The organism is Pseudomonas jilinensis (assembly GCF_003586265.1).
Classification (GTDB): Bacteria; Pseudomonadota; Gammaproteobacteria; order Pseudomonadales; family Pseudomonadaceae; genus Halopseudomonas; species Halopseudomonas phragmitis.
Window position 1 is genome coordinate 164,672 of record NZ_QJSA01000006.1, and the last position, 56,604, is coordinate 221,275.

Genomic DNA, 56,604 nt, shown 5'->3' on the forward strand with positions numbered 1-56,604 from the left:
TTCACCGTATCACGGCGTTCTCGCCGTCAAGGGCTGCATGCGCTTCGCGCATTTGCGGCTGGGCCGGCTATCGCCCCCTGACTGCTGCGCTGCGCCGTGCTGGGCCGGTTCCGGGCAATTCCGCCCGAGCAACTGGAGCATGATTATGTCGCAGCTTTCTCTCGCCTTTGACGCTTCTCTGATGATTCGCGACGAGCAAGGTCGCTATCTGCCTGCCACTGCAGAACAGATCTTGGATGCTGCTCGCAAGGTGATCGATCAAAAGGTTCAGCGAGGTGCGGCCTTTACGTCGTCAGAGCTGGTCAAGGAGTACTTGATCGCGNCTGGACGCTGCTCGCAAGGTGATCGATCAGAAGGTTCAGCGAGGCGCAGCCTTCACGTCTTCGGAGTTGGTCAAGGACTACCTGATCGCGAAGCTGGGTGGCTTTGAGCACGAGGTTTTCGCAGCGCTGTTTCTGGATGCCAAGCATCGCCTGATCCAGTACCTTGAGATGTTTCGCGGCACCATCGACAGTGCCTCGGTGTACCNTGGGCCGGCTATCGCCCCCTGACTGCTGCGCTGCGCCGTGCTGGGCCGGTTCCGGGCAATTCCGCCCGAGCAACTGGAGCATGATTATGTCGCAGCTTTCTCTCGCCTTTGACGCTTCTCTGATGATTCGCGACGAGCAAGGTCGCTATCTGCCTGCCACTGCAGAACAGATCTTGGATGCTGCTCGCAAGGTGATCGATCAAAAGGTTCAGCGAGGTGCGGCCTTTACGTCGTCAGAGCTGGTCAAGGAGTACTTGATCGCGAAGCTGGGTGGCTTTGAGCACGAGGTTTTCGCAGCGCTGTTTCTGGATGCCAAGCATCGTCTGATCCAGTACGTCGAGATGTTCCGCGGCACCATCGACAGTGCGTCTGTGTACCCGCGCGAGGTGGTCAAGGAAGCGCTGCGCCTCAATGCTGCGGCAGTGATCTTCGCGCACAACCATCCAAGCGGAAATCCAGAGCCAAGCCAGGCTGACNNNTTGGATGCTGCTCGCAAGGTGATCGATCAAAAGGTTCAGCGAGGTGCGGCCTTTACGTCGTCAGAGCTGGTCAAGGAGTACTTGATCGCGAAGCTGGGTGGCTTTGAGCACGAGGTTTTCGCAGCGCTGTTTCTGGATGCCAAGCATCGTCTGATCCAGTACGTCGAGATGTTCCGCGGCACCATCGACAGTGCGTCTGTGTACCCGCGCGAGGTGGTCAAGGAAGCGCTGCGCCTCAATGCTGCGGCAGTGATCTTCGCGCACAACCATCCAAGCGGAAATCCAGAGCCAAGCCAGGCTGACAAGGTGCTAACACAACGCTTGAAGGAGGCCTTGGCGCTGGTCGATGTCCGCTCGCTGGATCACGTCATCGTGGCAGGCCAACGCACCGTATCTTTCGCTGAGCGTGGGTTGCTATGAACCAAGGGGGCTGAGCCCCCTTTTTGCTGCGCCCTTTCAGGCGTGCGCAGCGTGTTCAGCCGGTTCATCTTCCTTGGCTGCCAGCCCCACAGTCNCACACAGCGTTTGAAAGAGGCCCTGGCTCTGGTCGATGTCCGTTCGCTGGATCACATCATCGTGGCAGGCCAACGCACCGTATCTTTCGCCGAGCTTGGGTTGCTATGAACCAAGGGGGCTGAGCCCCCTTTTTGCTGCGCCCGGTCAGGCGTGCGCAGCGTGTTCAGCCTGTTCATCCTCCTTGGCTGCTAACCCCACGGTCCGGTGATCACCATTCTCTTGAAACAGATACAGCAGGTCGTAGGTTCTGATCTGTCGAGAAGGCCGGAATGACGGTAACCGATATAGATTCAGTCCACCCCTTGCCCGAGCATCACGCCGTTGACGACCTTGCCGTACAGGTTCACACCATCATNGTATCTTTCGCTGAGCGTGGGTTGCTATGAACCAAGGGGGCTGAGCCCCCTTTTTGCTGCGCCCTTTCAGGCGTGCGCAGCGTGTTCAGCCGGTTCATCTTCCTTGGCTGCCAGCCCCACAGTCCAGTGTCCGCCGTTCTCTTGGATCAGGTGCAGCAGGTCGTAGGTTCTGATCATGTCGAGCAGACCAGAATGGCCGTAGGCGTTTGGCGAAAATGCCGGATCAGTACGTTTGAGATATTGCCCAAGGGCGCTCAGGGTGACTTTGCCTTCACTGGTTCCGCCTGCAAGTAGAGAAACGGCATCCACCACAAACCTCGGTCGCCGTTTGACGACTGGCTTGCTGGGTTCAGGCTTGGCGGTTTCCTGCTTGGCGCTTGATTCAGCCTTGGCTGCGGGCTTGTCAGCCTGCTCTGCAACAGGTTCCTGGAAGTGCTCTTCGCGGCGCCACTCAAAGAACTGGTCGCTGGCGTTGCGCAGTGCGTCGGGAGTCTTGGGTTCACCGACGATGCAGACGGTAGCGCCACGTTCTCTGAGCTTGCGGCACAGGTAGGCGAAATCGGAGTCGCTGGTCACCAGGCAGAACGTATCCGCACGGTGATCGAAGAGCGCCTCCATTGCATCCAGGGCCAAGGCGATATCGGAGGTATTCTTGCCGGCTGCATACTGGTACTGCAGGCATGGCGTGAAGGCCAGTCGAACCAGAGCCTCCTGCCACTTGTTCGCCAAGGTGCCGTGATTGCCATACCCCCTTCTCAGGACGACACGTCCGAACTGGGCCACAACGCGCAATGCGTGCTCCAGAATCTCGGGCGATACGTTGTCGCAATCCACCAGAACAGCTACACGCGTTTCTCCAGCCGGAGTGAAAGCTCCCATCCCTGCTCCTATCGAATAATCCCAGTTGCCTGGGAGGGTTTTGTTCAAACCAGTCCCACAAGCCAACGATGCACAGGGCGACGTGGGCAAGTCAACGCAGCGTAATCATCGGCGCCAGCTGCACCGAAACGACCAACCTAAGCGGCAACATTGTCTGCCGCGGCAGACCTCTCGCCGATCACTACGAATCCACACCTCCATAGAGCAAACCTTCATCAGCAGCGCTTTAAGCCTTGGCGATTCACATCCGCCCTTTCCATCTCTTGATACTCGAGTCTCGACCAGCTTTCCCAGCCCAGCGCTGCTGGATCACATGGGGAGCGACAGCATGATCGTCCATCGCTCCCTTCGACTCGCACACGCAATATTTTCTTACAGTCGCAGCAAGCCCACATATCCCGGGGCTTCGGGACCATTCGCGCAAAATTCTGCGCAATTTCATCCCGCTAAGGCCGCGTGCGAAATCTGGCTGGAGCGAGTCGTGTCCGGGCCTCTCGATGGTCCCGGCCGCCCCTCTGGCCATCTTCTTCGAAGCGACATCGCGCTCATGCAAGGATCTGCAGAATGAGTGGAAAACCAGCAGCTCGCGTTACCGACCCTACGGCCTGCCCGCTGCCAGGCCATGGCACCAATCCCATCGTTGTCGGCTCGCCAAACGTCCTGTTCGACGGGTTGCCGGCAGCCAGGCAGACTGACGTTTCTGCTTGCGGAAGCCCAATTGCTTCAGCGGTGGCCTCCACCGTGTTCATCAACGGCTTGCCGGCGGCCACACTGGGGAGTGTCGGTGCGCACGGCAATGTGATCGTCGGTGGTTCAGGAACTGTGCTGATCGGCGATGCCTCGGTCGTGGCGGCCTTTACGCCTCCTGTTCCCCTAAGCAACTCCACTGCCCCCTTCTCCGGACGCTTCCAATTGATCGACCAGGAGACCGGCAAACCTGTTGCCGGTCGTAGGGTGAAAGTCTGGTAGAGCGGCGGGTGGAGTGCCATCGACACGACGGATGCAGAAGGCATGACCTCCTGGGTCAACCACGACGCCTCTGAAACCCTGCATATCGATCTGGTTCAGGGGGATGGGCAATGAGCGATCAGCCAAGCCTCTCCCAAGGTGGTATGAGCCCGACTGGCAAGGTCAATCCAGTAGGTGTGCTGGAGCCCAAGCTCGATCCGCAGGACAAGAAGGTTTTGTGCTCAGCGATCTGCTACTGCAGCAGCACGCCTAACATCAGCCAGGATGGCAAGAACCTCAAACAGTCCTGTGTTGCCCAACGACTCGGCGAGCTGAATGAGGTGCTTCAAGGGCATAGTCCTTATCGGCCCGAAGTCAGCTACGACATGACCAAGAACCCGCCGCAGCCCATTCTCGACAGCCAGACAGGCAGCAGCGCTCACGGCTGGATACCGGGGTGGATCAGCAAGTATTGGAATGATGACCCGGAGCATCCGCCTTTCAAACCGGGCAAGGGGATGATTCGCCGACCTGACGTGGTGATCGTCAAGGATCCCAACAAGCCGCCGACGCAGGACAATATCAAGCAGGTGGTGGAGATGAAGTTCCCACCGGATCAGAAGAATCGCGAGCAAACTGAAGCATACGCAGCTATCGCTGGGGATGAGCGAAAAGTGGTTGAAATGAAATCAACCGAGTGCGACTGCAGCCAGGAAAACCAGCAGTCCGAGGTACCCGTCGAACAACTGGGCTGGGCCGCTGCGGCGGCAAGCGCTCTGATGTATATCCTGACCCGTGGCCGCTCGCCACGCCCGCCGCTTCCAGCACCTGCTTACTGATTTCGAGGAACACCCATGGCACAACCATTCGACCTGGCCGAGGAACTGGCCAAGCAGCCTCACCTACTGGAAATACCCGGTAACCTGCTGATGAAAGGCGGCCCGGAGGACTACATTGGGGCAGTGCTTTGCGTGCGCGGCACGCTCTACTTCAGAGAGGCACACACGCCCTTGGTACGTGAAGCGCTTTGCCAATGCTTCGACGAGTTCAAGCAGGTGGCAGAACCGCATCTGACTTGGTTGTGGCGGGAAGAGCCCCCCAAGGGTAAGCCGCTTATCGCCTACAAGGACGCAAAGCCGCTGCGGGAAATGATGCTGGAGATGGATGAGGATGATCACCTCAGCTTCTCCTACACCAATGGAAAAAACGCCCATGATGCCGGCGCATGGCTCTTCGATATCTACGGCAAGCGTGGATGGCAAGCCAAGATGGGGGACGGCCTAAGCGTTCTGGAGTTCTCGGTTCCATTGCTTTACCAAGAACAAAATCCCCTGTTTTTTCAGCAGCTATTCATGAGCTTCGCCCGTCGACTGAACCCCGAGCAGGGCTACGCCGGCCTGGCCTTCAACCTGTCACCGACTCGGCGCGATGAAAATGAACCCACCGAAGCCTTTATGGCTCAACGCATGCCCGGCCTGGATGTAGGTACCGCAGCGTTGCTCGCTAATCGCCCGGCGTTCAAGCATTCCAAGATCAAGAGCATCAGTTGGCTGACCTTACTCGACCAAGTGCGCCTGGATCAGGTGGGCGGCCTGGACGTGCTGCGCGGTCAACTGCCGTCGAGTCATTTCGCTTTCTACGAATGCGGCAACGGCGTAGTCATTCAAGCAGGCGCTCACCCCTACCTTGGCGGAGATGCTGACGACCCAAGGCCTGCTCCCTATGTGTTGCTGAACCATGCACTCAAGGGCATCCGCTACGAAACCGTAGGCTCCTTGCATGGTGGCTCACATGACGGGGAGTTACGGGTGGTGGGCTGGTCGGCTGATCAGTGGCTCAAGCGCCTCGATGTCGAAAACGGTGAGCTCGCGGCCTGGCAGACCAAGCTCATCAGCAACGAGCCCCACCTCAATGCCACGAACAGTCTGGCCGAGCGCATCTAGTGAAAATGTGTGGCTAGACGATGCAAGGTCATCGATCACCGAAAGGCCCTGGTTCTCGCCGAGGCGAGTTGTCAGGGCTGACCCGAGCCATGGCAAATGCCAATGAAATTGCCTGTGAAAACAAACCTGGAAGGAAGGTTCTGAGCTAACGGNTGTTCATCCTCCTTGGCTGCTAACCCCACGGTCCGGTGATCACCATTCTCTTGAAACAGATACAGCAGGTCGTAGGTTCTGATCTGTCGAGAAGGCCGGAATGACGGTAACCGATATAGATTCAGTCCACCCCTTGCCCGAGCATCACGCCGTTGACGACCTTGCCGTACAGGTTCACACCATCATCAGCGTGGTACTTGTCTCGGGTTTTCTCGATGGAGCCGTCGATCAGCCGAGGGTCCTGCGGGCGCTCGTGGCTGTTCATGTAGGCCGCCACATGCCAGGCATCGGCATCGCTGAGCGTACCGCCCTTGCCCAGCGGCATGTTGTGACGGATGAAGCCGGCGGCGGTGTTGATACGGTGCATGCCCGCCCCCCAGTTGTAGGAGTCCTTGCCCCATAGCGGCGGCAGGACATAGTCCTTGCCGGCTTTCTGCCCCTCACCGTTATCGCCATGACAAACCGCGCATTGCTGCTGATAGACCTGCTCGCCACGGGCCAGGTCATAGCCACCCGCCGGTTCCTGCACCACTGGATACAGCCGCCCCGGTAGCGCCTTGCCCACCGGGGCACCGGTCGCCAGCCAGTACGAATAGGCAGTGATGGCGTTGATGATGTGGCTGTCCACCGCTGGCGCGGTGCCGTTCATGCTGAACTGGAAGCAGCCCTGGATACGCTCGGCGAAGCTGTTGACCTTATCGTTCTTCTTTCGATAAGCCGGATACATGGTGTAGGCCCCCCACAACGGCGCCGAGTTGGCCTTGCGCCCCTGATCCAGATGGCAGTTGGTGCAGTTCATGCCGTTGCCGACATACTCACCGGCCTGGTTGCGGGTATCGACGAAGATCGCTCGGCCCTCACGTACCAGCTGGCCGAATCCATCGTTGGGCAGGTCTTTCTCGTGCGGAGGCTGAAACCACTCGCTGTATTCGGCCTTGGCCGGCGCTGCGGGTAGCTGACTCTGATCTTCCATGGCGATGGTCGCGGCATGGGCGGTGGCAGCGCTGGCCAGGCCAAGCGCGAAGGGGATCAGGTGTTTCATTGGGCACCTCCGGCAGGCAGGCCAGCAAAGTAGTCGGATACAGCTTGGATTTCCTCTTCACTCAAGGCCTTGGCGATATGCCCCATCAGCTCGTTGGGGTCATTGTGGCGAATGCCCTTCTGCCAGTCGTGCAACTGATTGGCCAGGTACGCAGCAGGCTGCCCGGCCAGGGGCGGGAAGGTCTTGCCAACGCCGACACCTCCCGGGCCATGACAGGACACGCACTCTGGAACATTGCGTTCCCAGGCGCCACGCAAAGCCAGGCGCGCACCGAGATCGCTGGCCGCTGCGGCACGGTTGGGCCTTGCGTACTGTGCCGCTGGTAACGCGGCGAAGAACCGCGTCACGGACTGGATGTCCTGATCACTAAGGCCTGCCGCGAACTGCTGCATGTACGGATTGAAACGCTTGCCGGCCTTGAAATCATAGAGCTGCTTGCTCAGATAATCGGCAGATAATCCGGCCAAACGTGGAAATCCGGCGGCCGCCACGCCCATCAAGGCATCGCCGTGACACGCTGTGCAAGTCAGCATCACCTGACTGACACCACCCTGCTGCGCAAGTGGCAGCGGCTCGAAGGCGAATGCGCCGCCACTCAATGCAACACATAATCCCAACAGGCTTAAACGAGAGGCTCTCATGGGCATTCTCTTCAATTGTTGTTATCAGGCTTTTCCAGGCGCACAACCAAGGCTGCGCGCTGTCAGTCACGGTTTGGCAGAACCCATGATGCTTTCCAGCATGTCTGGACGCGGCGCACCGTTGTGCTGCTGCAGACGGCCCGCATCATCGAGGTAGTAGATGGCCGGCGTCGCGGAGGCACCCATTTCGCCCATCAGCTCCATGTTGGCGTTCAGTTGCTCCGTGATTTTTTCGGGGATCTTGCCCAGCGGTTTGAGCGTGCTTTCGCGCCCGGCAGATTCATGCTCGCCGAGCGCCTTGCGCGGATCGCTGGCAGCGAGCAGCGCCGCCGCCTTGCTGGGGCTGTCCGGGCGCAGCATGCCGACCATAACGTGGCGTAGCTGCACACGCCCGGCCTCGACCCAGGGCCGCGCCTGACGCCAGAACATGTTGCAGTAAGGGCAGTTGGGGTCGGAGAACATGTAAACGACGCGTGCTGCCTTGTCGTCGCCATCGGCGATCCAGGTGCTGTCTTGCAACTGCTGCCACATCTCCTGACCCAGCGGCTGATAGACCAGACGCTCCAGTGGCGCCTTTGTCAGATCCTCCCCCTTGGCATTGAGCAAGGTGCCGATCAGTACATGCTCACCATCGGCCGTCAGGTACAGCGCCAGCCCCTGGCCGTTATAGCGCGCGGCATAGCCCTTGAGCCCACCAGGTGCGTCGAAGCTGCCCACTACCTTGGCCCCACGGCCTTCGACAGCCTTGATCGTCGCAGGCAGTTCATCGGCCTGGGCCAGTGGCGTCAGCAACAAGCCGAGCAAGGCTAGAGACTTGATTGAGTTCATGATCATTGATCCGTCTTCAGGGTTTCCAGAGCCCGAGCCAGGCTGGCGCGGGACAGTTCACCGAGGTGGCTGCCAACCTGGCGACCCTCGGCGTCGTAGAACAAGGTGGTGGGCAGCGCCCGTGAGCCGACCAGTTGCCCAAGGCGGACGCCACTGTCGAGCAGCACGTTGTCCAGTTGCAGCGCCTGGCTAGTGAGAAAGGCACTGACCTCGCCGGCACCCTCGCCCTGGTTAGCGAAGATGAAGGTCACACCCGGATGCTCACGCTGCGCCTCGGCCAGTACCGGCATCTCCCGCCGGCAAGGTGGGCACCAGGTCGCCCAGAGATTGATCACCATGGGTTGGCCAAGCTGTTCGCGCAGCACCACCGACTGCCCCTGGACATCGCGCAGGGCCAGTTCCGGCAGCCGTGTGCCCTGCTCCAGCGTGTGCAGCACCAGGCTGCCCATGCCCCAGATCAGCAGCCCCGTGGCCATCCCACCGCCCAGCGCCACACGCAACGGCGCGTGACGCCACAGATACCAGGCGCCCAGCAGCCCAGCCGCCAGCACACCGCCCCAGGCAATGAAGCCGCCGTCGCGAATGTCGATCACGCGCCAGAGGGCATCCTGGTAGTGCTCGAAATACAGCGCGACGAAAGCCAGGCGCGCGCCCAGCAAGGCGGTCAGCAGCAGGCGAAAGATCTGTTTTTCTGGATTGATCTGGCGTTTGCGCCCCAGCCACCAGCCGACCAGGGTTGCCAGCAGCAGGCTCACCAACAGCAATACATGGCCAACACCCAGCGCCAGCGGCCCTATGCCTATCGTCAACATCAGCCTCGCTCCATGGTGCTATCCCAGACCCGCAAAAACTGCTGTGCATCCGCCTCGCCGGTGATGCGTTGCTGGCGCCGCTCCTCACCGTCCGGGCCGATCAGCAGCAGAGTCGGCGGCCCCAACACCTGATAACGGCCGAGCAGTTCACGGCTCGCTGCCCCCGGTGCGGTGACATCCAGACGCAGCTTGCGCGCATCGGCCAGGCGCGCCTGCACCTCGGTGTTGCCGAATACCTCGCGCTCCATGACCTTGCACGACACGCACCAGTCCGCGTAGTAATCCACCAGCACCCATTGTCCCTGCGCCTTGGCTTCATCCAGTTCGCGCTGCAGGTGTTCGGGCTCGCGCACATCGACGAAGCTGGCCGTGCGTACCTCGCCCTGGGGCGCAGCGACAACAGTGAACACCCCCAACGGGCGCAAAGGATCGCTGCCGCCGGCAGCCGCGCCCAGCAGCATCGCCACGCCCCACAATCCGAGTAACGCCGCACCGGCATGGGCCAGCGCACGCTGCGCCTGTAACTGCACAGCCAGGTGCACGAGGCTGCTAGCCGCGAGGATCAGCCAGGCGCCGCTCAGCGCCAGCCAGATCGACTCGGCCAGCAGTGGTCGCAGCAGATAAAGCGCCGTGGCCAGGAAGAGAAAACCGAACACCGCCTTGACCCGCTCCATCCACAGCCCCGGCTTGGGCAGCAGGCGATTGCCCAGCGTTACCAGCAGCACCAGCGGCGTACCGATGCCCAGCCCCAGCGCGAACAGCACCAGGCCGCCCTGCAACAGGTCGCCACTCTGCCCGATGAACAGCAAGGCAGCCGCCAGCGGTGCAGTCATGCAGGGGCCGACCAGCAGACCAGAGAGCACGCCGAGCAAAGCGGCCCCCACCAGGCTACCGCCCTGCTGCCCGCGCCCGACCCGCTCCAGGCGATCCCGCAGCGCAGCCGGCAATTGCAACTCGAAGAAACCGAACATCGGCAGCGCCAACAGCACGAACAGCGCCGCGAACGAGGCGATCAACCAGGGTTGCTGCAACAGACTCTGCAGATTGGCGCCGAGCGCTGCCGCCAGTACGCCGAGCAGCGCATAGACCAGCGCCATGCTCAGCGCATAACTACCCGCCAGGGCAAAGCCACGTGATGGCGAAGCGCGGCTACCCACCACGATACCCGCAAGAATCGGCAGCATCGGCAGTGAACAAGGGGTGAACGCCAGCAGCAGGCCCAGGCCGAAGAACACTGCCATGCTCAGCCACAGCGCCTGCTGCTGCAGACCATCGAGCAAGGCCAGGTCATCGGCCCGACCGGCTTCGGTGGCGCCAGTACCACCAAGATCGAGCATCCGGGTCTGCGGTGGGTAACACAGACCGGCATCGGCACAGCCTTGCCACTGCACCTGGATACGCCCGCGCGCCTCGGCTGGCAGGGTCAGTTGCAGGCGCTCACGATAGATCTGCGAGGCACCGAAATATTCGTCCTCATGAGCCAGGCCCGGCGGTAGCTCTGGCGCCTGCTCATCGGTCAGGCCAGTGAACTTGAGCCGTTGCTGATACAGGTAGTAACCAGGCGCTATGTCCCAGCTCAGCGTCGTTTCACCTTCGCTCTGCTGCTGCACGTCGAGCACGAATGCCTGCTCGGCAGCGAGAAAGTCATCGCCCGAGCGCAGGCCGTCGATGGGCAACGAGGCAAACGCGGCGCTACAGAACAGACTGAGGAGAACAACGAGCAAACGCATGACGACACCGCGCAACTGAGGAGATGTCGAGGATGCCAAAGTGCAATTAACAGCCGATTAACAGCCCGCCAATCAGCGCCAATAATCCTGCCTTAATCGCGATGAGCGATACTGTCGACTCGCCCTCTGCCGCCACTACCGCCCATGCATGTTCTGCTTACCGAAGACAACTCGCTGATCGCCAGCGGCGTGATCGCCGGCCTGCAAGCCCAGGGGTTCACCGTCGCCCATGCGGCCAGTGCGGCGGCGACGCAAAGCCTGTTGCAGCACAGCCATTTCGACCTGCTGATTCTCGACCTCGGCCTGCCCGACGAAGACGGCCTGGCCTTGCTGCAACGCCTGCGCCGCGACGGCATGGCACTGCCGGTACTGATCCTCACCGCACGCGACGCCATCGCCGAGCGGGTTGCTGGTCTGCAGGCCGGCGCCGACGACTACCTGACCAAACCCTTCGATCTGCGCGAGCTGGCTGCCCGCCTGCACGCCCTGCTGCGCCGCGCCGCAGGCCGGACCACGCACCTGATCGATCACGGGCCATTGCAGTACGACCCGACCACCTGTGCGGTGAGTCTTTGCGGCCAGCCCATCGATCTTTCGCGCCGCGAACAGGCGCTGTTGCAGGCGTTGCTGCAGAATCCGGGGCGCATCCTCAGCAGCGAACACCTCAAGGACTCGGTCTACGGCCTCGATGACGAGGTCGAGAGCAACGCCCTCAACGTGCATATCCATCACCTGCGGCGAAAGCTCGGCAACGGCATCGTAGAAACCGTGCGCGGCCTGGGCTATCGCCTCGGCCCTGCCGGGCATGAGGGGCAGCAGCCATGACCTTGCGTCTGCGCCTTACCCTGGGCCTTGGCGCCGCCTTCGTCCTGCTCTGGTCGCTGGCCGCGACCTGGATGCTCTATGACTTGCGCAACCAGCTAATGCAGTCGCTCGACGAACGCCTGGCCGCCTCCGCGCGCATGGTTGCGGGCTTGCTGGTGCAACTACCGCAGGCACGCACGGCCAATGATGGCGTGCCACATTTGAGCGCAGAACAGTTGGGTATTCCCAACGGTCTGGCCTGCCAGATCAGCTCGCTGCGCGGCGAGGTACTGGCGCGCAGCCATTCGACCCCGGACGACCTGCTCGACGCGGGTCAGAAAGGTTTTCGCGACCAGATCATCGGTGACCGCCCCTGGCGCAGCTTCACCCTGATCCAGGGTGATCTGCGCATTACCACGGCCGATCGCCTGGATGAGCGCGCCACGCTGAAACGCTCGATCCTGCTGGCTGCGGCGCTGCCCGTCGTAGTCGCCCTGCTCGGTAGCCTGGCCTTGCTGTGGATCGGGCTCGGTCGCGGCCTGGCGCCACTGGAACGCATCCGCGCCGCACTCGCCGGGCGCAGCGCCAATACCAGCGAGCCGCTGCCCTTGACCGGTCTATCGGCAGAACTGGCGCCCCTGGTAGAGGCGCAGAACCAACTGTTCCAACGCATCGGCGACACCCTGGAGCGCGAACGCAGGTTGACCGACGACGCCGCACACGAACTGCGCAGCCCGCTGACGGCGGTGAAAACCCATCTGCAAGTGGCGGCAATGACCGAGGGCGACAACGCACGCACGGCCATCGCCATGGCCGAACAGGGCGCCGACCACCTGCAACGCATCCTCGAACAGTTACTGATGCTGGCACGGGTCGAGGGCAACCTGCCGTTCGATGAAGGCCTACCCTGCCGGCCGTTGCAGATCGCTCGTCAGGCCATCGCCGATGCCACGCAGAAAAGCGGTGCGGCAATCGAGCTGAGCTGCGCCGACGATCTGCCCGAACGCTGTCTGGCGATGCCACCGGCCCTGGCCATCGCGGCATTGCGCAATCTGCTGGAAAACGCCCGCCGCCACACCAAAGCAGGAACCTCGGTGTCTCTGCACATAGCCCTTGATGGCCCGCATGGCGTGCTGTTCAAGGTACGCGACCAAGGACCAGGCATTACCCCTGAACGCCTGCAGCGTTTCACCGAGCGCTTCTGGCGCAGCGCCGACAGCGACGGCAGCGGCCTTGGCCTTTCCATCGTCAAGGCCATCGCTGAACGTTGCGGCTGCACCCTGCAGTTCATCGCCCATGGCGATGGCCTGGAAGTGCAACTGGGCGCAGCGCTACGCCGCGAAACACCCTGAGCCCTCACTTGCGCGGCTTGGCCCGCGCAGTGGGCTCGGCAATCAAGGGATCGTCCGGCCAGTAGTGCTTCGGATACCGGCCTTTCAAATCCTTCTTCACATCCAGATAGGTGTTGGCCCAGAAGAATGGTCGTTGCTTCGTTGAAATACTCCAAGTGCCAGAAGTGCTGTGCTGGCACTTCTGGCACGGGAAAATATACTCGGAGTGAGCAGCACTCGCTGCCGGCGATGAATATTCTAGCTCTACGGTCTGCTGCTAAAGCCGGTGCTGGTGCGCATCAGCAGGCTGCGTTAAAGGCAACACGATACTTAACGTGCTGGCTTGTCCATCGATGAAAGCAACGCGGCCACCGGAGTTCTCCACGATACGGCGCACGATGGCCAGGCCAAGCCCCGTCCCCTCACTGCCCTGGCGCCCCTTGCTGAAACGCTGGAACATTGCTTCCCGCTGATCTTGTGCGACCCCCTCACCCTGATCGCAAACCTCAATGACGACATTCCCGGCGGACTTCCGCCCCCGCACCCGGACTGTCCCTGCGCCATGCAGCAGGGCATTCTCCAGCACGTTGAGCATCACCTCGCGTAATTCATCGTGATTACCCCGGCAAACCAAGCCATCCTCAACGTCAACGCTCAGCTCACGATCCCTGGCCTCGAACAAGGGCAGCATGCTCGCCACCGACTCACGGATCACACGTGACACGCGACTCGTCTGCTCGCCCCTCTGCTGCGTACCCGCCATTCCCTCCTGACGCGCCAGTTCGAGCAGTTGCCCGACCAAACGACGCATCTGACGCATTTCACCCTCCAAGGCCGGCCAATCCGGGCGTTCACTCTCGCGAGCCTCCTGCATGCGCAGGTCGAGCACCGTCAGTGGCGTGCGCAGTTCGTGAGCCGCATCCGCCACGAAACGACGTTCACCAGCAAAGGCCTCAGCCAGACGATCGAGTGCTCGATTGGCCGCTTCGGCTAAGGGCCGGATTTCCACGGGCAAATTGGTGAGAGGGATGCGTCGGTTCAACTCCCCGGGCCCAATGGAAGCAGCCAGATCGGCAGCACGCCTCACCGGGCGCAACGTCCAGTTGAGTAACCAGAGGATCAACAGCACTGACAACAGACCCAGCGGCAGCATGATCAAGAGGCTCTGCCGTAGACGTTCGAGCAGCAGACGATCAATCGTCCCGCGCTCTTTCGCATCGTTGCGCGTCACCATCAACGTCGCACCATCAGGCAGGCGCACCGGAACATTGATCACACGCCCACCGATTGGGCTCCAGCGCCACCAGCGACTTCCCTGCTCCAACATGGCAGTACGCAAACGGCTTGGTCGATCCAGGTTTTCCGAGAACCACAGCACTTCTCCCTGCGCCGAATAAAGGGTGTAGCCCAATGGCTCTCCGGCATAACTGAGCGGCAGCCGGCTCATGTCTCTCTCGTCCCGTATCCCCTCTGTGACGGCATGCGCCTGAAGCTCCAGCATCGTCCTTCGCAGCTCGTCACGGGTGCCATAGAGGTGAATCGCCAGGTTGCCGAAGCCCAATGCGAACACCAGCAACAGAGCAACCAGGATGCGCAGGCGCAAGCTTCTCCGCGTCGGATTAGTTCTCTCCCCCGTCAGGTTGGCGTCAGCGATCGCTGGCATAGTCGCCGCCCACAATAATGAGATCACTTATCATTTGTATTATCCATTAAGGGGAGTTCAGCAATAATGTCTATGCGACATGCCAATCGTCTACTGGGTTTTCGTCCTACGGTTCTCGCCGCGGCCATTTCGCTGGCACCAGCAATCGGATACGCCGCTGAGGGTACAGAGGCGCTGAACCTCAAAGACGTAGTCGTCACAGCATCTGGTTACGAGCAACAGTTGATCGAGGCCCCAGCCTCGATCACGGTCATCACCAAGGAGCAACTGGAAGGTAAGTACTACCGCGACGTCACCGACGCCCTACAGGACATTCCCGGCGTATCTATCGAAGGTGGCGCAGGCGGAAAGCTGGAGAGCACGTCGATCAACATCCGTGGTCTGGGTGAGGCCTACACGCTGTTCATGGTCGACGGCAAACCACTGGGTTCCTCAGGTGAGGCCTACTACAACGGTTTCGGCAGTGCGACTCAGTTCGGCTGGCTGCCGCCGATGTCGGCCATCGAACGTATCGAGGTGATTCGCGGCCCGATGTCTTCTTTGTACGGCTCCAGCGCCCTGGCTGGCGTGATCAATATCATTACCAAGAAGACCACAGCTGCGAGTTGGTCCGGCCAGATCAGCTATGACCACCTGCTACATGAAGATGACGCCGCCGGCACGGCGGGACAGACTCGCTATTACCTGAGCGGTCCGCTGGTCCAGGAGCATCTGGCCCTGAGCCTCTATGGCTCGCGCTACAAGCGCGACGAGGACGACATTGTCGGTGGTTACCCCGAGAAGACCAGCGAGAACAATACCGCCAAACTCGATTTCGTCCTGAACGACATGCACAGCTTCCAGCTGGAAGCCGGTCGTGCCAAGAGCGACAACCTCAAGACCGAGATCAGTGGTGCCCCTGGTGAGATGAACAATGACCGGACCCACTACGGCATCACCCATGATCTGAACTGGGGCAACGGCTTCCGCACCACCACGTTCGCGACCCAGGCTCGCGAACAGATCGAGAACGGCAGCTCGGAATCCGAGTACAGCGACGACCTGATCAACAGCAAGACCTTCATCCCGCTAGAACGCCACACCATCACCCTGGGCGGTGAGTACAAATGGGAAACCATCGATCATGACCAGGGCCGCTTTTACGGTGCCGATATGACACTGGAGCGTTGGCAGCGCGCCCTGTTCGTTGAAGATGAGTACGCACTGACCGACGCATTCTCGGTAACAGCTGGTCTGCGTTTCGATGAGAACGAACACTACGGCGAAGAAATCATTCCTCGCCTCTATGGCGTGTACCGCCTGAGTGACGAGTGGGTGCTCAAGGGCGGAGTCAGCGGTGGCTACAAGGCGCCTTCATTGAAGCAGGCCGACTCCAGCATTGTCGAGAATGCCGGCCGTGGCCGCTCTTATGACATGGGCAACTCGGATCTCAAGCCGGAAAGCAGTATCAACTACGAGATGGCTTTGATGTGGGATGCGGACAACGGTATCCAGTCCGGCGTCACCGTGTTCTTCACCGAGTTCGAGGACAAGATCGGTAAAAAATTGTGGTGCACCAGCCCGGCCAACAACCCGAGCTGCACCGTCAACGGCATCGCGCCGCGGCAGACCATCAACCAGTACGTGAACCAGGATCAGGCCGAATTGCGCGGCATAGAAGCATTCTTCAACGTGCCATTGAGCGCCTCAGTGGACCTGCGCACCAACTACACCTTCTCCGACAGCGAGATCACGGAGTCCGAAGCCTCGCCAGAGGACGTCGGCAAACCCTTCAACAACCTGCCCAAGCACATGTTCAACGTTGGCCTGGACTGGCGTGCCACCGATGCCCTGAACTTCTGGACAAAGGCCCGCTACAAGAGCGAGACCGTTTCGGACGAAGACCTGGAGCGACGCCCAGCCTATACCCTGGTCGATCTCGGCGGGCTGTACCGGGTCAGCAAGCACATGAACGTCTATGCCGGTCTGTACAACGTCTTCGACAAGGAAATTTCCAGCGAGGAATACGGCAAGACCCTGGACGGACGTCGTTTGAATCTGGGCGTCGCGCTGAGCTTCTGAGCAGTCACCCTGCGTTAAGAGTCAGGCGATAGCCCAGCCCACGCAGGGTCTCGATGCCGCTGTCGGCACCGGCATCCGCCAGCTTGCGCCGCAAGCGTGAAACCAACGCCTCGATGGCATTGGGTGTGACGGCCTCGCTGAGCGCATACAGGCGCTCCTCGAGGTGGTCCTTGATCACCACGCGCGGCACATTACGCAATAACTCCTCAAGCAGGGCCAGTTCACGTTTGGACAACAGCAAAGGGCATGTCCCCACGCAGACGTCTCGACTGTCCTGGCACAGGCTGAGATTTCCCAGTTGCAGGCGGCGCTCGCGGCGCGATCCAGGGCGTCGAAGAACAGCGCGCAAGCGCGCCTGTAACTCAGCCATCTCGAACGGCTTGAGCAGGAAGTCATCGGCTCCCGCATCAAGCCCGGCAACGCGCCTTTCAAGCGCATCGTTGGCCGTGAGGATGATGCAGGGCAGATCGTTGTTGCGGGTCGCAGAACGTGCAGCCAGGAGCGACAGGCCATCCATGTCGGGCAGGCCGAGGTCAAGAATCATCGCGTCATAGCGGCTCAGCTCCAGCATCGCCTGAGCCTGCCGCCCGCGCTCTGCGATATCGACCACAAAGCCGGTGCGCTGCAGGTGGCGCTGTAACAGTTCACCCAACGCCGGATGGTCTTCAACGACAAGCAATTTCATGACATGCACCGTGCGCTTGTCAGCCTTCGGTCAGCAAAGGCTGGGATAGTGAGAGCATCTTAGGACTAAATCATTATGATTAGCATTATCATCAATATACAAACGTATTTCGCTTCCCAAGGCCTCACAATCAGTCGGTGGGGCTGCTAATGGCACGTACTCATTCGTCTGAGAACGCCTTCCGCTATCGTCTGACGATTGCAGCCCGAACACTGCTCGCAGTCCTGGGGGGCTACGGCTTTGCCGCTCTGTGCTGCGCCAGTCTGGCCCTGGCACTGCCCCTGCCAAAACCGCAGGCGGTGCTCGCCGCCACGCAGCTGTCCTTCGCGCTGTACTGCGCCTTGGCGATATGGGCCTTCAGCGCCAAAAGTGTGCGACGTGCCTGGTGCGTGGCGACGCTGCTGTGTGCCATCCCTGCCGCACATCTGCTGATGCGGAGCGCCAACGTATGAAGCCATTGGCCTTCCGCCAGGCGAATGCCTGGCTGCACACCTGGACCGGCCTGCTGCTTGGCTGGCTGCTCTACGCCATATTCCTCACCGGAACGCTGAGCTTCTTTCAGGAAGAGATCAGTTACTGGATGAAGCCTGAGCTGCACACCGCTGGCCCAAGGGACGACAGCGCCAGACTTGCATTGGCGCAGTTGGAGAAGCACGCGCCTGATGCCGCGCAATGGAACGTAAGCCTGCCCGGACCACGCAATGCGGCATTGCAGATCCAGTGGTTCGAGCCGGGCGAACGCATCGGCAAGGGCGGCGGGCAGCGCCTGACGCTGGATACGAGCAGCGGCGAACCTGTGCAGGTGCGCGAAACACGCGGTGGTAGCTTCCTCTACCGCTTTCACTTCGAGCTCTACGCCATGCCTCGCGAGGTGGCGCGCTGGATAGTCGGTATCGCGACCATGCTGATGCTGGTCGCCATCGTCAGCGGCGTGATCACCCACAAAAAGATCTTCAAGGACTTCTTCACATTCCGACCAGCCAAGGGACAACGCTCCTGGTTAGATGCTCACAACGTAACCGCGGTGCTCGCCCTGCCCTTTCATTTCATGATCACCTACAGCGGCTTACTGCTGCTGATGTTCATGCTCATGCCCTGGGGCGTCGAAAGCGCGTACCAGGGTGATCGTCAGGCGTTCTTCAGCGAAGCCGGTGGTCGCGGAGGCGGTGGTCGGGGAGCCCCAATCGATGCGCCGCGACAACCAGTCAAACCGGCGCAAATGACCGATCTCGCTCCCCTTCTTGCCCATGCTCAACAGCGCTGGCCGCAGGGTATCGCCAGCCTCTCGATCTCCGCCCCCAATACCGAGCGAGCCGTGGTCGAACTGCGACAGCGCGGTGGCGACAGCCTGCTCGAACGCGGCAATGGCGAGCGTTTGCGCTTCAACGGCGTGACTGGTGCAGCCATGAACGCCCCCAAGGCGACACCAACGCCAGCAGCAAGCGCTGTCTACAACGTATTTACCAGCTTGCACCTGATCCGCTTCGCGGGGCCACCGCTGCGCTGGATGTTCTTTCTCAGCGGCCTGCTGGGTACGGCCATGATCGCCACCGGGCTGGTGCTATGGGTGGTAAAACGCCTGCCTGAGCGCAAGAAGCTGAGCGGTACCCCGTTCGGTCATCGCCTGGTCGAAATGCTCAACGTAGGCTGCATTGCCGGCCTGCCAGTGGCTATCGCCGCCTACTTCTGGGCCAACCGCCTTTTGCCAGCAGGGCTGGAGCAACGGGCCGACTGGGAGATTCGGTGCTTCTTCATCGCATGGGCCCTTTGCCTGCTGCATCCCCTGCTGCGCTCGCACAAGCGTGCCTGGCTCGAGCAGACCAGCTTTGCCGCATTGCTGTTCGGTGGCCTGCCCTTCTTTGCTCTGCTCCAACCAAGCAGCAGCCTGATAACGACAGTGAGCCAGGGCCACTGGTTACTTGCCGGTATGGATCTGGCCCTGCTGGCCAGTGCTGCCCTGCTAGCCCTGGCGACCTGGCATATCGCCCGTCACCAAGCCATGCCGAGCAAACTGCGCCTGACGCGCAAAGTAACTCAGGAGGCCGCAGCATGATCGTGCTTTGCCTTGCCTTGTGCTTCAGCGGTTTCGGCTCGCTGTGTCTTGGAGTCGATCGTCATCATGAGCAGGTATACGGACATAAACCTGCTCCCCTCAGGCGCCAACTGCTGCGCCTGCTTGGCTGGCTGCTTTTGGCTAGTGCTGCTGTACCCGCGATCTTCGCGCTCGGCACCTCGATAGGACTGGCGCTGTGGGCATCGGTGCTGAGCCTTGCTGCCTTTGCCCAGATAACGCTGCTCAGTTATCGACCCAACCTGGTCCCGGCGCTGAGCATTGGTGCCCCGCCGCTCGCCCTTTTCCTACACCTCATCTGATGGAGTTTCCCAATGCGTATCTTTTTACTCGCCAGCCTTTTGCTGGCCCCCCTCGCTGCCCAAGCACACACCTTTCTGGTCAAGCCCGAGCAAACGGACGATCAGCTATCGATAGCGGTGCTGATGACGGAGAAACTCTTCCAGGGCGAACGCCTACTCAGTAGCGGCGATGTCAGCCTGCGCTTACTTAGCGCAGAAGGACAACAAGACATCACCTTACACGCCGACGAAACAGCCAAAGCCCTCATCGGCGAGATCCCGGCGCCGGCCAGCAGTGCCATCGCCGTCGCACGTAGCGCCCCGCGCTATCGCGCCATTGAGAAAGGTCAACAGACCAAAGACCCGGCCAAGACGCTGCGTATAGAAGCCTTCGCCAAGGCGCTGATCAACCCGCAAGGTTCGGGAGAGGCCTACACCATGCGCGCGGGTGATCGACTGGAACTGGCCCCGCTGGATAACCCTGCACACCTGAGCTCAGGCGATACCCTGCGCGTGATAGTGCTGTTCGATGGCCAGCCATTGGCCAATGCCCGAGTGGCTGCCATGGCACCACAGCAGGATCGCCTGGTGGCGCATACCGACGCCAATGGTGTCGCCAACCTGCAATTGCCTGCAGCTGGGTCGTGGGTCATTCGCAGTAGGCATCATATCGATGAAGTAGATGCGCGTAGCATACGTTACGAGGCCAATACCAGTATGCTTATTAAAATAAACCCAGAAGACACACTAGTTTCACAATGACCATCTTATCCAACCACTTCGCCTATTTACTGCCAGTTAAATAGGCCACACACTTTGCGGTCAAAAAAATAGGCAGCCATATGAATGGCTGCCTGCCTGAATTGCTTTCTGAATAAGACTATGGAATCAATTCAAGTCAAAGCGATCAGCATTCATAACTTTCGCCCATGCAGCAACGAAATCACTGATAAACTTTTCGTGGTTATCATCCTGAGCATAGACCTCAGCATAGGCACGCAGAATCGAATTGGAACCGAACACCAAGTCTGCACGCGTTGCTGTCCATTTCAACGCACCTGTTTTGCGATCACGGATCTCGTACAAATTGCGACCTGCCGGTTTCCACACGTTTGCCATATCGGTCAGGTTGACGAAAAAGTCATTGGTCAGCTGGCCTTCGCGGTCAGTAAATACTCCATGCTTGGTTCCACCATGGTTAGTACCCAGCATACGCATGCCACCAACTAGCACGGTCATTTCAGGCGCAGTCAGACCTAGTAGTTGGGTACGATCAAGCATCAACTCTTCCGCACTCACCGTATAGTCTTTCTTCATCCAGTTGCGATATCCATCGGCAACCGGCTCCAGCACCTCAAAGGATTCGACATCAGTCATCGCCTGGCTGGCATCACCACGGCCCGGCGTGAACGGTACGCTAATCGCAAAACCAGCCGCCTTGGCAGCATGCTCAATCCCCACATTACCCGCCAGCACTATTACATCAGCAACGCTAGCCCCCGTTTGTGCAGCGATGCCCTCCAGCACGGTAAGCACCTTAGCGAGACGCTCAGGCTCGTTGCCTTCCCAATCCTTTTGCGGAGTCAGGCGAATGCGTGCACCGTTTGCACCGCCACGCTTATCAGAGCCCCGGAAGGTTCGCGCGCTGTCCCAGGCGGTGCTGACCATTTCACTGATACTCAAACCACTGGCTGCAATCTTTGATTTTACTAGAGCAACGTCATAATCACGCCGACCAGCAGGAACTGGATCTTGCCAGATCAGATCTTCTTGTGGCGCCTCCGGTCCGATATACCGACTTTTCGGGCCCATATCTCGGTGAGTCAACTTAAACCAGGCACGAGCAAAAACATCCGAAAAGTACGCAGGATCCTTGTAGAACCGCTCGGAAATCTTGCGGTATTCAGGATCCATTTTCATGGCCATATCGGCATCAGTCATGATTGGGTTGTAGCGGATCGTTGGATCCTCCACGTCTACCGGCTTATCTTCTTCTTTGATATTAATGGGCTCCCATTGCCATGCTCCAGCGGGGCTCTTCTTTAGCTCCCAGTCATAGTTGAGCAGCAGATAGAAATAACCGTTATCCCACTGAGTAGGATGGGTGGTCCAAGCACCTTCAATACCGCTGGTCACCGTATCGCGGCCAATGCCCCGGGTAACATGGTTGTTCCAACCAAGGCCTTGCTCTTCAACATCTGCGGCTTCCGGTTCAGGACCAAGATTCTTGGCATTACCGTTACCATGGCATTTACCTACAGTGTGCCCACCTGCAGTAAGCGCAACGGTTTCTTCATCGTTCATTGCCATGCGAGCAAAGGTAACACGGACATCATGGGCGGTCTTAAGTGGATCAGGTTTGCCATCAACACCCTCAGGGTTGACATAGATAAGTCCCATCATGACTGCAGCCAATGGATTATCTAGGTCACGCTCGCCAGAGTAGCGGCTACCTTCACTACCAGTGGGGGCAAGCCATTCCTTTTCTGAGCCCCAGTAAGTGTCCTGCTCGGGATGCCAAATATCCTCACGACCAAAAGCAAAACCGAAGGTCTTCAGGCCCATGGACTCATAAGCCACGTTGCCAGCCAGCACGATCAAATCAGCCCAACTGATCTTGTTGCCGTACTTTTTCTTGATAGGCCAAAGTAGCCGACGCGCCTTGTCCAGATTGGCATTGTCCGGCCAAGAGTTCAGTGGAGCAAAACGCTGGTTACCGGTGCCGGCACCACCGCGCCCATCCGCAATCCGATAAGAACCTGCCGCATGCCAAGCCATTCGAATCATCAAACCGCCATAGTGCCCCCAATCAGCCGGCCACCAGTCCTGGCTGTCCGTCATCAGTGCGGTGAGATCACGCTTTAGAGCCGCCACGTCTAGTGTTTTGACGGCTTCTCGATAATCGAAGCCTTGCCCCAGCGGATTGGTCTTAGTGTCATGTTGGTGCAGGATTTCTAAATTCAGGGCGTTCGGCCACCACTCCATGTTCGACTTACCAACAGATGTATTGCCTCCGTGCATCACAGGACATTGACCTGCAGATTTCTGACTTTTCGGATCCATCTCATACTCCCAGGCTTTGTGTAAACCAGCACGCAACGTACGCCGCAAGCTGATCGGGTTCACAGTTGGCGCTTGGCCAACTGTTCATGATCGCCACTAACCATAGCTGAAAACGAGCGCATAGGTACTCCCCAGGGTATTCATACTTTCTATAAGCGCTGTAGGTTTTTTTATTACTTCGCCTACTGGCGGCGTCATTTGAGGAAATACTGCAGGCGAGAAAGCATGGCTTCTGGAATGCTGTGCCAGAGTAGGGATCATCGCGAGGGAAGGCCGATTGTGGCGGTTTTACGCTCTTTTGCAGCGGTGCTGCCTCGCGAATAGTCGCTCAAATCAACAAAAATGAGCGGAATAATTAAAACTCCGGGTTTCCGCAGTAGGTGTGTCTGCTCTCGCACAGCCCCCTAGGCCCGTCCCGCCAGAGCCATTCGTACACCGAAGCCAATCAGAATGGACGCAAACAGCCAGCGCTGGAGGGTTTGGGCCAGTGGTCGCTGTGCCAGCCAGCGGCTGAGCGCGGCGCCTGCAGAGGCGTATAGCAAATCGAAGCACAGCCCCGTGAATACCAGCACGATACCGAGAAGGGCAAATTGCCCGGCGACTGCGCTCTCCTCCGGGCGAATGAACTGCGGTAATAGAACCGAGCAGAACAGTAGTGCCTTGGGGTTGCTTATGTTGGTGATCAATCCCTTACACAATGAAGCGCGCCAGAGTTGCACATCACTGCGGCTGTTTCCTACAGGGCATGCTGCTATCAGTGACGGCGCCCGAAAGATCCTGATAGCCAGCCAGACCAGATAGGCGGCGCCCATAAGGCGCAGCACCTCGAAGATCTCGGGCGAAGACTTGAGCAACGCCCCCAGCCCCAACGCAGCTATCAGCACATGCGCGCCTCTGGCCAATCCCAGGCCAGCGGCAACAGCCATGGCATGAGCACGCCCTTGGGTAGCCGCAGTCTGCAACATCAGCACCATATCTGGGCCCGGTACCAGATAGACAACCACCAGCGCCCCGACAAACATCCATAAATCAGCCATCACGCCTCCCGCGACTTTCGCCTAGCAGCCAGATAAGTCATTACATATCAATCAGTTACAGATATTTATTGCGAGTCGCAAGATCATCACTTCTTTATATTCTTTTTTATTCTAAGCATAGAACCAAATAACAGTTACGCTCTAGCTTAAATGAATACCCCCACGGGTATAGCTCCGGAGTGTAATCATGCAGCCTCATGTAGAAGCTTTTTTCGACCCAGCAACTTACACCTACAGCTACGTCGTGACCGACCTGGCGAGCAAGCACTGCGCCATCATCGACTCGGTACTCGACTACGATCCCGCCGCGGGGCGTACTTCCTACAAGAGCGCGGATCGCCTGATTGCCTATGTGCGCGAGCAGCAACTGCAGGTGGACTGGCTGTTGGAAACCCATGTACACGCTGACCACCTCTCCGCTGCTCCCTACCTGAAACGCGAACTGGGCGGGACGCTGGCCATCGGCGAAAACATCACCATAGTTCAAGACACCTTTGGCAAGCTGTTCAACGCCGACGCCGAATTTGCTACCGACGGCCGTCAGTTCGATCACCTGTTCAAGGATGGAGATACCTTCAATCTGGGCAGTATTGAGGCCCGCGTCATCCATACCCCGGGCCATACCCCGGCGTGCATGACCTACTTGATCGGTGATGCCGGCTTTGTCGGCGATACCCTGTTCATGCCCGACTACGGCACCGCACGTTGCGATTTCCCCGGGGGTGATGCGCGCACGTTGTTTCAGTCGATTCGCAAGCTGTTTACCCTGCCCGACACAACGCGCCTGTTTATGTGCCACGACTACAAGGCACCGGGGCGTGATGACTTCCGCTACCAAACCAGCGTTGCTGAACAACGCGAGCTGAACGTGCATGTGCATGAAGGCATCAGCGAGGCTGACTTTGTTGCCATGCGCAGCGCCCGTGATGCCACCCTGGGCATGCCGACCCTGATTCTTCCGTCAGTGCAAGTGAACATGCGCGCCGGCCAATTGCCTCCCGCCGAGGACAACGGGACCCGTTACCTGAAAATCCCCCTCGACGTGCTCTGAGGAACTGCCCATGGATACCCTAAAGCACCTGAGCCCATTTATCGCCGTAGCCGCGCAATTGCAGCCAGCGGACATGGGCACCCTGGCCGCTGCCGGCTTTCGATGCGTAATCAACAACCGTCCTGACGCTGAAGGGGAAAACCAGCCCAGCTCCGCCGAGATGCAAGCGGCAGCCTTGGCCAGTGGGCTGCAGTACCATTACTTGCCGGTGCTTTCCGGGCAGATCAGCGATGAAAACATCGCCGCGTTTACCGCGCTGCTCAACCAGGTTCGTGGCCCGGTTCTGGCCTTCTGTCGCACCGGCACCCGTTCCACAAGCCTGTGGGCGTTGAGCGAGGCACATCATCTTGACCCGCTGGTACTACTCAATACTGCGCGGGGCAATGGCTACGACCTCAGCGGCTTGGCCCCACGCCTTGAACAGCGTTGGCAGCAAGCGCCCGTCAGCCAGCCGCAGAGCAGCGCATCAGCCACCCAACGCTACGACGTCGTAGTGGTGGGCGGCGGTGCGGCAGGTTGTGCGGTCACCGCCAGCTTGTTGCGCCGATCGCCAGAGCTGCGCATTGCCGTGGTTGAACCCCGCGACCAGCATTACTACCAGCCTGGTTGGACGTTGGTGGGGGCTGGTATTTTTGAACGCGCCCGCACAGAACGCGCAATGGCTCGTTGCATCCCCAATGGAGCGCAATGGATTCGAGCAGCTGTGGCTGGCTTTGAGCCCGAGAAGCAATGCATCGTGCTTGAAGATGGCAACCGCATTGGGTACCGCGCCCTGGTGGTATGCCCAGGCTTGAGCCTGGACTGGGATGCGGTCGAGGGCCTCAAGGCGACCCTAGGCAAGAACGGCGTCACCTCCAACTACCAGTTCGAACTTGCCCCCTATACTTGGCAACTGGTGCAGAACCTGCGCCGCGGTCTCGCCCTGTTCACCCAACCACCGATGCCGATTAAGTGCGCCGGTGCACCGCAAAAAGCGCTGTACCTGTCCTGCGACTGGTGGCGCAAAGAAGGCGTGCTGAAGGATATCGAGGTGGAGTTCTCCTCGGCCGGCGCCGTGCTATTCGGCGTACCGACCTTCGTGCCGCCGCTCATGAAATATGTCGAGCGCTACAACGCCCGTCTCAATTTCAACACCACCCTTACGGCAGTGGATGGCCCTGCACAAAAAGCCTGGTTCAAACAAGTCAATGCGGCCGGCAACAGCCAGATCATCGAAAAAGACTTCGACTTTCTGCATGCCGTGCCATCTCAGCATGCACCGGACTTTATACGCCAAAGCCCTCTGGCCAATGTCGACGGCTGGGTTGAGGCCGACCATGAAACCCTGCGCCACCCGCGCTACGGCAACATCTTCAGCCTGGGCGATGTGTGCGCCGCACCCAATGCGAAAACGGCAGCGGCAGTTCGCAAACAGGCCCCGGTGGTGGCCGAGAACGTGATCGCCGTGCTGACCGGCAAAGGGCCACGTGCCCTCTATGATGGGTATGGCTCCTGCCCGCTCACTGTTGAGCGCGGCAAGGTGGTACTGGCCGAATTCGGCTACGGCGGCACGCTTTTGCCCACCTTCCCACTTGATCCCGCTGTGCCGCGTCGCCTGGCCTGGGAGCTGAAGGTGAAGATGATGCCGAGTATCTACTTCGACATGATGTTGCGTGGCCGCGAGTGGCTGGCAGAACCCAAGCACCTACCCCATGAACCCATGCCGGTGGAAGCCACAGCGGCCTGCAACTTCGAGAAGGACGCCGGCCAATGAAACTAAGCCGCTGGCTGCCATGCCTCGACTGGAGCCAAAGTTACGACCGCAGCAGCGCCGCCCAGGACGGTCTGGCGGCACTGATCGTGACACTGATGCTGATTCCCCAGAGCCTGGCCTACGCCATGCTTGCCGGGCTGCCGCCGGTAACGGGCCTGTATGCCAGCATAGTGCCACTGCTGGCCTATGCCCTGTTCGGCTCCAGCCGCACCCTGGCGGTCGGACCCGTGGCCGTAGTCTCGCTGATGACCGCAGCATCACTGGCCCCGCTATTTCCTGCTGGCAGTGCCGAGTATATCGGCGCGGCCATGTTGCTGGCCCTGATGTCCGGCTTGCTGCTCGCACTGATGGCGGTATTGCGCCTAGGCTTTCTCGCCAACTTCCTCAGCCATCCGGTGGTTTCCGGCTTTATCAGTGCCTCGGGCATTCTGATTGCCGTAGGCCAGCTCAAGCATCTACTGGGGGTATCGGCCTCCGGGGAAAGCCTGCCGCAAATCCTGCCGCAGCTCTGGCAGAACCTGCCGAAAAGCCATTGGCCCACCCTGCTGATCGGCCTGCTCAGCCTGGCCTGGCTGTGGTGGTCAAGGGCCCGGCTGAAGGCGCTGCTGCAGCGCCTAGGGCTATCGGCACAGAGCGCTGGCAACCTGGCCAAGGCCGGGCCGGTGCTGGCAATAGTGGCGGCCATAGTCGCCGTCACCTTACTGCAGCTGGACCAGCTTGGAGTCAGGGTGGTCGGCGCCATTCCCCAGGGCCTGCCCGGCCTGACCCTGCCCACACTCGACCTGAACCTGGCCTTGCAACTGCTGCCGGCAGCGGTACTGATAAGCCTCGTGGGCTTTGTCGAATCGGTCTCGGTTGGCCAGACTCTGGCCGCCAAACGCCGCCAGCGCATCGAGCCGGACAATGAGCTGCTCGGCCTCGGCGCAGCCAACCTCGGCGCTGCCTTCAGCGGCGGCTTCCCGGTTACTGGCGGCTTTGCCCGTTCAGTGGTCAACCATGATGCCGGCGCACAGACGCCCATGGCCGGGGTCTTCACCGCCGCCGGCATAGCCCTGAGCGTAATGCTCCTGACCCCGCTGCTGCACAACCTGCCCCAGGCCGTACTGGCCGCCACTATCATCGTCGCGGTGCTTAGCCTGGTCGACCTGAGCTCGCTGCGCCGCACCTGGCGCTACTCGCGCCAGGACGGCACTGCGCAACTGGCCACCCTGCTCGGCGTGCTGCTAATTGGCGTGGAAGCCGGCATCCTGATAGGTGTGGCGCTCTCGCTGCTGCTATTTCTCTGGCGCACCAGCCAGCCCCATATGGCAGTGGTCGGCCAGGTACCGGGTAGTGAGCATTTTCGCAATGTCGAACGCTTCGCCGTCATCGAGTCTCCCAGCGTGCTGTCGCTGCGGGTCGACGAGAGCCTGTACTTCCCCAACGCCCGCTACCTGGAAGACCGTATTGGCGAACTGATCGCAAGCCGCCCCCAGGTTCGCCATCTGGTGCTGATGTGCTCCGGGGTCAACCTGATCGACGCTAGTGCCTTGGAGTCGCTGGAAGCCATAGTCGAACGCTTGCATACGGCAGGTGTGCAGTTGCACCTATCAGAGGTCAAGGGCCCGGTGATGGATCAATTGCGCCGCTCCAGTTTTCTCGAGCAGTTTGGCGGCCAGGTATTTATCAGCCAGTTCCAGGCCCTAAAAGCCCTAGCCCCACAGATCGCTTTTGAGACACTTGGGCAAGGCTCATACAGAGCAGATTCAACCGTTCAGTTCACAAGGAAAACCCCATGAAAAGTGCGCATGACTTGGTCACCGAAGCCAAGGCCCGCATCCACGAAATCAACATTGATGCCGCTGACGCCGCAATCCACGAAGCAGACGTTCTGCTAGACGTACGAGAGGCTGACGAGTTCCACGCAGGACACATACCTGGCGCGATAAACATTCCGCGCGGCTTACTGGAATTCAAACTGAGCAACGATCCGAAGCTATCAGCTCGTGACATGAAGATTGTGCTGTACTGCAAAACGAGTGGCCGGGCAGCCTTGGCTGCTTGTTCCTTGCACGATATGGGCTACCTACAGGTGCAATCAATCGAGGGTGGTTTTGATGCTTGGTTCGCTGCCGGCAAGGACTTGACTACACCTAGCCTGCCGACCTTTGACTGAGAGGAAGAAATAAATGAAACGATTGTTGCTATCTACTGCATTGAGCTTGCTCGCTCTTACTGCGCAGGCCGCTGATATTGGCGTCACCGCCCATGAGGTACATGCTCGAGTCCAGCAGGCTGACGCCAAAGTTCTGTTCGTCGACGTCCGCGACCCAGTTGAGATCATGTTCGTCGGCTTCACCGACGCCGTGCATATCAATGTTCCCTACCTTCTGGTTGACCGCAGCGCCTGGGACGAACAGCGTGGCACTTACAAAATCGCGCAAAACCCAAACTTCATTACCGAAATCCGTGCCGAGTTGAAAAAACGAGGCCTCGATGAGAATGCCGAGATCATCACCATGTGTCGCTCCGGCAGCGAACGGGGCGAACCAAGTGCGGCTTTTCTCCGTGAGAACGGTTTTCCCAATGCTCGTTATGTAATCAATGGATTTCAGGGCTCGGCAATTAAGGAAGGCGCACATGCAGGCTTTCGTTTGCAGAACGGCTGGCAAAACTCCGGCCTGCCGTGGAGTCCGAAGATGAACCCGGAAAAGATGTACCGCCCATAACGTCGGCACCAAAATAACCATCACACACAGAGGGAATACATCATGAAATCAAACGTTGGCGGCATCGACAAGATTGCTCGAATCGTGGTTGGTATCGCGCTGATCGTATGGACATTCTTTGGCGGCCCAGTATGGGCTTGGATCGGTGTCCTGCCATTGGCCACCGGCCTACTCGGGTGGTGCCCGGCTTACACTCTACTTGGCATCAAGACCTGCCCGATCAAGAAATAGACCTACTGCCGGGCCGTCTTCTCAGGTCGTCCGGCCTATCAAAGTGATAGTAAGTCTCAGGTTTTCTTTTCACGGAGAGTTGTTAGCTCGCCTGAAACCGGGTAGGAAACTTAGTCATTAAGAAATTTTAAACTTGGTGCGATTCTCAAAGACCTGATAGCCGCCCCCCACCATCACTCTGCCGACCTTGCTACGGGCAAGTGTATTTTTGTGCTGACTCAACTCACATTTACTAGGAAAAAAGAATGACTACAGAAACCAATGAATCAATGCCCATAAATATCGGCATTAGTGCCGATGACCGTAAGAAAATTGCTCACGGCCTATCTGGGCTGCTGGCTGACAGTTACACCTTGTATTTGATGACCCATAACTTTCACTGGAATGTAACCGGACCACAATTCAACGGGTTGCATCAGATGTTTATGACGCAATATACCGAGCAATGGAATGCTCTGGACATGATTGCGGAACGCATCCGTGCACTCGGGCATCCCGCACCGGGAACCTACAAAGCGTTTATCCAACTCGCGTCCATTGCTGAAGTTGAGGGAGTACCGAAGTCTAACGATATGGTTCGGCACTTAGTCACAGCGCACGAGGCAGCCGCACGAACCGCACGCAAGATGTTCCCTCTGGTCGATGCTGCAGATGATCAGCCGACTGCTGATCTACTCACCCAGCGAATTGAAGTTCATGAGAAAACAGCATGGATGCTGCGTAGCCTTCTGGAATAGTAAAAATGGACGCCCTTAGCCTAAATAAGGGTTAAGGGCGACTACTTTCAGGTTGAGCCGGCTGCTGAAGTGCTCAAGCTTGGTTAAAAGCTGAATACCTTGCGCTGCTTTTCAAGCATGGCGCTTGCCATGGCGTCAGGCTTGGCGACTGAGACACCCTCCTTGAGTTGCGCCTGGGTATAACCGGTGTTGGGCAAATAGAGCGCACAGACCGACGCAGTGGCACCTTTTTGCATGGCGGCATTTAGCAGTTGCGCCGGAGTCACATCATTGGGTTTCAGGGCTTCACCTCCTGCCTCCTTGAGCGCCAGAGCACCCGCCTGGTCGCAAAGCAGAATATCCACCTGAGCCCCCTGCGCCTGCATCTGGTTGGCCAGTACCATGGCCATACCCTGGGTCATATTGCTTGCGTCACTGACTATGACTGTTACCGCTTGGGTTTCGGCCATGGCCATGGTGGTGAGACCAGACAAGGCAATAGCTGTTAGTAATTTTTTCATGTGTTTCTCCTTGATCAGAAAAAGATGCGGTGGCGTCAGTCAGACCAGTTGCTGTAACTAACCACACAATACCCCCGTGGGTATATTGCTCATCCTAGACTTTATGCTGCCCCGTGCCCAGTAACGCAGCCGCGACATAATGTCCGAAGTTCTTGTATGAGCCACCACCTAGATCGAGCGTAAACATCTTCTCCATAATTAGAGCAACACATGCCTGCTCTCCAGTTGATGCCAGCGCAGCAGTCGATCAGCCGTAGGCAATGCGTCGGCACTATGACCGAGCAGCAACACCGTGCGCCCCTGCAGCCAGGTATCGAGGCCTGGTTTGATGCGCTCGCGGGTGACCTGATCGAGGCCAGAAAAGGGCTCGTCAAGGATCACCACAGGCACAGTGCGAAGCAGCACCCTAGCCAGGGCAAGGCGTCGTCCTTCGCCACCGGACAACTGCCTACCGCTCTCCCCGACCCAGGTATTCAGGCCAGCGGCAAAGCCTTCCACCGTATCGGCCAGGGCAACCATCTGTAGAACCTGCCAAAGTTGTTCATCACTGGCATTTGGGTTACCCAGCAGCAGGTTATCGGCGATGCTGCCATGCAACAGCTCGGTTTCCTGAGTCAGGTAGGCCACCTGGCTACGCCAGGCGTCCAGATCGAACCGGAGCAAGGGGATACCCGCCACGCTGACCTGGCCGGAATCCGGGTCAATCAGACGCGCGGCCAGCGCCGCCAGGGTAGATTTGCCGCAGCCTGAAGGCCCGACTACAGCAAGGCGCTCACCGGCGGACAGGTGCAGATCGAGCTGGGCAATGCCGGCATGATCGACTTCAACCGCCTGCCAGCTTAGGCTGATTTTCTCAGGAATGGGATCCGGTTTATCTGGGCTGTGCAGGCGTCCGGCCAGGGCCACCTGCTGGTTAAGGCGGGCCGCCGCTGCACAGGTGCCCCCCCATTGGCCAAACGCCGCCGGCAACGACGCAAAAGCTTCGTTAAGGGCCATCAATGCCAGGGCAATCAGCACCACAAACGGCCCGCTGAGCAGCCCCTCCTGATAAGCAAAAACCCCGGCAAACAGACCCAGCAGACTCGCCCCCAGCACACCGAACAGCACCAATGACTGGGCCAGTAACACACGCCCCTGCAAGGTCAGCTGTTCATCCAGCAGTTGCTGGCTTCGTTCCAGCAGGGCTTGCCGATGCAGCCCCAGGCTCGCGGCGGCCGACAGTTCAGCTAGCCCCTGTAACTGCTCGATGCACTTCACGCGTAAGCCATCAAGCTGCTCGACACGCCTGGCACTCAGGCGCAATCCGGCCACGGCCATACCAACCGTCACCAGCAGTAACAGCGACAGCAGGAGTAGCAGCAGGGTCAACGCTAGCCCAGGGTGCGCCAGCGCCAGCAAGGCGCAGACCAGCCCAATCGCTAACAGCGCCACGGCCGGAGGTGCCAGTAGGCGCAGGTAGAGGGTGTCCAGGGCATCGATATCGGCGGTTAGGCGATTAAGCCACTGGGCGGCCCGCAGCTGCCCCAGGGTGGCACCATCCAGCTGCGCCAGGGCGCTGAAGTGACGCACGCGCAGATCCGCCAGCAAGCCAAGTACCGTGTTGTGGTTGAACACCCGTTCGCAGTAGCGAGCTAGGGTGCGCGACAGGGCAAAAAAGCGGATACCGCCACCCGGCACATAGATATCGAACAGCACCTTCTCCCCTGCAGCCCAGAGCAATGCGGTGACCCCAGTTGCAGTGATAAACCAGCCCGACAGAGCCAGCAAACCAATGGCGCTGAGCACAGTCAGCAACATCAGCAGCGCGCCCACCAGCAGCCGGCCACGCCATTGGCGCATATGCTGCAGCCAGGGCCATAACTCACGCATCGGTCAGGCTCCCGTTGCTCAGGCGCAGCACCCGATCGGCCATGCCTATCAGAGCCGGGTGATGGGTGGCCATGATCAGGGTGCGACCGGCGGCGGCCAGGCCCTGCAGGGCCTCGACCACTTCCGCTTCGCTCTGTTCATCGAGGCTGGCGGTGGGCTCGTCGAGCAACAGCAGCGGCGAATCGCTCAACCACACCCGGGCCAGGGCCAGGCGCTGGGCCTGGCCTCCGGAAAGCCCACGCCCACCCTCACCCAGCGGGCTGTCCAGACCACTGGGTTGAGCCGTCAGCAGCTCAACCAAGCCAACCGCGGCCAGTGCCTGATGCATGGCGGCTGGCTGCGCATCCGGAGCGGTCAGGCGCAAATTTTCGGCCCAGCTGCCCTTGATCAAAAACGGCCGCTGCCCCATCCAGGCCAGCGGCTGCGCACCGGGGGTATGGCCAAAGATGCTGATAGTGCCGGCATCCGGCTGCACAAAGCCGGCCAGGCAATGCAGCAGGCTCGACTTGCCCGAGCCCGAGGGGCCGACCAGGGCAATCACCTCCCCCGCCGCCACATGCAGATCAAGCCCGCGCAGAATAGAGCCACGCCCGACATAGCCAAGACTCAGCCCCTGCACATGAATACCCACGCAGTCACCGGTCCGTAGCTCAGCCGGCAGCTTAGTGGCGGGCGCCTCCAGTCCTTCCAGTTCGGCCAGGGTATCGGCCGCCGCCAGGGCCGCTGCGCGGTCGTGGTAATGCTGGGCTAGGCTGCGCAGCGGCTGAAAGAACTCGGGGGCCAGCAGCAGGATAAACAGGCCACTGAACAGGCTTAGCGCAGGCGAAGGGCCATAGCTGATATAGCCAAGCAGACCGAAACCGATATACATGGCCACCAAGGCAATGGCCACCGAGGCAAAGAACTCCAGCACCGCCGAGGACAGGAACGCCACCCGCAGCGTCTCCATGGTGATGGCTCGATAACGCTGGGTAGCCTGCTCGACACTGGCAATCGAGCGTCCGACCTGACCGAACAGCTGCAGGCTGGTGAGGTTACGTACCCGGTCGAGAAACTGTCCGGCCAGACGCCCAGCCTGAAGTACATGACGCTGGCTGATGCGCTCCGCACTCATCCCCACCAGAGCCATAAACAATGGAATCAGCGGCGCGGCGAACAGGAGAAATAAGGCCGCCAGCCAGTCGAGCCAGAACACCACGGCCAACAGGCACAAAGGCACCAGCAGGGCCAGCCATTGCTGCGGCAGGTAGCGGGCATAAAAACCATCCAGGGCGTCCACCTGCTCGACCCACTGGTTACTCAGGCTGGCACTGGGCTGAGCTGCCAGGCGCACCGGCCCGAGCCTGGCCCAAAGGGCACTGAGCTCAGCGCGTACCCGCTGCCGCACACGGGCACTGACATACTGGCCCAGGCGCTCCTGCACGGCCTGGGCCAGCACCCGCAACAACACCGCCAGTACCAGCCCAAACATCATCGGCCAGAGGCTGGCCGGCGCGGCGGCCTTCATCAACAGAGCGTGCACCAGAGCGGCCATCAGGCCCATCTGCAGGATAATCGCCAGTGCTCCCAGCAGGCCCGCCGCTACGGCCCCCAGCAGTAGGGGGCGTACCGCTCGCTGGTGGCGGGCCAGCCAGCGACGGCTGCGCTGTTTACGCGCGCGGTCAGTGATAGCCTTCACCCGCCCGCACCTTGCCGCGGAATACCCAGTAGGTCCAGGCGGTATAGGTCAGCACGATGGGGATAACAAACAACAGGCCCAGCAGCAGGAACAGCTGCGATTCCGGCGCCGAGGCTGCATCCCAGATGGTGTGGTTGGGCGGGATGATATAGGGCCACTTGGTTACCAACAGGCCCAGATAGGTGAAGACAAACAACCCCATGGTCGCCATAAAGGGCATGGCCTCACGACGCTTGCGCAGGCTGCGGAAAATCTGCAGCGCACACAAACCGGCCAGCAGCGGGAATATCCAGATCAGACCGATGGACGAGAACCAGCGGGCGTAGGCGGACGGATCGACCCAGGGAGTCCAGACGCTGATGGCAACAAACACTGTCAGCACGGCGGTCAGCAGCTTGGGGGCCAACTTATAGGCCCAGTCCTGGATATAGCCTTCAGACTTCATGATCAGCCAAGTACAACCTAGCAGCGCATAACCGGCCAGAAGCCCCAGGCCGGTGAGTACCGTAAAGGGCGTGAGCCAATCCAGGGGGCCACCCACGTACACCAAGCCTTCGGTATTGAAGCCCTGAATATAGGCCCCCACCACAGCACCCTGGGCAAAGGAGGCGACAATCGAGCCACCAGCAAAGGCCCAGTTCCAGAGGTAGCGCGAGGTATTGGCCTTGAAGCGGAACTCGAAAGCCACGCCGCGGAAAATCAGACCCGCCAGCAGCAGGAAGACACCGATATACATGGCTGGCAGCAGCACCGAGTAAACCAGCGGAAAGGCCGCTAGCAGCCCGGCGCCGCCGAGCACCAGCCAGGTCTCGTTACCGTCCCAGACAGGTGCCACCGAGTTCATCATCACATCGCGGGCCTGCTCGTCCGGGGCGAAGGGAAACAGAATACCCACCCCCAGGTCGAAGCCATCCATCAGCACATACATGATGATGCCGAAGGCGATGATCACCGCCCAAATCATGGAAAGATCAAACGGCACCATATCAGTGCTCCCCCTGTTCCAGACGTACGTGGGTTGCCGATAGCGGACGCGATGCCCGCTCCACCTCATGGGTTGCCTCGGCGCTCAGGTCTTCTTCCAGACCGTCCTGCAGCACGCGCATCAGGTAATACAGGCCGGCACTAAAGACCACGGCATAAACCAGGATGTAACCGATCAGGGTAAACAGCGCCATGCCCCCGGTCAGCGAGGGCGTCAGGCCCTCGGCATGGGTCATCACCCCATAGATCAACCAGGGCGCCCTCCCCGCTTCGGTCACCACCCAACCGGCCAGCACTGCCAGGAAAGGCGTGATGCTCATCCAGCGCATGCCATTGAGGAACCAGGGGGTTCGCCAGTAGCGGCCACCTCGGCGCAATACCAAGCCGGTCAAGCCGAAGGCGATCATCAGCAGACCGATACCGACCATCACCCGGAACGACCAAAACACGATCCACACCGGCGGCTGTTCTTCGTACGGCACCTCGGCGATACCCGGCAGCTCACCTTCCCAGTCGTGGGTCAGGATAAAGCTGGCCAGCTTGGGGATAGCAATCTCGAAGTGGTTGGTCTGCGCCTCTTGATCAGGCCAGGCGAACAGCAGCAGCGGCACGCCGGATCCACGCTGCCAGTTGCCCTCCATCGCCGCCACCTTGGTTGGCTGATGTTCTAGGGTATTTAGGCCGTGGTAATCCCCTACCACTGCCTGGGTCGGGGCAATCAGCAGGATCAGCCACAGGCTCACCGACAGCGCCTTGCGGTTCAGATCCACTTCACGCTGGCGCAGCAGATACCAGGCACTGACCCCGGCCACCACAAAGGCACCGGTCAGGAAGGAAGCCAGGGCCATGTGCATGAAGCGATAGGGGAAGGATGGGCTGAACAGCGCCTCTGACCAAGAAAGCACATGGATCATACCGTCACGCAGTTCGGTACCCACAGGGGTCTGCATCCAACTATTGGCAGAGAGAATCCAGAACGACGAAATAAAAGTGCCCAACGCCACCATGCAGGCAGACAGCAGATGCATGCCCTGAGGCACCTTGCCGCGACCAAAGAGCAGCACGCCAAGGAAGGCCGCCTCAAGGAAAAAGGCCGTAATCACTTCATAGCTCAGCACCGGGCCGAGGAAGTTCGATGCCGCATACGAGAAATTGCTCCAGTTGGTGCCGAACTGGAAGGCCATGACGATGCCAGAGACCACACCCATGCCGAACACCACAGCAAACACCTGTATCCAGAACTTCGACAGGCGCTCCCAGGCAGGGTCACCGGTACGGAAGGACATACCTTCTAGAAATGCAATAAAAGAGGCCAAGCCGATGGTAAATACGGGAAAAATCGCATGAAAGCAGACTACAAATGCAAATTGCAGCCGGGAAAGGAAAAGCGGGTCTAATTCCATCTGAGCATGCCCTGTAAGTGGAAGGGACGGGGTAACGAAGCTAGGCACAGCCTTTGCTTACGCGATCTAGGCTCTGTACGAAAAGTGCCTGTGCTCGGTGATGCTTCATTGAAAATGGGTTCGGAATGCTCATCTGCCGATTGTAAACTCTGGTGCGAGCCCGATCCGTTCCACACCCGTTTTTACGGAGCCACCATTCGTATCGTCTGACCTACGTTCTGCGACTTTTCGTACAGATTCTAGTGTAGCTCAGTAAACCCCCGGGGGTATGTAGGCCAATTGCCGCACCCAGGTAACAACGCAACAGCACTATCGCGAACACCTTAGCCCATTCAAAGCAAGAAGCCTGATAATCACACCATTAGGAAGCATCTTTTCAGCAGAATCACCGCTGGTTATATCTGCAGAAAAAATGAGAGAGACCTATGCAAGATGCCTCAGGTGTACTTTGTAAAGATGTCGCGCACCTGAGCCAGTTTTTCACTGTTGCTATGATCAGGGCTGAGAATGGCATCCTCGGCCAAACACACCAGCATCTGTTGGTAGGCCTTGTCTAGGGCCTTACGTGCTGCACTGAACTGTTGAGCAATACCCTCGCATTCGTCACCTCGACGGATCATTGCCTGAATACCCCGTATCTGCCCCTCCACCCGAGCGAGTCGTTTGAGAATGGCATCGCGACTTTTAAAATTTTGCTCTTGCATACCCTGCTCCCGCAATAAATAGCCCCTGCTTTGAAAAGGGCATTTCGCCTAAACCAGAGCAAATACGCTGGCCAAACCATTGATGAAGAGTTTGCCTCAATCCGATCACCTGGGACGAGGTCTTCCCACAAAGATTTTCTTTGTAGAGGGCGAAGAATTTTTCGATCGCGCCCAGTTTCCTTCACCGAGAACATATTCAACACTGAAGAATAAGCTTCGTTCCAGTGTCGGAGCGGGACACCACCTCATCCAACCCCGACTACCCTGGTGGGGCTCAGTAACAGGCCAAGCCATGACTCCAGAACGATTGAATGACGATCTTTTACTACCGGCGATCATGCACGGTGCTAGCTTGCAGTGGATATCCAGCCCTATCCCTGGAGTAAAACGACGCCCGTTTTATCGAGTTGGTGGAGAACAGGCCCGCGCTACCAGCCTGGTGTGCTACGTGCCAGGTAGCCACTTCAGCGCGCATCAGCACTCAGGAGGCGAGGAGTTCTTGGTCATCGAGGGTGTGTTCGAGGACGAGAATGGCCGCTATCCCACTGGCACCTATGTGCGCAACCCACCAGGCAGTGGTCATACGCCGGGGGCTAGTGAGGGATGCATGATCTTCGTGCGACTTCGCCAATTCCATGTTGATGATCGCAAACAGCTCGTCACTAGGATAAATGTTCAAGGCGACCAGCTATTGTTCGAAAATCCCCATGAGAAAGTCTGGATACAGTCTGTGCAATCCAACTTGCGCATAAAAATACTCAATCCTCGCGGACTGGAACTGCTGGTTCTTGACGGCACACTTGTAGGTGAGGATTTCCTTCTGCAGCCACTGAGCTGGATGCGGCTGCCATCGGGCATGACCTTCGAAGCCGAAGCAGGCGTGGACGGTGCGCGTCTGTGGTTGAAAGATGCAGCACCAACTCTAGGTTTCTGACGCCTTATCTACTTCACTGAGCAACCAGTCGCGGAAAGCCTGCACTTTCGGCAACTCGCCACTTTCCGGGCGATAGACTACGTAATAGGCCTGGGTCAGCGGGCAATCCAGGCCTTCGTCGGCAAACGGACGAATCAACCGACCCGCAGCCAGATCGTCTTTGACCATGACGCTGCGTGCCAGTGCCAATCCTTGCCCATCTATCGCTGCCTGCAGCACTGCAGCTGAGTTGTTGATGCGCAATCCGTGCTCGGTTTTCACGTGCCCATATCCAGCTGCATCCAGCCACATTCTCCATGTGGGATAGTCGGCGTAGTTGGCCATTGAAAGATCATGGATAAGCATACAGCGCGCTACCACCTCAGGCCGAAGGCGGTCTCCATCTAGCAGTGGATAGCCGGGTGAACAGACCGGGAAAATAACCTCATCCATCAGGTGAATAGCGCTAAGGCCAGACCAATTACCAGCACCGTAACGTACTCCGACATCAATCCGCTCAGCCTGGAAGTCCACCGACCGCGAATTTGTATCGAGTAGCACATCCAGATCCGGATAGGCCTGCTGGAAACGTTCGATACGTGGCAGTAACCATTTCGAGGCGAATGCCGGGCTCACGGTGACCGTTAGCTCCGCATTCCCCCCGGCGTCTTTCAATCTTGCCAGCCCTAGGCTCAATCGCTCGAAGCCTTCTCGGATATCGGGCAGAGCGGCTCGTGCTGCATCGGTCAGTAACAGTCGTGCCGAGCCGCTAGTAGCGCGATAGAACAGCGGGATACCGAGCCACGATTCCAGATTACGTACCTGTTGCCCCACAGCGGCTGGGGTAACGTTCAGCTCGGCTGCGGCGGCAGAAAAGCTTTGGTGGCGGGCGGCGGCTTCGAAAGCACGCAGAGAATTGAGGTAAGCGGGTGTAGTCATTGAAAGAAATTCTATCTTAACAGACAAAAACATATGCGTTGTTGGTGGTGTCTGCCAAATCAACAATACACATCAGCTTTGGAGCCATATATAACGAATTTAGCATATTTTTGGTTCCTTCGAGGCCTTTGGCATTATCTATTTCTTGCGTTCAATAGGACTGAGGAGATCAGAATATGAAAAGTTTTTCTAACAAGGTTGCCATCGTTACCGGCGGAGGTTCAGGTATCGGTAAGGAAGTTGCAAGGCGTCTGGTCGAGGCAGGAGCGTCGGTTGTAATTGGTGGTCGCGACGTCGCCAAACTGACGCAAGCAGCCCTTGATATAGACGTCATTGGTGGCCATGTCCGTACACTGGCTGGTGATATCGCTCAACCTTCAACCGCTCAGGCGCTGGTCGACTTGGCTGTGAGCGAATTCGGTGGCGTGGACATCCTGGTCAATAATGCAGGTGTCTTTAATCCGAAGCCCTTCCTAGAGGTAAATCCAGACGAGTACGACTGGTTCCTTGATACTATTCTGAAGGGCAAGTTCTTCATGGCTCAGGCGGCGGCCAAAGCCATGCAGCAACGTGGTGGTGGTGCCATTGTACAAACAGGTTCGCTCTGGGCTATCCAGGCTATCGGCGCTACACCCTCGGCGGCCTACTCCGCTGCCAATGCCGGCGTACATGCACTCACCCGCAACTTGGCCATCGAGTTGGCCAGTTCGAACATCCGCATCAATACAGTAGCTCCGGCTGTGGTAGAAACTCCTGTGTATGGCACCTTCATGGATGCTGAGCAGATCAAGGAAGTGCTGCCAACCTTCAACGCTTTCCACCCGCTAGGACGCAATGGCCAACCTGCTGATGTAGCTTCGGCAATTCTCTTCCTCGCATCACAAGACGCGTCTTGGATTACCGGAACCATACTGCCAGTAGACGGCGGAGTCACCGCTGGACGGAACTGAGGGGCGGCTAAGCAAGAAATTGCCGAGGCTCTCTGGTCTGGTTATCCCAATGAACCCCGGAGCGGCGTTAACGCGGACGCCTTAAGGCGTCCGCTGTGTTTGCTGGAGCCCATATATGTACAAGAAGAAGATTGCCATCGTCGGCGGCGGCTTAGCCGGTGTCTATGCCGCCTACCGTCTAGACCAAGCTGGTATCGAATTTGATCTATTTGAGGCCCGCAATCGTCTAGGTGGGCGCATCCTTTCGACTGAGACTGGTTTGGATCTGGGGCCAACCTGGTTTTGGCCTGACGTCCAACCCCGGATGTCTGAGATAGTGACTCAGCTGGGTTTAGTCGCATTCGCCCAGCACGAATACGGAGACGCGTTGCTAGAGCGAGGTTTTGGACAAGTATCGCGCCGCCAGGGCTATCGCTCGGGCAATACTACAATGCGAATCGAAGGCGGTACGACTCGTCTGATCAGCACGCTGTCTGCCAGCTTACCAGCTAATCGAATCCACCTCGGTACCGAGGTGGTCGCAGCCAATCTTGATGAAAACGGCGTGGCACTTCGTCTGGGCGCCAATCATTCCGAGCTGCATTCGTACAGCCACATTTGGTTAGCAATACCTCCGCGCCTCACACAGCGCATTGCCTTTGATCCTGCGCTTTCAGAACACTGTGTTAGCCGCCTGTACTCTGTTCCAACTTGGATGGCAGCACATGCCAAGTATGTGGCGCGCTACTCTCATCCGTTTTGGCGTGAGCAGGGTCTCTCGGGCGATGCCTTCAGCTCCACGGGCCCGCTTGGAGAGATCCATGATGCAAGCAATGGTGAGACTTCTGCGCTGTTTGGATTCTTCGCCATAAGTGCCTTGCAGCGTGGGCGATTCGGTGATGCAGAACTCCGCAACCACTGTCGAGAACAGCTTAACCGCCTATTCGGTGACGAGGCAGGCAATCCTTTGGAAGACTGGATTCAGGACTGGGCCGCAGAACAGTTTACTGCTTCAGCGGATGACCAAACGCCTCCTCGCTGGCATGGCCTCTACGACTTAACAAATGTGATTGATAACACTTGGGATGATCGACTGGTCCTGATCGGGAGCGAAGCTGGCGGTGAATACGGAGGCTATATGGAAGGGGCACTTCTGGCGGTAGATGTAGCCCTAAGTCGGGTACAGGAACCACGCCCGGCGCCGATCTGAGTGATCACCTCTGGTCGGCTCCAGTCAGAAGCTAGCTGAAGAACCATGTTGCAATCACCACACGTGGTTGCTATCCACGGAGCAAAAGCAGGGGTTCTTGCCCCCTCAAAATCAAGAAAAATAGACGGTTTCCACCCGGCCGCTGCGCTGGGTGGAGCCTCCGCGATTTTTCCTGATTTTTTCACGACCGCCTTAGTCGCCCTAGTCGGCAGGGGTTCATGCGCAGCGCAAGCGCAGAACCCTGAAGACGAAGGAGCGAAAGCCATGAGCGAAGAAATCAGGATCTACGTTGCTGACCTGGCCGCCTACAACGCCGGTCATCTGAATGGCGTCTGGATCGATGCCACCTTGGAGCTTGACGATATCCAAGCGCAGGTCGACGCCATGCTGGCGGCCTCGCCGGTCGAGGGCGCGGAGGAGTATGCCATCCACGACTTCGAGGGCTTCGACGGCTACCGACTTGGCGAGTATGAGGGCCTCGAGAACGCCCATGAGATTGCGTGTTTCATCGAGGAATACCCCGAGTTCGGCGGCGCCCTGCTCGCTCACTTCAATGACCTGGAGCAGGCGCGCAAGGCGGCCGAGGAGGATTACTGCGGCTGCTACAGCTCGCTGGCCGACTACGCCCAGGAGCTGACCGAGGAAACCACCAGCATTCCGCCGCACCTGGCCATGTACATCGATTACCACGCCATGGCCCGCGATATGGAATACAGCGGCGACCTGTTCACTTTGGAGACCGGCCTCGAGCAGGTGCATGTTTTCTGGAATCGCTAAACCAGCGGAAGGCACCGGGGCGACCCGGTGCCTTGTTTTTTGCGCCCCTGTCCTGCCAGCCACCCGCGCGCCCCACCCGGAAGGCTGATGCACGGGGGCGCGCCCCCGGCGATCAGCCTGGAACAACCACGTTGTGCCGCCAGCTGATTGAGACCGTTACGGTCTTACGGTTTTACCCAAATCCGTCGATCCGTATCCACGGATTTACGGATTGGTGGGGAAGCGGATTTACGCTTTCACGGATTTACGGAAATCCGCCGATGCGGTTTTCCGGTTTTGTGGAAAGCCGTAGGCCCGTAAATCTGTAGGCTTCGCGCGTGGAGCTTGGCGAGCTTGGGCACTGTGGCCAGTGAAGCGCGTAAATGGGCGTACACGGTCAGCGTCCAGACCTTCCCGGTATCAATCCTCGCCCCTCCTGCCTGCGCATTCGCCCAGACCCAACCGGGCATGATCGAGCGCGATGGCTGCCGCACGGTGCACCTCCCACGTCAACGGAGGACACACCATGTCGCACTCAACCAATCTTTCCCATCACCCGCGTCGCATCGATCTCGGTGCCCCGCTGCACCGCAAGGCCGGGCCGACGACGCATGCCATGCGACCCGTGGAGGGAGCTATTGATGCGCAAGCGCCACAGGCCAGCCCTGCCCCTCGCTACCTCACCAACAACGAAGCCGCGGCCTTCCTGCGGCTTTCGCCGCGCACGCTGGAGAAGCAGCGAGTGATCGGCGGCGGGCCGCGCTTTCACAAGTTCGGCCGGCGGGTGATGTATGCGCTCACTGATCTCGAAGCCTGGGCCAGTGAGCGCAGCTTCGAGACCACCTTCGATCCCGAGTACATCGACCGCCACCCGGGAGCGCAGCGTGATGATCAGTGAAACCTTCGCCTATGAACTGTCGGCATCTCGATTTGACTTCGCAGAGCGAGCAACTAGATCTGTTCCGTGCCCTGCCGGGCGACATGGCGCCGCGCGACGCCCAGGACCTGATGGCGCATCCGTTCTTCTCACTGGCCAAGTCGCGACGCACCGTGCCGATCGACTTTCGCTCGGGCGAGGTGACGGTGCGTGTGGAAGGCACGTTGGAGCATGGCATCGCCACGATCTGGGATGCCGATATCCTGATCTGGGCGGCCAGCCAGCTTGTCGAGGCGCGCGATGCCGGCATCCCCACTTCGCGACTGATGCGTGCGACGCCCTACCAGATCCTGCGCTTCATCGGCCGCGGCACCTCGCTGCGCGACTACCAGCGCCTGAAAGCGGCGCTAGATCGGCTGCAGTCGACCAGCGTGGCCACCTCGATTCGCGAGACCACGGGCCGGCGCCTGCATCGTTTCTCCTGGATCAACGAGTGGAAGGAGCTGGCCGCGGCGGATGGCCGGCCACTGGGTATCGAGCTGATCCTGCCGGACTGGTTCTACAGCGGGGTTCTGGATCAGGCCCTGGTGCTGACCATCGACCCGGCCTACTTTCGCCTCACTGGCGGCATCGAGCGCTGGCTGTACCGTCTGGTGCGAAAGCACGGCGGCAAGCAGGAGGACGGCTGGCAGTTCGACTTTCGCCACCTGTACCGCAAATCCGGCAGCTCTGCGCGCTATTCGGACTTTGCTTTGGATCTGCGTGCTCTGGTCGCCCGGCAGCCACTTCCGGGGTATCGCCTGGAGATCGTTCATCTTCGTCCATCGACAGAGTTGCTAGCCTTCCGGCCGGTGCCGTAGACGGCACGGGGATAACTTGCGGAAAAGCTGTGAATGCAGTCGTGCTATCAGGCGCAACCGGGCTCGTGCTATCAGGCGCATCCCCATCGTGCTATCAGGCGCACGAACTCCGCTGCAGGCTACGACTGGCGGGCCTTTCAGCTCCTCTTAACTTAACTAACTTAAAAGCTCTAACTTGTTATTGGGGCAGCGCCTATGTGTGGACAGGTGCTGATCAGGGCGGTCTGGCCGGGGAGATCCGGCCATGATCGTCGCCCTTCTCAACCAGAAAGGCGGGGTGGGCAAGACCACCCTGGCCACCCATATCGCCGGCGAACTGGCCCTGCGCGGACAGAACGTCATCCTGCTCGATGCCGACCCGCAGGGCTCGGCGCTGGACTGGACACAACGGCGCAGCCAGCAAGGTTTACCGAGATTGTTCAGTGCTGTCGGCCTGGCGCGCGAGACGCTGCATCAGGAAGCCCCGGAGCTCGCCCGTCGTGCCGATCACGTGATCATCGACGGGCCACCGCGCATCGCCGCCCTCGCCCGCTCGGCGTTGCTGGCGGCCGATCGCGTGTTGATCCCGGTGCAGCCCAGCCCCTACGACCTGTGGGCCAGCGCGGAGATGGTCAACCTGATCCGCGAGGCGCAGGTCTTCAGGCCCACGCTGCGCGCGGCGTTTGCCATCAACCGCCGCGTCAGCACCACGGTGATCGGCCGCGAAGCGCGCGGCGCCTTGGCCGACCAACCGCTACCAGCACTGCAAGCCGAAGTGCGCCAACGCATCGTCTTCGCCGAGAGCGTGGCAGCCGGTCGCCTGGCACGCGAACTGGCACCGGATAGCGCTGCTGCACGCGAGGTCAGCAGCCTAGTCGACGAGTTGCTGAGGTGGTCGCCATGAGAAGCAAGCGCATCGGTATCGGTGCACGTCCACTGGCCGATCCGCAGGCCGAAGCCTGGATACGCCAAGGCGCTGGAATCGACAACGGCAAGGTCGAGCGCTATAGCGCCCGCCTGACATTGGACGTCACGCCAGCACTACGTACGCGGATCAAGCTGGCGGCCTTCGACCGCGGCGTGACCATGGCGGAGATGCTGCGCGAAGTGCTGGAGCGGCAGTTTCCGGAGGCTACGACATGACGCTGGGTGCTCTCGGCGTACGGTGGCCACTGGCGCTGTTCGCCTGCAGCTTGTTTGCCCTGGGTTGGGCAGCAATTGCGACGTCGCCACCACGACTGGTCTACAACGCATCCGACAGCGTGCCTGTCGGCTGGTACCGCATTTCGCCGGCCAACTCGTTGGCGCCGGGAGATCTGGTGTTGGTAGATCTGCCATCGGAGATGAGGTCACTGTCGGCGCAGCGCGGCTATCTGCCGGCGAACGTGCCGCTGTTGAAGACCGTGGCGGCGATGGCACCGCAGCGGGTATGTGCTCTGGGCAGTCAGGTGCGTATCGATGGCGTCGTGGTTGCCAGGCGCATGAGGTGGGATCGACAGGGGCGCGCGCTGCCAAGCTGGCAGGCCTGTCGGCGCCTGGTTGGCGATGAGCTGTTTCTGCTCAGCAGCAGCAACCCGGCGTCGTTCGACAGCCGCTACTTCGGCCCGGTGTCTGCCGACGCGATGATTGGTCGGGCGCAGCCCTTGTCGCTGGAGTCGCGTCGATGAACAGACCCTCTCCGTGTCGATCCACCTGCCGACTGCATGCGCTCGGTGTGCGCACTCGCGCGCCGCCAGGCTGCAGATACCTCTGCCCTCGCCTGCCGGCCAGGAGCTTTGGAAGTCGTCGTCCCGCCTCTCCTGATTACCCAACTCAGCAGCGCAAAGGCACGAAAAAAGCGGAGGGCAAGATAAAAGGGGGCGGCACTTCGTTGGCCTGGAAAGCAGCCTGCACGGGGGTTGGCGGCGACACAGTGTCTGTGTCGCCAGGTGCCAAAATCGTGTTCGCCCCACAGCGACACTGACTTAGAAGCGTGCCTCATACGCCGTACTGCGATCAACTTGGAGGAGTCCAAACATGAGCAAGGGAAGCCGTCCGGATGACGAATTGCGCTTTCGCCCGCAGCCGGGCAAACCGCAGCAACGCGGCCAACCCTTCGTCAACCAGGTGCTGCGTCAGGCCAACAAGGCCGGCACCGGAAAGCCGCGCAAGGCGGGCCAGCAGCCCGGCGCCCGCCTCGGCCGCGGGCATGTCGCCGCTCGTTTCAGCGCGCAGCAACTGCCGTCCAACGCCCGTCGCGTCACCATCAAGGCGCGCCTGGTGAACCTGCGCCAGGCCGGCAAGCGCTCGACGCTCAGCCACCTGCGCTATATCGAGCGCGACGGCGTCAGTCGCGAGGGTGATCCGGGTCAGGCCTACGGGCCACTGACCGACCAGGCGGACCTCAATGCGTTCGAGGAACGTGGCCGGGACGACCGCCACCAGTTTCGCTTTATCGTCTCGCCCGAGGATGCCGAACCGCTCGACGACCTACGCACCTACACCCGCCACCTGATGATCCGGATGGAGGCCGACCTCGGCACCCGCCTCGACTGGGTGGCGGTCGACCACTGGAACACCGACAACCCGCATACCCACATCGTCCTGCGCGGCAAGGACGACACCGGCAAGGACCTGGTGATCGCCCGCGACTACATCGCCGAGGGCATGCGCAACCGCGCCGCGGAACTGGCCACCGAATGGCTCGGCCCGCGTACCGAACTGGAGATCCAGCAGAGCCTGCAGCGCGAGGTGCAGCAGGAGCGTTTCACCAGTCTGGATCGCACCCTACTGCGCGAACGCCAAGCCGGCGTGCTCAGCCTGAAATCGCTCGCCAACCATCCGCGCCGGCAGTTGCTGATCGGCCGCCTGCAGCAATTGCAGAAGCTTGAACTCGCACATGAAGTTCGGCCAGGACAATGGATCCTGCGTGACGACGCCGAGGCCACTCTGCGTACCATGGGCGAGCGCGGCGATATCGTGCGTACGATGCAGCGGGCCATGGGTAGCCTGCAGCGCGAGCTGGCGGTCTTCGAGCCGGGCAAGGATGGTTCTGTTGTGGTCGGTCGGATCATGGCCAAGGGCCTGGCCGACGAGCTAAACGACCGTGGCTATCTGGTGGTCGATGGACTCGACGGCAAGGCCCACTACCTGAGACTGCATGCCCGCGCTGAGCTGGCCGACTACCCCATTGGCGGCCTGGTGGAAACACGCAGTCCGAGCGAACCACGTGCGGTGGATCGGTCGATTGCTTCGCTGGCTGCGGGCGGCCTTTATCGCACCGATCACCACCTGGCCCTGGCACGCTCGCAGTCGAGCGACGGGCATGACACCGAGGCATTGGTCGAGCGCCATGTACGGCGTCTGGAAGCCCTGCGCCGGGCCGGTATCGTCGAGCGGTTGGCCGAGGGTGTCTGGCGGGTGCCGGCCGACCTGCCCGAGCAAGGCCGGCAGCATGATGCTCGCCGCCTGGGCGATGTCGCCGTCGAGCTGCGCACACCGCTGCCCCTCGAGCAGCAGGTACGCGCCGTCGGCGCGACCTGGCTGGACCAACAGCTGATCGGCGGCAACCGCGAGCTGGTAGACAAGGGCTTCGGCAAGGAGGTGCGCGAAGCGTTGCGACAGCGTGCCGACTTCCTGGTGGAACAGGGCCTGGCCGAACGCCGGGGCCAACGCGTGGTGCTCGCACGCAACCTGCTGGCCACCCTGCGCGGACGTGAGCTGACGGCGGCAGCGCGCGAGCTCTCAGCACAGACGGGCATGCAATATCGCCCGGCGGTCGAGGGCCAGCACGTCAGCGGGATCTACCGACGCAGCGTGCAACTGGCCAGCGGCCGTTATGCCCTGCTCGACGATGGCATCGGTTTCAGCCTGGTGCCGTGGAAGCCGGTGATCGAGCAGAAGCTCGGGCAGAGCGTGTCGGCGGTGATTCAGGGCAACAGCATCTCCTGGCAACTGGGTCGCCAGCGCGGGCCATCGATTGGTTGAGCAATCGGCGCTGGGGCTTATACCAGCGCCGGCTCCTGCTGTAGCCACTGCTCGAAGTCTCGGCTCTGCGGCATGCCTTCCTTGGCCGCGTAGTAGACCAGGCGCAGGTGGCGATCCTCGTCGATTGTCAGCGTGGTGTGCTCGAACAACACATGCCCGATCCCTTTGATCTCAAGATCTCGTATCCCCTGACATGGGCCATGGATGTCCTGCTGCCGCCACCACTCCTTGAAATCGGGCGACGCTTTTTCCAGATCCTTCACCAACGCAGCGATATCAGGATCCTGGGTAGCACGCACAAAGTCGCGGCGGAAGCTGGAAAGGATCTGCAGCGCCTGCTCATCCCAAGGGTTGAAGAGCTCGCGCATGGCCGAGCTGGTGAACAGCATCCACAACAGGTTGCGGCGGTCCGCCGGCAGCGCGGAGAAACCGAACACCCGATCTGCAGCGGCGTTCCAGGCCAGCACATCCCAACGCAGGTTGAGCACATAAGCCGGACGTGACGGCAGATCCCCCATTAGACGGTGAATCAGCGCCGGCACCGTGCACCAGGTCTTCCCTGGCTCTGGCGGGAGGCGCTGGTGAGCGAGCAGGAACAGGTGACGACGCTCGGTGGCATCCAGCTTGAGCGTGCGCGAAAGGTTGTCGAGGAAGGTCGCGGAAACGCTGATGTCCCGGCCCTGCTCAAGCCAGGTGTACCAGGACAAACCCACCCCGGCCAGGGCCGCGACCTCCTCGCGACGCAGCCCCGGCGTGCGCCGTCGACTACCGGCGGGCAGGCCCACCTCCTCCGGCGAAATTCGTTCGCGGCGGCTACGCAGGAATTCGGCCAGCTCTACCCGAGTGCGTTCAGCTGTGCGAGGCGCGCTCATCCGGTTACCTCCAGTACTAGGATAAACAGTCAAATTGTAACCCCTATAAATCCCGAGAAGAATAGCCCGACCTGGCCGCAATTACCCGAGCCAGGGCTCTCGCTTGATGAGGAACCACACAGAGACGTGTCATCAACTCGCTAAGGAGATAAACGGATGTACCAAGCCCTTCTTCGGGAACAACTGGAGACATTGAAGTCCTCCAACCAGTACCGCACCTTCACCACCCTCAGCCGCATCTGCGGCCAGTACCCGCTGGCCAAACTGGATGGCCGTGAGCAAGAACCGGTGGTGGTCTGGTGCAGCAATGACTACCTCGGGATGTCGCAACATCCTGCAGTGCGCGAACAGATGCACGATGCGTTGGAGACCTACGGAGCGGGCTCCGGCGGATCGCGCAATATCGGCGGCTCGCACGAGGTGTATTCCAGTCTGGAAGCTAGCCTGGCCGACTGGCACGGCAAGGAGGCGGCGCTGGTTTTCCCCACCGGCTTTGGCTCCAATGATGCCACCCTCCAGTGCCTGCTGCGGCGCATCCCCGACTGCGTGGTGATCAGCGATGAGCTGAACCACGCCTCCATCGTCAACGGCATTCGCTCCACGCCCAACGAGCGCAAGATCTTCCGCCATAACGACGTCGAGCATCTGGAGCAGATCCTCGCCAGCTACCCGCTGGGTCAGCCGAAGATCGTGGTGTTCGAGTCGATCTACTCGATGGACGGGGATATTGCCCCAATCGCTGAAATCGTTGCGATCGCCAAGCGCTACAACGCCCTCACCTACCTCGACGAGGTGCATGCGGTGGGCATGTACAGCCCACGTGGCGCCGGTATCGCCGCCGAGCTGGGTGTAGCTGATCAGGTGGACATCATCCAGGGCACCATGGCCAAGGCCATCGGTGTAATCGGCGGCTATATCGCCTCGACCCAGGTGATCGTCGATGCGGTGCGCTCCTTCGCCACAGGTTTCATCTTCACCACCTCACTGCCGCCGGCAATCACCGCAGGCTGCCTGGCCAGCGTCGAGCACCTCAAGGCCAGCAGTACCGAGCGCGATCGCCTGCATGCCCAGACCGCCAAGCTGCGCGAGCGGCTCAAGCACCATGACGTGCCGGTGATGCCCTGCTCGCAGACCCACGTGCTACCGGTGCGGGTAGGTGAAGCCAAGCGCTGCAAGGCAGCGGCCGAACGCCTGCTGCATAACTATGGTGTGTACCTGCAGCCGATCAACTATCCATCCGTGCCGGTAGGGACGGAGCGCTTCCGCGTCAACGCCACGCCGAACCACAGCGACGCGCAGATCGAGCACCTGGCGGTGTCGCTGAGGGAGACCTTCGACCACTTCAGCATCCCGCTGGCGTCCGAGGTGTTTGCTGCGGAGGTGGCCTGAGATGGACCAGTCCTTCCTCACCGTGCGCCCGGCGACCCAGGCCGACCTGGCCAGTTTGGTGGAACTGCGTGCGTATCTGCTGGACGGCACCAACGCCAGCTATTCGAGCAAGACACCGGAGGACGCGGCGCGCTGGCGGGCGGCCTACCGCACCTGGCTGAACAGCCGCCTGAACGACAGTGACTGCGTGCAAATCCTCGCCGCCGAGCACAGGGAGTCCGGCCAGGTGCTGGGCTGCGCGACGGCCATCATCGACCAGCGCGCGCCGGCGCCGGGCTGCCTCAACGGCCTATCCGGCTGGGTGCAATCGGTGGTGGTGGAACCACAGTGGCGCGGCCGCGGCATCGCCAAGCAACTGATGCAGCACCTGCTGCGCTGGTTCGCCAACCGCGGCGTCAGCTGCGTGGTACTGCAGAGCACCGCGGCGGCCGGCACGCTGTACCAGACCCTGGGCTTCGCCGTCAGCGACGAGCGCCTGCTGATCCGTCAGGAGGCCTCGGTATGAAGATCCTAATCATCGGCCTGGGCTACGCCGGCAACCGCTACCGTCGCGCCTTCGAGCATATCGCCACGAGCACCGGCCTGCCGCTGTCGCTGGCCTATGTCGGGCGCCGGCAGAAGACGACCGAACTACCCTACTTCGACAACGTCGGCCACGCGCTGCAAGCGTTCGCGCCGGACATCGTGGTGGTCAGCGTCAACGACCACAGCCATGCGCCCGTGCTCAAGCAGCTGGCCGGCTACCGGGGCTTCGTGCTCTGCGAGAAGCCGCTGGTCACGCCCGGTGACGACTTGGAAAAGCTGCTCGGCTCACTGGAGCAGGTGGACGGCTTTGCCTTGGATCTGGTGGAACGCTACTCGGACGCGACCCAGCAGTTGCGCGACTGGGTCGAGCGTCATGACTGGCAACTAGTACGTGCCAGCTTCCAGTGGGGCAAAGACCGTATCAACGACTACCGCCCGACCTGCGGCGTGACCAGCGAGGTGATCCATGCCCTGGATCTGGTCGGCTGGATCTGCCCGCGCGCCGGCCAGCTCCAGCTCGAAGGTGTGCTCGGCGTGCGCTCGGACTTCTCGATCTCCGGCGCAGAGGTGCTCGACACCGTGCAACTCACCGCCAGCCTGGGCGAAGCACGGGTCACCGGTTACGCCAGCTTCGTCAACATCGTGCGCCAACGCACCATGGATTTCAGCTTTGTCGACCGCGATGCCTGCCTTATCCATGCGCGCCTGATGTTCGACACCCCGCGCTGGGATCACGACCAGTTGCGCATCTGGACGCGCGACGCCAACGGCGCCGAGGAGTTGCTGCACGCGTTCGCCACTGCCCCAGACGAACCAGGTCTGGACACCCTGCACAAGCTTTCGCGGCTGTGCCGACAGGTGGTGCGCGCCGTGGCGCTCAAGGAGCCGCCCCGCCAGCCCTTCGCCGGCCTCGACACCGCCGTGGCGCTGCAGCGCTTGCTCAACGACCTAGAAACCCATGCCCAAACCCCAGCACCGGCGCGCTACGTCCATGGCGAGGCGCGCGTGCTGCTGGCCGAGGACAGCGACCTGGAAAGCCTCGGGTAACTCAATCACAAGGAGAACGACTATGTGTGGAATCGCTGGGTGGCTGTCCTACAGCCAGAACCTGGAAACGCAACGCGACACCCTGCAGCGCATGACCGACACCATGGCCCTGCGTGGGCCGGATGCCGGCGGCCTGTGGATCGAGGGCCCGGTCGGCCTGGGCCATCGGCGCCTGTCGATCATCGACCTGGAGGGCGGTCGCCAGCCGATGACGGCCCTGCACGGCGGCCCGCGCGAGGTCGCCGCCATCACCTACAGCGGCGAGGTCTACAACTTCCGCGAACTGCGCACCGAGTTGCAGCGACTCGGTCATCAGTTCAAAACCCGCAGCGACACCGAAGTGGTGCTGCGCGCCTATGTCGAATGGGGCGAAGCCTTCGTCGAGCGGCTCAATGGCATGTATGCCTTTGCCATCTGGGATATGCGTTCGCAAGAGCTCCTGCTGATCCGCGACCGCATGGGCGTCAAGCCGCTGTACTACTTCCCCACCGCCGACGGCGTGGTGTTCGGCTCCGAACCCAAGGCGCTGCTGGCCAACCCGCTGGTGCCGCGCAAGGTTCGCGCAGACGGCCTGCGTGAGATCCTGGAGATGGTCAAGACGCCAGGCCATGCCGTGTTCGACGGCATGCGCGAGGTGATGCCGGGCGAGATCGTGCGCATCAACCGCCAGGGCCTCGGTCGCCGCCACTACTGGAAGCTCGAGGCGCGCGAGCACGAACACACGCTGGACGAGACCATCCGCCACACCCGCGACCTGCTGGAGGATATCGTAGACCGCCAGATTGTTGCCGACGTGCCGTTGTGCAGCCTGCTCTCCGGTGGACTTGACTCCTCGATCATCACCGCGCTGGCTTCGAAGAAGCTGCTGGCCGCAGGTAAAGAGAACATCCGCTCCTTCTCCGTCGACTTCGTCGACCACGGCAGCGGCTTCACCGGCGACGCCGTGCGCGGCACGCCGGATGCGCCCTTCGTCCGCGATCTGGTGGAGAAGATTCGCTCCAGCCACCAGGAAATCGTCCTCGACAGCCGCGAGCTGGCCGATCCAGCGCTGCGTGCGCAGATCGTTCGCGCCCTTGATCTCCCACCGGCCTTCTGGGGCGACATGTGGCCGTCGCTCTACCGGCTGTTCCAGGAGGTCCGCAAACACTCGACGGTGGCGTTGTCCGGCGAGAGCGCGGACGAGGTGTTCGGTGGCTATCGCTGGTTCCACGATCCGGAGGCAATCCAGGCCGACACCTTCCCCTGGCTGACCTCGGTCACCGGCAAGTACTTCGACGGCAAGACCCTGTTCGATCCAGGACTGCTGGCCCAGCTCGACATGCACAGCTTCCTGCGCGACAGCTACACCCAGGCCATCGCTGAAGCGCCGGTACTACCCGGCGAGAGCGCTGTCGACCAGCGCATGCGGCAGATGAGCTACGTCAACCTGACTCGCTTTGTGCAGACCCTGCTCGACCGCAAGGACCGCATGAGCATGGCCGTCGGCCTCGAAGTGCGGGTGCCCTTCTGCGACCACCGCCTGGTCGAGTACGCCTTCAACATCCCCTGGGCGATGAAGGCCTTCGACGGGCGGGAGAAAAGCATCCTGCGCGCGGCGACCCGCGACCTGCTGCCGGAGTCGATCAGCGATCGGGTCAAGAGCCCCTACCCCTCGACCCAGGACCCGGCCTACGAGCAGGCGCTGCGTGATGCCCTGACCGCCATCCAGGCGGATCGCAACGCGCCGGTGACGCCCCTGCTCGCCAGCAGCCGTATCCAGCAGACCCTGGCCAAGCCGCTCGGCAGTGTCTCGCCCATGTATGAGCGCATGGGCATGGAGCTGGCGGTCGGCCTCAACACCTGGCTGAACGAGTACGACGTCAGCCTCGAACTCTAGTCCCCAAACCGGATGCGGCCCCGGTGCGGGGCCGCATCCCTCCGCTGTCCCACCCACGCGTTCCTGCAACGCAAGCGAGTCCGAGCATGCACACACCCAACCAATCACCCATCTACCTCATAGCGCTGGGGGCCTTCGCCCTCGGCATGGCCTCCTATGTCACCGCCGGGCTGATCCCGATGATCGAGGCCTCGTTCGCGGTCTCCGTTGCGGTGGCCGCCCAGCTGGTTACCGCCTTCACCCTGGCCTACGGCCTGGGTTCGCCGATCTTCGTCGCCCTGACGCCGGCGCATCGCCAGCGTGCCGGCCTGCTGCTGGCCCTGGGCCTGTTCGTCATCGCCAACGCCGCCAGCGCGCTGGCCGAGAGCTTCACCGCGTTGATGGTCTGGCGCGCCATCGCCGGTATCGGCGCCGGCGTCTACCTGGCCATGGGCATCGGTGCCTCGGCCGCCGTTTCCACCCCGGAACGCCGCGGCAAGGCCATCGCCATCATCATGGGCGGCATGGCCAGCGGCGTGGTACTGGGCGTGCCGCTCAGCCTGCTGATCGCCGAACAGCTCGGCTGGCAGGCCGCCCTGTGGCTGGTCACCCTGCTTGGCCTGGTGGCCTTCTTCGGCCTGCTGCTGAAGCTCCCTTCCCTGCCGGCAGCCACCGCCACCACGCTGGGCCAGAAGCTGGCGATTCTCGGCGACGACCATGTGCTGGTCATCCTGCTGGTGTCGCTGCTGGCCGCCATTGCCAGCCTAGGCATGTACACCTTTATCGCCCCGCTGCTGGCTGACCCGACCTATGGTGCGGTGCGTTCGGTCACGCCCTACCTGTGGGTCTGGGGTATCGGCGGCGTGCTGGGTAGCTTCCTGATCGGCCCGCTGGTGGATCGCATCAAGGGCCCGGTGCTGACCTTTGCCATCATGCTGATCCTCGCCGTGTCGCTGTTCGTACTGCCGCTAGCCGCAGCCCTCAGCACCTGGCTGGTGATGCTGCCCATCGCCCTGTGGGGCGCGGTCGGCTGGGCGCTGCAGGTACCGCAGAACAACGAGCTGATCTTGGCGCGTCAGGCACAAGGCGACGGCAACCTGGCCATCGCCCTGAACGAGTCGGCGCTGTACCTGGGCAGCGCCATCGGCGCCGCGGCCGGCGGCTTCGTGCTGCTGTTGCAGATGCCCACCTGGACCCTGGCCGCCAGTGCCGGTGGTGTCGCCGCGCTGGGCGCCCTGCTGCAGATCGTCAACCTGCGTCGTCAGCCAAAATGGAACGGCGACGTGCAAGCCGAAACTTACAACTGACGGAGGAAAGGCCGTGGAACTGCGCCACCTTCGCTGTTTCATCGCCGTCGCAGAAGAACTGCACTTTGCGCGTGCCGCCGCGCGCCTGCATATCGAACAATCGCCCCTGTCGAGGATCATCAAGGAACTGGAGTACCGCCTGGGTGTGCAGTTGTTCGAGCGCACCACGCGACGCACGCGGCTGACCTGGGCCGGCAAGGTGCTCTTGGAAGAAGCGCGCCGGGTGCTGGCCGTGGTCGACCAGGCCAAAGCCAGCGTCAAGAGTGCGGCGGCCGGCTACCGCGGGCGCATTCGCGTCGCGCTATCCGATGGCATCCCACAGGTACGCCTGGCCGCCCTGCTCGCCCAGTGCCGCGAGGAGGAACCGGAGGTCGAGATCTGCCTGTCGGAAGTCACCTTCAGCGAACAGATCAGAGGCCTGAACGATGACCTGTTCGATATCGGGCTTGCACAGTCCGACGAGGTCGGCGATGGGCTGGTGGCCGAGCCGGTCTGGTTCGATCCACTGGTAGTGGCGGTGCCGGCTCGCCACCCGCTGCTGACCTATCGACGCGTGCCGCTCGACGAAGTGGTGCGCTACCCGCTGGTGCTCTGCGATCCGCAGGTCTGCCAAGGCTTCTGGCAACAGTTGCAGCGGGTTCTGGGCGCCGTGGATACGCGACTGACCATTGCCGACCGCGTTCCCACCCTGGATCTGATGATGGCGCTGGTAGCCGCGGGTTATGGCCTGGGCTTCTCCAGCCTGGCGCGCATCAACGAACTCAACAATTCGGACGTCGTGGCCAGGCCGCTAGACGGCTGCGCAACCATGCTAACCACTTACTTGGTGCGGCGCGAAGGCGATCCGGCCGAACAACTGGCCCGGTTTATCGGGCGGGTGAGTCCGGCGGAAAGCCAAGCGTTGCTGCCGGATCACACATCACAGAAGGAAATCGCCTGATCGCCCCAGGCACTAGATCTCCCCGTCGCGGCGAGCCCTCTCAGAAGAGCGTCTTAGCGGCAGCCCAGCCAGGCTGCCACATTTCTTATATCTGGCCACCTGCTCATTTCTTGACAAGAAGACACTCACCATTAAATATACGCAAATAGCGCATACATATGAAAGCATTGTTCGTTGAGCTGTCACCCTTGAGCGCAACCGAAAAGTCCACCTGGATGACGACGAGTACTCGCTATTCCAGCAGATGCTCTTGGCCAACCCGGAGGCAGGCGCAGTCATCGCCAACAGCGGTGGTCTACGGAAGGTCCGTTTCGGATCGGTCAGGCGCAACAAGGGGAAGCGAGGTGGCGTTCGGGTGATTTACTACTACTGGCTCCGCGGTCTGCAGTTCTGGCTCTTCACCCTGTATGACAAAGACGAACTCGATGACCTGAGCAGTGACCAGCGTAGGCAGCTGAAAGCGCTCCTTGAGCGCGAAGTGAAGGCGAGGCAAGCACCATGACCAAACGCGATATTTTTTCCGAGCTGATCGAAGGCTTCGACGACCTGGCCGCAGCACGTGAAGGCAAGCGTACGCTGCGTACCCACAAGGTCGAATACACGCCAATCGAGCCCGCGACAGGCGCGGAAATCGTCGCACTGCGCGAAAAGCTGAAGATGTCTCAGGGTGTATTCGCCCAGGCCATTCACGCCAAGCCAGCGACTCTCAAAAACTGGGAACAGAACCGCTCAAAGCCCAACGACCAGGCTACTGTTCTCATCCGTATCCT

General features: G+C 60.5%; 52 protein-coding genes and 5 pseudogenes (1 of these 57 running past the window's edge). 38 read left to right on the top strand and 19 right to left on the bottom strand.

From position 1 onward, the window contains the following. Positions 1-145: 145 nt before the first annotated feature. The 3 genes and pseudogenes from C2846_RS19110 to C2846_RS08400 all read left to right on the top strand — a co-directional run. A pseudogene (locus C2846_RS19110) lies at positions 146-527 on the top strand (JAB domain-containing protein); the annotation flags it as partial. Positions 528-651: 124 nt separating this feature from the next. Continuing rightward, positions 652-1,428, top strand: a complete 777-nt coding sequence (radC, locus tag C2846_RS18930; RefSeq protein WP_276310924.1) for a RadC family protein — start codon at positions 652-654, stop codon at positions 1,426-1,428. Between the two features lie 96 nt (positions 1,429-1,524). Continuing rightward, positions 1,525-1,632 (top strand): annotated as a pseudogene (locus C2846_RS08400) (JAB domain-containing protein); the annotation flags it as partial. A 314-nt stretch (positions 1,633-1,946) separates the two neighbouring features. Here the strand turns inward: C2846_RS08400 and C2846_RS08405 are convergent. After that, positions 1,947-2,759, bottom strand: a complete 813-nt coding sequence (locus C2846_RS08405) for an NYN domain-containing protein (protein WP_043942196.1) — start codon at positions 2,757-2,759, stop codon at positions 1,947-1,949. Positions 2,760-3,323: 564 nt separating this feature from the next. On the opposite strand from C2846_RS08405, the pseudogene C2846_RS08410 reads away from it, so the two are divergent. From C2846_RS08410 to C2846_RS08420, 3 genes and pseudogenes are all read left to right on the top strand, one after another. Beyond that, positions 3,324-3,842: pseudogene (locus C2846_RS08410) on the top strand (PAAR domain-containing protein). Next, positions 3,839-4,546: a VRR-NUC domain-containing protein gene (locus tag C2846_RS08415; RefSeq protein ID WP_043942197.1), complete on the top strand. Its 708-nt coding sequence runs from the start codon at positions 3,839-3,841 to the stop codon at positions 4,544-4,546. Before C2846_RS08410 ends, C2846_RS08415 begins: the two are co-directional and overlap by 4 nt. Before the next feature lie 15 nt (positions 4,547-4,561). Then, complete coding sequence (locus tag C2846_RS08420; protein ID WP_119701231.1) at positions 4,562-5,650, top strand: DUF3396 domain-containing protein; 1,089 nt, start codon at positions 4,562-4,564, stop codon at positions 5,648-5,650. Positions 5,651-5,924: 274 nt separating this feature from the next. Here the strand turns inward: C2846_RS08420 and C2846_RS08425 are convergent, their stop codons facing one another. From C2846_RS08425 to dsbD, 5 genes are all read right to left on the bottom strand, one after another. After that, positions 5,925-6,845 (bottom strand): c-type cytochrome, encoded by a 921-nt coding sequence (locus C2846_RS08425; RefSeq protein WP_119701232.1) that lies wholly within the window; start codon positions 6,843-6,845, stop codon positions 5,925-5,927. Further along, complete coding sequence (locus C2846_RS08430; protein ID WP_119701233.1) at positions 6,842-7,486, bottom strand: c-type cytochrome; 645 nt, start codon at positions 7,484-7,486, stop codon at positions 6,842-6,844. Before C2846_RS08430 ends, C2846_RS08425 begins: the two co-directional genes overlap by 4 nt. A 66-nt stretch (positions 7,487-7,552) precedes the next feature. Continuing rightward, the gene (dsbG, locus tag C2846_RS08435; RefSeq protein ID WP_119701234.1) at positions 7,553-8,314 is read right to left on the bottom strand and encodes a thiol:disulfide interchange protein DsbG; all 762 of its coding nucleotides are present in this window, start codon (positions 8,312-8,314) and stop codon (positions 7,553-7,555) included. Positions 8,315-8,316: 2 nt separating this feature from the next. Then, a complete protein-coding gene (locus C2846_RS08440; protein ID WP_119701235.1) occupies positions 8,317-9,126 on the bottom strand; it encodes a TlpA family protein disulfide reductase in 810 nt (269 codons plus the stop codon). Beyond that, complete coding sequence (gene dsbD, locus C2846_RS08445) at positions 9,126-10,856, bottom strand: protein-disulfide reductase DsbD (protein ID WP_119701236.1); 1,731 nt, start codon at positions 10,854-10,856, stop codon at positions 9,126-9,128. Before dsbD ends, C2846_RS08440 begins: the two co-directional genes overlap by 1 nt. Positions 10,857-11,000: 144 nt before the next feature. Between dsbD and C2846_RS08450 the strand changes: the two genes are divergently transcribed. Beyond that, positions 11,001-11,681, top strand: a complete 681-nt coding sequence (locus C2846_RS08450) for a response regulator (RefSeq protein WP_074915860.1) — start codon at positions 11,001-11,003, stop codon at positions 11,679-11,681. Then, a complete protein-coding gene (locus tag C2846_RS08455; RefSeq protein WP_074915863.1) occupies positions 11,678-13,012 on the top strand; it encodes a sensor histidine kinase in 1,335 nt (444 codons plus the stop codon). Before C2846_RS08450 ends, C2846_RS08455 begins: the two co-directional genes overlap by 4 nt. Before the next feature lie 4 nt (positions 13,013-13,016). On the opposite strand, the pseudogene C2846_RS18935 reads toward C2846_RS08455, so the two are convergent. Continuing rightward, a pseudogene (locus C2846_RS18935) lies at positions 13,017-13,160 on the bottom strand (ATP-dependent helicase C-terminal domain-containing protein); the annotation flags it as partial. A 108-nt stretch (positions 13,161-13,268) separates the two neighbouring features. Then, positions 13,269-14,594: a sensor histidine kinase gene (locus C2846_RS08465; protein WP_240638177.1), complete on the bottom strand. Its 1,326-nt coding sequence runs from the start codon at positions 14,592-14,594 to the stop codon at positions 13,269-13,271. Between the two features lie 126 nt (positions 14,595-14,720). On the opposite strand from C2846_RS08465, the gene C2846_RS08470 reads away from it, so the two are divergent. Continuing rightward, the gene (locus tag C2846_RS08470) at positions 14,721-16,715 is read left to right on the top strand and encodes a TonB-dependent receptor domain-containing protein (RefSeq protein WP_240638178.1); all 1,995 of its coding nucleotides are present in this window, start codon (positions 14,721-14,723) and stop codon (positions 16,713-16,715) included. 4 nt (positions 16,716-16,719) lie between these two features. Here C2846_RS08470 and C2846_RS08475 read toward each other — a convergent pair whose 3' ends face one another. Beyond that, a complete protein-coding gene (locus C2846_RS08475) occupies positions 16,720-17,400 on the bottom strand; it encodes a response regulator (RefSeq protein WP_074915868.1) in 681 nt (226 codons plus the stop codon). 149 nt (positions 17,401-17,549) lie between these two features. Between C2846_RS08475 and C2846_RS08480 the strand changes: the two genes are divergently transcribed. Genes C2846_RS08480 through C2846_RS08495 form a run of 4 tightly spaced genes read left to right on the top strand, consistent with a single transcriptional unit; the run spans position 17,550 to position 20,514 of the window. Beyond that, complete coding sequence (locus C2846_RS08480) at positions 17,550-17,852, top strand: hypothetical protein (protein WP_074915870.1); 303 nt, start codon at positions 17,550-17,552, stop codon at positions 17,850-17,852. Next, complete coding sequence (locus C2846_RS08485; RefSeq protein WP_074915872.1) at positions 17,849-19,453, top strand: PepSY-associated TM helix domain-containing protein; 1,605 nt, start codon at positions 17,849-17,851, stop codon at positions 19,451-19,453. Before C2846_RS08480 ends, C2846_RS08485 begins: the two co-directional genes overlap by 4 nt. After that, positions 19,450-19,773 carry a DUF3325 domain-containing protein gene (locus C2846_RS08490; protein ID WP_074915873.1) on the top strand — a complete coding sequence of 108 codons (324 nt, stop codon included), beginning with the start codon at positions 19,450-19,452 and terminating at the stop codon, positions 19,771-19,773. Before C2846_RS08485 ends, C2846_RS08490 begins: the two co-directional genes overlap by 4 nt. A gap of 12 nt (positions 19,774-19,785) precedes the next feature. Then, on the top strand, positions 19,786-20,514 hold the full coding sequence (locus C2846_RS08495) for a DUF4198 domain-containing protein (RefSeq protein ID WP_074915875.1): 729 nt from the start codon (positions 19,786-19,788) through the stop codon (positions 20,512-20,514). Positions 20,515-20,640: 126 nt separating this feature from the next. Here the strand turns inward: C2846_RS08495 and katG are convergent, their stop codons facing one another. Beyond that, positions 20,641-22,815: a catalase/peroxidase HPI gene (gene katG / locus C2846_RS08500; protein ID WP_074915877.1), complete on the bottom strand. Its 2,175-nt coding sequence runs from the start codon at positions 22,813-22,815 to the stop codon at positions 20,641-20,643. 404 nt (positions 22,816-23,219) lie between these two features. Next, on the bottom strand, positions 23,220-23,852 hold the full coding sequence (locus C2846_RS08505) for a LysE family translocator (RefSeq protein ID WP_074915879.1): 633 nt from the start codon (positions 23,850-23,852) through the stop codon (positions 23,220-23,222). A 187-nt stretch (positions 23,853-24,039) separates the two neighbouring features. On the opposite strand from C2846_RS08505, the gene C2846_RS08510 reads away from it, so the two are divergent. The 7 genes from C2846_RS08510 to C2846_RS08540 all read left to right on the top strand — a co-directional run bounded on the left by C2846_RS08510 (position 24,040) and on the right by C2846_RS08540 (position 30,332). Then, positions 24,040-24,903 carry an MBL fold metallo-hydrolase gene (locus tag C2846_RS08510; protein WP_074915880.1) on the top strand — a complete coding sequence of 288 codons (864 nt, stop codon included), beginning with the start codon at positions 24,040-24,042 and terminating at the stop codon, positions 24,901-24,903. A 10-nt stretch (positions 24,904-24,913) separates the two neighbouring features. Beyond that, a complete protein-coding gene (locus tag C2846_RS08515) occupies positions 24,914-26,656 on the top strand; it encodes a bifunctional protein tyrosine phosphatase family protein/NAD(P)/FAD-dependent oxidoreductase (RefSeq protein ID WP_074915882.1) in 1,743 nt (580 codons plus the stop codon). Further along, a complete protein-coding gene (locus C2846_RS08520; protein WP_083431602.1) occupies positions 26,653-28,434 on the top strand; it encodes a SulP family inorganic anion transporter in 1,782 nt (593 codons plus the stop codon). The genes C2846_RS08515 and C2846_RS08520 overlap by 4 nt, the downstream gene beginning before the upstream one ends. Beyond that, positions 28,431-28,811, top strand: coding sequence for a rhodanese-like domain-containing protein (locus C2846_RS08525; RefSeq protein ID WP_074915884.1), 381 nt, complete (start codon positions 28,431-28,433; stop codon positions 28,809-28,811). Before C2846_RS08520 ends, C2846_RS08525 begins: the two co-directional genes overlap by 4 nt. A gap of 13 nt (positions 28,812-28,824) precedes the next feature. Continuing rightward, complete coding sequence (locus C2846_RS08530; RefSeq protein WP_074915886.1) at positions 28,825-29,364, top strand: rhodanese-like domain-containing protein; 540 nt, start codon at positions 28,825-28,827, stop codon at positions 29,362-29,364. Positions 29,365-29,406: 42 nt separating this feature from the next. Continuing rightward, the gene (locus C2846_RS08535) at positions 29,407-29,595 is read left to right on the top strand and encodes a YgaP family membrane protein (RefSeq protein ID WP_074915887.1); all 189 of its coding nucleotides are present in this window, start codon (positions 29,407-29,409) and stop codon (positions 29,593-29,595) included. 269 nt (positions 29,596-29,864) lie between these two features. Then, positions 29,865-30,332 carry a Dps family protein gene (locus C2846_RS08540; RefSeq protein WP_273256447.1) on the top strand — a complete coding sequence of 156 codons (468 nt, stop codon included), beginning with the start codon at positions 29,865-29,867 and terminating at the stop codon, positions 30,330-30,332. 83 nt (positions 30,333-30,415) lie between these two features. On the opposite strand, the gene C2846_RS08545 is transcribed toward C2846_RS08540, so the two are convergent. The 6 genes from C2846_RS08545 to C2846_RS08570 form a co-directional block, all read right to left on the bottom strand. After that, on the bottom strand, positions 30,416-30,832 hold the full coding sequence (locus tag C2846_RS08545; RefSeq protein WP_074915891.1) for a DsrE family protein: 417 nt from the start codon (positions 30,830-30,832) through the stop codon (positions 30,416-30,418). Positions 30,833-31,030: 198 nt separating this feature from the next. Further along, positions 31,031-32,701, bottom strand: a complete 1,671-nt coding sequence (gene cydC, locus C2846_RS08550) for a thiol reductant ABC exporter subunit CydC (protein ID WP_119701237.1) — start codon at positions 32,699-32,701, stop codon at positions 31,031-31,033. After that, positions 32,694-34,379: a thiol reductant ABC exporter subunit CydD gene (gene cydD, locus C2846_RS08555; RefSeq protein ID WP_205890141.1), complete on the bottom strand. Its 1,686-nt coding sequence runs from the start codon at positions 34,377-34,379 to the stop codon at positions 32,694-32,696. Before cydD ends, cydC begins: the two co-directional genes overlap by 8 nt. Beyond that, the gene (gene cydB / locus C2846_RS08560) at positions 34,363-35,364 is read right to left on the bottom strand and encodes a cytochrome d ubiquinol oxidase subunit II (protein ID WP_074915894.1); all 1,002 of its coding nucleotides are present in this window, start codon (positions 35,362-35,364) and stop codon (positions 34,363-34,365) included. The genes cydD and cydB overlap by 17 nt, the downstream gene beginning before the upstream one ends. 1 nt (position 35,365) lies before the next feature. Continuing rightward, positions 35,366-36,766 carry a cytochrome ubiquinol oxidase subunit I gene (locus tag C2846_RS08565; RefSeq protein ID WP_074915897.1) on the bottom strand — a complete coding sequence of 467 codons (1,401 nt, stop codon included), beginning with the start codon at positions 36,764-36,766 and terminating at the stop codon, positions 35,366-35,368. Positions 36,767-37,203: 437 nt separating this feature from the next. Next, the gene (locus tag C2846_RS08570) at positions 37,204-37,470 is read right to left on the bottom strand and encodes a metal-sensing transcriptional repressor (RefSeq protein ID WP_083431603.1); all 267 of its coding nucleotides are present in this window, start codon (positions 37,468-37,470) and stop codon (positions 37,204-37,206) included. A 292-nt stretch (positions 37,471-37,762) separates the two neighbouring features. Here C2846_RS08570 and C2846_RS08575 point away from each other — a divergent pair, with 292 nt between their 5' ends. Next, positions 37,763-38,404, top strand: a complete 642-nt coding sequence (locus C2846_RS08575; RefSeq protein ID WP_074915901.1) for a cupin domain-containing protein — start codon at positions 37,763-37,765, stop codon at positions 38,402-38,404. Here C2846_RS08575 and gcvA read toward each other — a convergent pair. Next, entirely contained in the window at positions 38,393-39,322 is a 930-nt protein-coding gene (gcvA, locus tag C2846_RS08580) for a transcriptional regulator GcvA (RefSeq protein ID WP_074915903.1), read from the bottom strand. The two genes, C2846_RS08575 and gcvA, sit on opposite strands and share 12 nt — an antisense overlap. A 176-nt stretch (positions 39,323-39,498) precedes the next feature. Here gcvA and C2846_RS08585 point away from each other — a divergent pair, with 176 nt between their 5' ends. From C2846_RS08585 to C2846_RS08625, 9 genes are all read left to right on the top strand, one after another. Continuing rightward, the gene (locus C2846_RS08585) at positions 39,499-40,272 is read left to right on the top strand and encodes an SDR family NAD(P)-dependent oxidoreductase (protein WP_074915904.1); all 774 of its coding nucleotides are present in this window, start codon (positions 39,499-39,501) and stop codon (positions 40,270-40,272) included. A 115-nt stretch (positions 40,273-40,387) separates the two neighbouring features. After that, the gene (locus tag C2846_RS08590; RefSeq protein ID WP_119701238.1) at positions 40,388-41,461 is read left to right on the top strand and encodes a flavin monoamine oxidase family protein; all 1,074 of its coding nucleotides are present in this window, start codon (positions 40,388-40,390) and stop codon (positions 41,459-41,461) included. 264 nt (positions 41,462-41,725) lie between these two features. Next, positions 41,726-42,238, top strand: coding sequence for an antirestriction protein ArdA (locus C2846_RS08595; RefSeq protein ID WP_074915907.1), 513 nt, complete (start codon positions 41,726-41,728; stop codon positions 42,236-42,238). Between the two features lie 505 nt (positions 42,239-42,743). Beyond that, a complete protein-coding gene (locus tag C2846_RS08600; protein WP_074915908.1) occupies positions 42,744-43,115 on the top strand; it encodes a helix-turn-helix transcriptional regulator in 372 nt (123 codons plus the stop codon). Between the two features lie 11 nt (positions 43,116-43,126). Continuing rightward, positions 43,127-43,954 carry a replication initiator protein A gene (locus C2846_RS08605; protein ID WP_074915914.1) on the top strand — a complete coding sequence of 276 codons (828 nt, stop codon included), beginning with the start codon at positions 43,127-43,129 and terminating at the stop codon, positions 43,952-43,954. A gap of 244 nt (positions 43,955-44,198) precedes the next feature. Beyond that, positions 44,199-44,837 carry a ParA family partition ATPase gene (gene parA, locus C2846_RS08610; protein WP_074915915.1) on the top strand — a complete coding sequence of 213 codons (639 nt, stop codon included), beginning with the start codon at positions 44,199-44,201 and terminating at the stop codon, positions 44,835-44,837. Continuing rightward, the gene (locus C2846_RS08615) at positions 44,834-45,076 is read left to right on the top strand and encodes a hypothetical protein (protein WP_074915917.1); all 243 of its coding nucleotides are present in this window, start codon (positions 44,834-44,836) and stop codon (positions 45,074-45,076) included. The genes parA and C2846_RS08615 overlap by 4 nt, the downstream gene beginning before the upstream one ends. Continuing rightward, entirely contained in the window at positions 45,073-45,600 is a 528-nt protein-coding gene (locus tag C2846_RS08620) for a S26 family signal peptidase (RefSeq protein ID WP_074915919.1), read from the top strand. The genes C2846_RS08615 and C2846_RS08620 overlap by 4 nt, the downstream gene beginning before the upstream one ends. A gap of 349 nt (positions 45,601-45,949) precedes the next feature. Continuing rightward, complete coding sequence (locus C2846_RS08625) at positions 45,950-47,899, top strand: relaxase/mobilization nuclease and DUF3363 domain-containing protein (RefSeq protein ID WP_119701239.1); 1,950 nt, start codon at positions 45,950-45,952, stop codon at positions 47,897-47,899. A 17-nt stretch (positions 47,900-47,916) separates the two neighbouring features. Here C2846_RS08625 and C2846_RS08630 read toward each other — a convergent pair whose 3' ends face one another. After that, on the bottom strand, positions 47,917-48,771 hold the full coding sequence (locus C2846_RS08630) for a helix-turn-helix transcriptional regulator (RefSeq protein ID WP_047588133.1): 855 nt from the start codon (positions 48,769-48,771) through the stop codon (positions 47,917-47,919). Between the two features lie 156 nt (positions 48,772-48,927). Between C2846_RS08630 and hemA the strand changes: the two genes are divergently transcribed. From hemA to C2846_RS08670, 8 genes and pseudogenes are all read left to right on the top strand, one after another. Next, on the top strand, positions 48,928-50,160 hold the full coding sequence (hemA, locus tag C2846_RS08635) for a 5-aminolevulinate synthase (protein WP_119701240.1): 1,233 nt from the start codon (positions 48,928-48,930) through the stop codon (positions 50,158-50,160). A 1-nt stretch (position 50,161) separates the two neighbouring features. Beyond that, on the top strand, positions 50,162-50,665 hold the full coding sequence (locus tag C2846_RS08640) for a GNAT family N-acetyltransferase (RefSeq protein WP_119701241.1): 504 nt from the start codon (positions 50,162-50,164) through the stop codon (positions 50,663-50,665). After that, positions 50,662-51,732 carry a Gfo/Idh/MocA family oxidoreductase gene (locus tag C2846_RS08645; protein WP_119701242.1) on the top strand — a complete coding sequence of 357 codons (1,071 nt, stop codon included), beginning with the start codon at positions 50,662-50,664 and terminating at the stop codon, positions 51,730-51,732. Before C2846_RS08640 ends, C2846_RS08645 begins: the two co-directional genes overlap by 4 nt. 22 nt (positions 51,733-51,754) lie before the next feature. Beyond that, positions 51,755-53,608, top strand: coding sequence for an asparagine synthase (glutamine-hydrolyzing) (gene asnB, locus C2846_RS08650; RefSeq protein WP_119701243.1), 1,854 nt, complete (start codon positions 51,755-51,757; stop codon positions 53,606-53,608). Between the two features lie 86 nt (positions 53,609-53,694). After that, the gene (locus tag C2846_RS08655; protein ID WP_119701244.1) at positions 53,695-54,894 is read left to right on the top strand and encodes an MFS transporter; all 1,200 of its coding nucleotides are present in this window, start codon (positions 53,695-53,697) and stop codon (positions 54,892-54,894) included. A gap of 13 nt (positions 54,895-54,907) precedes the next feature. Beyond that, complete coding sequence (locus C2846_RS08660; protein WP_119701245.1) at positions 54,908-55,834, top strand: LysR family transcriptional regulator; 927 nt, start codon at positions 54,908-54,910, stop codon at positions 55,832-55,834. Positions 55,835-55,992: 158 nt separating this feature from the next. Then, positions 55,993-56,336: pseudogene (locus C2846_RS18850) on the top strand (toxin). Next, positions 56,333-56,604, top strand: partial view of a helix-turn-helix domain-containing protein gene (locus C2846_RS08670; protein WP_014596891.1) — the 5' portion only. It continues 37 nt past the right edge of the window; 272 of the gene's 309 nt are visible here — the first part of the coding sequence; the start codon lies at positions 56,333-56,335; its stop codon lies off the right edge, out of view. The pseudogene C2846_RS18850 and the gene C2846_RS08670 overlap by 4 nt, the downstream one beginning before the upstream one ends.

Excerpts from the sequence above, each read along its gene's own strand:
- C2846_RS08405 (WP_043942196.1), bottom strand. The coding sequence starts at position 2,759 with ATGGGAGCTTTCACTCCGGCTGGAGAAACGCGTGTAGCTGTTCTGGTG.
- C2846_RS08415 (WP_043942197.1), top strand. The coding sequence starts at position 3,839 with ATGAGCGATCAGCCAAGCCTCTCCCAAGGTGGTATGAGCCCGACTGGC.
- C2846_RS08420 (WP_119701231.1), top strand. The coding sequence starts at position 4,562 with ATGGCACAACCATTCGACCTGGCCGAGGAACTGGCCAAGCAGCCTCAC.
- C2846_RS08425 (WP_119701232.1), bottom strand. The coding sequence starts at position 6,845 with ATGAAACACCTGATCCCCTTCGCGCTTGGCCTGGCCAGCGCTGCCACC.
- C2846_RS08430 (WP_119701233.1), bottom strand. The coding sequence starts at position 7,486 with ATGAGAGCCTCTCGTTTAAGCCTGTTGGGATTATGTGTTGCATTGAGT.
- dsbG (WP_119701234.1), bottom strand. The coding sequence starts at position 8,314 with ATGAACTCAATCAAGTCTCTAGCCTTGCTCGGCTTGTTGCTGACGCCA.
- C2846_RS08440 (WP_119701235.1), bottom strand. The coding sequence starts at position 9,126 with ATGTTGACGATAGGCATAGGGCCGCTGGCGCTGGGTGTTGGCCATGTA.
- dsbD (WP_119701236.1), bottom strand. The coding sequence starts at position 10,856 with ATGCGTTTGCTCGTTGTTCTCCTCAGTCTGTTCTGTAGCGCCGCGTTT.
- C2846_RS08450 (WP_074915860.1), top strand. The coding sequence starts at position 11,001 with ATGCATGTTCTGCTTACCGAAGACAACTCGCTGATCGCCAGCGGCGTG.
- C2846_RS08455 (WP_074915863.1), top strand. The coding sequence starts at position 11,678 with ATGACCTTGCGTCTGCGCCTTACCCTGGGCCTTGGCGCCGCCTTCGTC.
- C2846_RS08470 (WP_240638178.1), top strand. The coding sequence starts at position 14,721 with ATGTCTATGCGACATGCCAATCGTCTACTGGGTTTTCGTCCTACGGTT.
- C2846_RS08475 (WP_074915868.1), bottom strand. The coding sequence starts at position 17,400 with ATGAAATTGCTTGTCGTTGAAGACCATCCGGCGTTGGGTGAACTGTTA.
- C2846_RS08480 (WP_074915870.1), top strand. The coding sequence starts at position 17,550 with ATGGCACGTACTCATTCGTCTGAGAACGCCTTCCGCTATCGTCTGACG.
- C2846_RS08485 (WP_074915872.1), top strand. The coding sequence starts at position 17,849 with ATGAAGCCATTGGCCTTCCGCCAGGCGAATGCCTGGCTGCACACCTGG.
- C2846_RS08490 (WP_074915873.1), top strand. The coding sequence starts at position 19,450 with ATGATCGTGCTTTGCCTTGCCTTGTGCTTCAGCGGTTTCGGCTCGCTG.
- C2846_RS08495 (WP_074915875.1), top strand. The coding sequence starts at position 19,786 with ATGCGTATCTTTTTACTCGCCAGCCTTTTGCTGGCCCCCCTCGCTGCC.
- katG (WP_074915877.1), bottom strand. The coding sequence starts at position 22,815 with ATGGATCCGAAAAGTCAGAAATCTGCAGGTCAATGTCCTGTGATGCAC.
- C2846_RS08505 (WP_074915879.1), bottom strand. The coding sequence starts at position 23,852 with ATGGCTGATTTATGGATGTTTGTCGGGGCGCTGGTGGTTGTCTATCTG.
- C2846_RS08510 (WP_074915880.1), top strand. The coding sequence starts at position 24,040 with ATGCAGCCTCATGTAGAAGCTTTTTTCGACCCAGCAACTTACACCTAC.
- C2846_RS08515 (WP_074915882.1), top strand. The coding sequence starts at position 24,914 with ATGGATACCCTAAAGCACCTGAGCCCATTTATCGCCGTAGCCGCGCAA.
- C2846_RS08520 (WP_083431602.1), top strand. The coding sequence starts at position 26,653 with ATGAAACTAAGCCGCTGGCTGCCATGCCTCGACTGGAGCCAAAGTTAC.
- C2846_RS08525 (WP_074915884.1), top strand. The coding sequence starts at position 28,431 with ATGAAAAGTGCGCATGACTTGGTCACCGAAGCCAAGGCCCGCATCCAC.
- C2846_RS08530 (WP_074915886.1), top strand. The coding sequence starts at position 28,825 with ATGAAACGATTGTTGCTATCTACTGCATTGAGCTTGCTCGCTCTTACT.
- C2846_RS08535 (WP_074915887.1), top strand. The coding sequence starts at position 29,407 with ATGAAATCAAACGTTGGCGGCATCGACAAGATTGCTCGAATCGTGGTT.
- C2846_RS08540 (WP_273256447.1), top strand. The coding sequence starts at position 29,865 with ATGCCCATAAATATCGGCATTAGTGCCGATGACCGTAAGAAAATTGCT.
- C2846_RS08545 (WP_074915891.1), bottom strand. The coding sequence starts at position 30,832 with ATGAAAAAATTACTAACAGCTATTGCCTTGTCTGGTCTCACCACCATG.
- cydC (WP_119701237.1), bottom strand. The coding sequence starts at position 32,701 with ATGCGTGAGTTATGGCCCTGGCTGCAGCATATGCGCCAATGGCGTGGC.
- cydB (WP_074915894.1), bottom strand. The coding sequence starts at position 35,364 with ATGGTGCCGTTTGATCTTTCCATGATTTGGGCGGTGATCATCGCCTTC.
- C2846_RS08565 (WP_074915897.1), bottom strand. The coding sequence starts at position 36,766 with ATGGAATTAGACCCGCTTTTCCTTTCCCGGCTGCAATTTGCATTTGTA.
- C2846_RS08570 (WP_083431603.1), bottom strand. The coding sequence starts at position 37,470 with ATGCAAGAGCAAAATTTTAAAAGTCGCGATGCCATTCTCAAACGACTC.
- C2846_RS08575 (WP_074915901.1), top strand. The coding sequence starts at position 37,763 with ATGACTCCAGAACGATTGAATGACGATCTTTTACTACCGGCGATCATG.
- gcvA (WP_074915903.1), bottom strand. The coding sequence starts at position 39,322 with ATGACTACACCCGCTTACCTCAATTCTCTGCGTGCTTTCGAAGCCGCC.
- C2846_RS08585 (WP_074915904.1), top strand. The coding sequence starts at position 39,499 with ATGAAAAGTTTTTCTAACAAGGTTGCCATCGTTACCGGCGGAGGTTCA.
- C2846_RS08590 (WP_119701238.1), top strand. The coding sequence starts at position 40,388 with ATGTACAAGAAGAAGATTGCCATCGTCGGCGGCGGCTTAGCCGGTGTC.
- C2846_RS08595 (WP_074915907.1), top strand. The coding sequence starts at position 41,726 with ATGAGCGAAGAAATCAGGATCTACGTTGCTGACCTGGCCGCCTACAAC.
- C2846_RS08600 (WP_074915908.1), top strand. The coding sequence starts at position 42,744 with ATGTCGCACTCAACCAATCTTTCCCATCACCCGCGTCGCATCGATCTC.
- C2846_RS08605 (WP_074915914.1), top strand. The coding sequence starts at position 43,127 with ATGAACTGTCGGCATCTCGATTTGACTTCGCAGAGCGAGCAACTAGAT.
- parA (WP_074915915.1), top strand. The coding sequence starts at position 44,199 with ATGATCGTCGCCCTTCTCAACCAGAAAGGCGGGGTGGGCAAGACCACC.
- C2846_RS08615 (WP_074915917.1), top strand. The coding sequence starts at position 44,834 with ATGAGAAGCAAGCGCATCGGTATCGGTGCACGTCCACTGGCCGATCCG.
- C2846_RS08620 (WP_074915919.1), top strand. The coding sequence starts at position 45,073 with ATGACGCTGGGTGCTCTCGGCGTACGGTGGCCACTGGCGCTGTTCGCC.
- C2846_RS08625 (WP_119701239.1), top strand. The coding sequence starts at position 45,950 with ATGAGCAAGGGAAGCCGTCCGGATGACGAATTGCGCTTTCGCCCGCAG.
- C2846_RS08630 (WP_047588133.1), bottom strand. The coding sequence starts at position 48,771 with ATGAGCGCGCCTCGCACAGCTGAACGCACTCGGGTAGAGCTGGCCGAA.
- hemA (WP_119701240.1), top strand. The coding sequence starts at position 48,928 with ATGTACCAAGCCCTTCTTCGGGAACAACTGGAGACATTGAAGTCCTCC.
- C2846_RS08640 (WP_119701241.1), top strand. The coding sequence starts at position 50,162 with ATGGACCAGTCCTTCCTCACCGTGCGCCCGGCGACCCAGGCCGACCTG.
- C2846_RS08645 (WP_119701242.1), top strand. The coding sequence starts at position 50,662 with ATGAAGATCCTAATCATCGGCCTGGGCTACGCCGGCAACCGCTACCGT.
- asnB (WP_119701243.1), top strand. The coding sequence starts at position 51,755 with ATGTGTGGAATCGCTGGGTGGCTGTCCTACAGCCAGAACCTGGAAACG.
- C2846_RS08655 (WP_119701244.1), top strand. The coding sequence starts at position 53,695 with ATGCACACACCCAACCAATCACCCATCTACCTCATAGCGCTGGGGGCC.